Source organism: Psychrobacter cibarius, from assembly GCF_904845955.1.
Classification (GTDB): Bacteria; Pseudomonadota; Gammaproteobacteria; order Pseudomonadales; family Moraxellaceae; genus Psychrobacter; species Psychrobacter cibarius_B.
Map to the genome: position 1 here is coordinate 1 of NZ_CAJGYX010000001.1, position 57,671 is coordinate 57,671.

45 protein-coding genes, 1 other RNA gene and 2 pseudogenes (1 of these 48 running past the window's edge) are annotated in these 57,671 nt (G+C 43.0%); 24 read left to right on the forward strand and 24 right to left on the reverse strand.

Annotated features, from left to right (window positions below):
- The 6 genes from murB to ilvA all read right to left on the reverse strand — a co-directional run.
- Nucleotides 1–1,007 (reverse strand): UDP-N-acetylmuramate dehydrogenase (gene murB, locus JMV76_RS00005; protein WP_201501607.1); only part of this gene is annotated, 1,007 nt, incomplete at its 3' end.
- A gap of 134 nt (nt 1,008–1,141) precedes the next feature.
- Complete coding sequence (locus JMV76_RS00010; RefSeq protein ID WP_060491170.1) at nt 1,142–1,639, reverse strand: low molecular weight protein-tyrosine-phosphatase; 498 nt, start codon at nt 1,637–1,639, stop codon at nt 1,142–1,144.
- A gap of 206 nt (nt 1,640–1,845) precedes the next feature.
- Complete coding sequence (locus tag JMV76_RS00015) at nt 1,846–2,286, reverse strand: RNA-binding S4 domain-containing protein (protein ID WP_201501170.1); 441 nt, start codon at nt 2,284–2,286, stop codon at nt 1,846–1,848.
- Between the two features lie 124 nt (nt 2,287–2,410).
- Complete coding sequence (locus tag JMV76_RS00020) at nt 2,411–3,109, reverse strand: FMN-binding negative transcriptional regulator (protein WP_201501171.1); 699 nt, start codon at nt 3,107–3,109, stop codon at nt 2,411–2,413.
- Between the two features lie 29 nt (nt 3,110–3,138).
- Nucleotides 3,139–3,516 (reverse strand): excalibur calcium-binding domain-containing protein, encoded by a 378-nt coding sequence (locus JMV76_RS15215; RefSeq protein ID WP_227689958.1) that lies wholly within the window; start codon nt 3,514–3,516, stop codon nt 3,139–3,141.
- Nucleotides 3,517–3,640: 124 nt separating this feature from the next.
- Nucleotides 3,641–5,194, reverse strand: a complete 1,554-nt coding sequence (ilvA, locus tag JMV76_RS00030) for a threonine ammonia-lyase, biosynthetic (protein WP_201501172.1) — start codon at nt 5,192–5,194, stop codon at nt 3,641–3,643.
- A gap of 194 nt (nt 5,195–5,388) precedes the next feature.
- Here ilvA and JMV76_RS00035 point away from each other — a divergent pair, with 194 nt between their 5' ends.
- The 5 genes from JMV76_RS00035 to rpiA all read left to right on the forward strand — a co-directional run bounded on the left by JMV76_RS00035 (nt 5,389) and on the right by rpiA (nt 9,219).
- The gene (locus JMV76_RS00035; protein ID WP_201501173.1) at nt 5,389–5,763 is read left to right on the forward strand and encodes an ArsR/SmtB family transcription factor; all 375 of its coding nucleotides are present in this window, start codon (nt 5,389–5,391) and stop codon (nt 5,761–5,763) included.
- Nucleotides 5,764–5,887: 124 nt separating this feature from the next.
- Nucleotides 5,888–6,292, forward strand: a complete 405-nt coding sequence (gene arsC, locus JMV76_RS00040; protein WP_201501174.1) for an arsenate reductase (glutaredoxin) — start codon at nt 5,888–5,890, stop codon at nt 6,290–6,292.
- Nucleotides 6,282–7,028: an arsenical resistance protein ArsH gene (arsH, locus tag JMV76_RS00045; RefSeq protein ID WP_201501175.1), complete on the forward strand. Its 747-nt coding sequence runs from the start codon at nt 6,282–6,284 to the stop codon at nt 7,026–7,028. The genes arsC and arsH overlap by 11 nt, the downstream gene beginning before the upstream one ends.
- Before the next feature lie 81 nt (nt 7,029–7,109).
- Entirely contained in the window at nt 7,110–8,420 is a 1,311-nt protein-coding gene (locus tag JMV76_RS00050; RefSeq protein ID WP_201501176.1) for an arsenic transporter, read from the forward strand.
- 139 nt (nt 8,421–8,559) lie between these two features.
- Nucleotides 8,560–9,219, forward strand: coding sequence for a ribose-5-phosphate isomerase RpiA (rpiA, locus tag JMV76_RS00055; protein WP_201501177.1), 660 nt, complete (start codon nt 8,560–8,562; stop codon nt 9,217–9,219).
- Between the two features lie 132 nt (nt 9,220–9,351).
- Here the strand turns inward: rpiA and argF are convergent, their stop codons facing one another.
- The 3 genes from argF to dnaB all read right to left on the reverse strand — a co-directional run bounded on the left by argF (nt 9,352) and on the right by dnaB (nt 13,133).
- Complete coding sequence (gene argF / locus JMV76_RS00060; RefSeq protein WP_193012283.1) at nt 9,352–10,269, reverse strand: ornithine carbamoyltransferase; 918 nt, start codon at nt 10,267–10,269, stop codon at nt 9,352–9,354.
- Nucleotides 10,270–10,458: 189 nt separating this feature from the next.
- Complete coding sequence (alr, locus tag JMV76_RS00065; protein ID WP_201501178.1) at nt 10,459–11,565, reverse strand: alanine racemase; 1,107 nt, start codon at nt 11,563–11,565, stop codon at nt 10,459–10,461.
- Nucleotides 11,566–11,729: 164 nt separating this feature from the next.
- The gene (dnaB, locus tag JMV76_RS00070) at nt 11,730–13,133 is read right to left on the reverse strand and encodes a replicative DNA helicase (RefSeq protein ID WP_055124901.1); all 1,404 of its coding nucleotides are present in this window, start codon (nt 13,131–13,133) and stop codon (nt 11,730–11,732) included.
- Nucleotides 13,134–13,471: 338 nt separating this feature from the next.
- On the opposite strand from dnaB, the gene JMV76_RS14655 reads away from it, so the two are divergent.
- From JMV76_RS14655 to ampC, 3 genes are all read left to right on the forward strand, one after another.
- On the forward strand, nt 13,472–13,840 hold the full coding sequence (locus JMV76_RS14655; RefSeq protein WP_227689960.1) for a hypothetical protein: 369 nt from the start codon (nt 13,472–13,474) through the stop codon (nt 13,838–13,840).
- Nucleotides 13,741–14,550 carry a 4-hydroxythreonine-4-phosphate dehydrogenase PdxA gene (gene pdxA / locus JMV76_RS00075; protein WP_227689962.1) on the forward strand — a complete coding sequence of 270 codons (810 nt, stop codon included), beginning with the start codon at nt 13,741–13,743 and terminating at the stop codon, nt 14,548–14,550. The genes JMV76_RS14655 and pdxA overlap by 100 nt, the downstream gene beginning before the upstream one ends.
- Before the next feature lie 344 nt (nt 14,551–14,894).
- Entirely contained in the window at nt 14,895–16,070 is a 1,176-nt protein-coding gene (ampC, locus tag JMV76_RS00080) for a class C beta-lactamase (RefSeq protein WP_201501179.1), read from the forward strand.
- Between the two features lie 83 nt (nt 16,071–16,153).
- On the opposite strand, the gene JMV76_RS00085 is transcribed toward ampC, so the two are convergent.
- On the reverse strand, nt 16,154–17,020 hold the full coding sequence (locus JMV76_RS00085) for a hypothetical protein (protein WP_201501180.1): 867 nt from the start codon (nt 17,018–17,020) through the stop codon (nt 16,154–16,156).
- Nucleotides 17,021–17,495: 475 nt separating this feature from the next.
- Between JMV76_RS00085 and rsmA the strand changes: the two genes are divergently transcribed.
- Together rsmA and JMV76_RS00095 are read left to right on the forward strand one after the other, a co-directional pair.
- Nucleotides 17,496–18,359, forward strand: coding sequence for a 16S rRNA (adenine(1518)-N(6)/adenine(1519)-N(6))-dimethyltransferase RsmA (rsmA, locus tag JMV76_RS00090; protein ID WP_201501181.1), 864 nt, complete (start codon nt 17,496–17,498; stop codon nt 18,357–18,359).
- Nucleotides 18,360–18,455: 96 nt separating this feature from the next.
- On the forward strand, nt 18,456–19,298 hold the full coding sequence (locus JMV76_RS00095) for a symmetrical bis(5'-nucleosyl)-tetraphosphatase (protein WP_201501182.1): 843 nt from the start codon (nt 18,456–18,458) through the stop codon (nt 19,296–19,298).
- A 101-nt stretch (nt 19,299–19,399) separates the two neighbouring features.
- Here JMV76_RS00095 and JMV76_RS00100 read toward each other — a convergent pair.
- The 8 genes and pseudogenes from JMV76_RS00100 to JMV76_RS00135 all read right to left on the reverse strand — a co-directional run bounded on the left by JMV76_RS00100 (nt 19,400) and on the right by JMV76_RS00135 (nt 33,997).
- Nucleotides 19,400–21,880: pseudogene (locus tag JMV76_RS00100) on the reverse strand (site-specific recombinase).
- Nucleotides 21,881–22,284: 404 nt separating this feature from the next.
- A complete protein-coding gene (locus JMV76_RS00105; protein ID WP_201501183.1) occupies nt 22,285–24,069 on the reverse strand; it encodes an acyl-CoA dehydrogenase C-terminal domain-containing protein in 1,785 nt (594 codons plus the stop codon).
- A 319-nt stretch (nt 24,070–24,388) separates the two neighbouring features.
- Nucleotides 24,389–26,182, reverse strand: a complete 1,794-nt coding sequence (locus JMV76_RS00110; RefSeq protein WP_201501184.1) for an acyl-CoA dehydrogenase C-terminal domain-containing protein — start codon at nt 26,180–26,182, stop codon at nt 24,389–24,391.
- A 392-nt stretch (nt 26,183–26,574) separates the two neighbouring features.
- Nucleotides 26,575–28,287 (reverse strand): putative bifunctional diguanylate cyclase/phosphodiesterase, encoded by a 1,713-nt coding sequence (locus JMV76_RS00115; RefSeq protein ID WP_201501185.1) that lies wholly within the window; start codon nt 28,285–28,287, stop codon nt 26,575–26,577.
- A 54-nt stretch (nt 28,288–28,341) separates the two neighbouring features.
- Nucleotides 28,342–29,235 carry a 16S rRNA (uracil(1498)-N(3))-methyltransferase gene (locus JMV76_RS00120; protein WP_201501186.1) on the reverse strand — a complete coding sequence of 298 codons (894 nt, stop codon included), beginning with the start codon at nt 29,233–29,235 and terminating at the stop codon, nt 28,342–28,344.
- A gap of 179 nt (nt 29,236–29,414) precedes the next feature.
- Nucleotides 29,415–30,260 (reverse strand): methylenetetrahydrofolate reductase, encoded by an 846-nt coding sequence (locus tag JMV76_RS00125; RefSeq protein ID WP_201501187.1) that lies wholly within the window; start codon nt 30,258–30,260, stop codon nt 29,415–29,417.
- A 13-nt stretch (nt 30,261–30,273) separates the two neighbouring features.
- Complete coding sequence (gene ahcY / locus JMV76_RS00130; protein ID WP_201501188.1) at nt 30,274–31,698, reverse strand: adenosylhomocysteinase; 1,425 nt, start codon at nt 31,696–31,698, stop codon at nt 30,274–30,276.
- A 352-nt stretch (nt 31,699–32,050) separates the two neighbouring features.
- A complete protein-coding gene (locus tag JMV76_RS00135) occupies nt 32,051–33,997 on the reverse strand; it encodes a TonB-dependent receptor domain-containing protein (RefSeq protein WP_201501189.1) in 1,947 nt (648 codons plus the stop codon).
- 502 nt (nt 33,998–34,499) lie between these two features.
- Between JMV76_RS00135 and JMV76_RS00140 the strand changes: the two genes are divergently transcribed.
- Complete coding sequence (locus JMV76_RS00140) at nt 34,500–36,416, forward strand: mechanosensitive ion channel family protein (protein WP_227689967.1); 1,917 nt, start codon at nt 34,500–34,502, stop codon at nt 36,414–36,416.
- Nucleotides 36,417–36,576: 160 nt separating this feature from the next.
- Here JMV76_RS00140 and JMV76_RS00145 read toward each other — a convergent pair whose 3' ends face one another.
- The 5 genes from JMV76_RS00145 to JMV76_RS00165 all read right to left on the reverse strand — a co-directional run bounded on the left by JMV76_RS00145 (nt 36,577) and on the right by JMV76_RS00165 (nt 40,963).
- Nucleotides 36,577–37,209 carry a DNA-3-methyladenine glycosylase family protein gene (locus JMV76_RS00145; RefSeq protein WP_201501190.1) on the reverse strand — a complete coding sequence of 211 codons (633 nt, stop codon included), beginning with the start codon at nt 37,207–37,209 and terminating at the stop codon, nt 36,577–36,579.
- A gap of 151 nt (nt 37,210–37,360) precedes the next feature.
- Nucleotides 37,361–38,092, reverse strand: a complete 732-nt coding sequence (locus tag JMV76_RS00150) for a Smr/MutS family protein (RefSeq protein WP_201501191.1) — start codon at nt 38,090–38,092, stop codon at nt 37,361–37,363.
- A gap of 68 nt (nt 38,093–38,160) precedes the next feature.
- Nucleotides 38,161–39,039 carry an indole-3-glycerol phosphate synthase TrpC gene (gene trpC, locus JMV76_RS00155; RefSeq protein WP_201501192.1) on the reverse strand — a complete coding sequence of 293 codons (879 nt, stop codon included), beginning with the start codon at nt 39,037–39,039 and terminating at the stop codon, nt 38,161–38,163.
- A 70-nt stretch (nt 39,040–39,109) separates the two neighbouring features.
- Complete coding sequence (trpD, locus tag JMV76_RS00160; protein ID WP_201501193.1) at nt 39,110–40,231, reverse strand: anthranilate phosphoribosyltransferase; 1,122 nt, start codon at nt 40,229–40,231, stop codon at nt 39,110–39,112.
- 108 nt (nt 40,232–40,339) lie between these two features.
- Entirely contained in the window at nt 40,340–40,963 is a 624-nt protein-coding gene (locus JMV76_RS00165; RefSeq protein WP_045452934.1) for an anthranilate synthase component II, read from the reverse strand.
- Between the two features lie 706 nt (nt 40,964–41,669).
- On the opposite strand from JMV76_RS00165, the gene glnA reads away from it, so the two are divergent.
- The 3 genes from glnA to JMV76_RS14665 all read left to right on the forward strand — a co-directional run bounded on the left by glnA (nt 41,670) and on the right by JMV76_RS14665 (nt 44,066).
- Nucleotides 41,670–43,079, forward strand: coding sequence for a type I glutamate--ammonia ligase (gene glnA, locus JMV76_RS00170; protein ID WP_201501194.1), 1,410 nt, complete (start codon nt 41,670–41,672; stop codon nt 43,077–43,079).
- A 193-nt stretch (nt 43,080–43,272) separates the two neighbouring features.
- Nucleotides 43,273–43,569: a hypothetical protein gene (locus JMV76_RS14660; RefSeq protein ID WP_227689970.1), complete on the forward strand. Its 297-nt coding sequence runs from the start codon at nt 43,273–43,275 to the stop codon at nt 43,567–43,569.
- Nucleotides 43,570–43,688: 119 nt separating this feature from the next.
- Entirely contained in the window at nt 43,689–44,066 is a 378-nt protein-coding gene (locus JMV76_RS14665) for a hypothetical protein (protein WP_227689972.1), read from the forward strand.
- Nucleotides 44,067–44,226: 160 nt separating this feature from the next.
- Here the strand turns inward: JMV76_RS14665 and JMV76_RS00180 are convergent, their stop codons facing one another.
- Nucleotides 44,227–44,880 (reverse strand): SIMPL domain-containing protein, encoded by a 654-nt coding sequence (locus JMV76_RS00180; protein ID WP_374190033.1) that lies wholly within the window; start codon nt 44,878–44,880, stop codon nt 44,227–44,229.
- Between the two features lie 328 nt (nt 44,881–45,208).
- On the opposite strand from JMV76_RS00180, the gene ffs reads away from it, so the two are divergent.
- The 10 genes and pseudogenes from ffs to JMV76_RS00230 form a co-directional block, all read left to right on the forward strand.
- An RNA gene (gene ffs, locus JMV76_RS00185) (signal recognition particle sRNA small type) lies at nt 45,209–45,305 on the forward strand.
- A gap of 196 nt (nt 45,306–45,501) precedes the next feature.
- Nucleotides 45,502–46,098, forward strand: a complete 597-nt coding sequence (locus JMV76_RS00190) for a LemA family protein (protein WP_201501196.1) — start codon at nt 45,502–45,504, stop codon at nt 46,096–46,098.
- Between the two features lie 58 nt (nt 46,099–46,156).
- A complete protein-coding gene (locus JMV76_RS00195; RefSeq protein WP_201501197.1) occupies nt 46,157–49,174 on the forward strand; it encodes a M48 family metalloprotease in 3,018 nt (1,005 codons plus the stop codon).
- Between the two features lie 135 nt (nt 49,175–49,309).
- Entirely contained in the window at nt 49,310–50,194 is an 885-nt protein-coding gene (locus tag JMV76_RS00200; RefSeq protein ID WP_201501198.1) for a hypothetical protein, read from the forward strand.
- A gap of 127 nt (nt 50,195–50,321) precedes the next feature.
- A complete protein-coding gene (gene serC, locus JMV76_RS00205) occupies nt 50,322–51,431 on the forward strand; it encodes a 3-phosphoserine/phosphohydroxythreonine transaminase (protein ID WP_201501199.1) in 1,110 nt (369 codons plus the stop codon).
- Between the two features lie 250 nt (nt 51,432–51,681).
- Complete coding sequence (locus JMV76_RS00210) at nt 51,682–53,526, forward strand: extracellular solute-binding protein (protein ID WP_201501200.1); 1,845 nt, start codon at nt 51,682–51,684, stop codon at nt 53,524–53,526.
- A 105-nt stretch (nt 53,527–53,631) separates the two neighbouring features.
- The gene (gene gloB / locus JMV76_RS00215) at nt 53,632–54,411 is read left to right on the forward strand and encodes a hydroxyacylglutathione hydrolase (RefSeq protein ID WP_201501201.1); all 780 of its coding nucleotides are present in this window, start codon (nt 53,632–53,634) and stop codon (nt 54,409–54,411) included.
- A gap of 90 nt (nt 54,412–54,501) precedes the next feature.
- On the forward strand, nt 54,502–55,569 hold the full coding sequence (yejB, locus tag JMV76_RS00220; protein WP_201501202.1) for a microcin C ABC transporter permease YejB: 1,068 nt from the start codon (nt 54,502–54,504) through the stop codon (nt 55,567–55,569).
- Nucleotides 55,570–55,619: 50 nt separating this feature from the next.
- Nucleotides 55,620–56,651 (forward strand): ABC transporter permease, encoded by a 1,032-nt coding sequence (locus tag JMV76_RS00225; protein ID WP_201501610.1) that lies wholly within the window; start codon nt 55,620–55,622, stop codon nt 56,649–56,651.
- Between the two features lie 7 nt (nt 56,652–56,658).
- Nucleotides 56,659–57,671 (forward strand): annotated as a pseudogene (locus tag JMV76_RS00230) (ABC transporter ATP-binding protein); it runs 681 nt beyond the window's last position.

Below are 57,671 nucleotides of genomic sequence, written 5' to 3' on the forward strand. Positions count from 1 at the left end.
ATATGTCGTTGGGCATCTGCTACATCATCTTGAGTGGCGTGATAAGGGGCATGATTGGTCAGCACCAAGGCTTGCTGCTGATGGGTGACAATCGGTGCAATACCCCCACCTTTTAAGCCTGTCTGTTCAATCAACCAGCCTGCCGCAACCTTTACCATGGCATCAGGCATAGCGTAGCCGACGATAGCAGGGTAGGTTGATTGTAAAGCAGTAAAGTGTGATTGAGGAATAATGGGGTTTTGAAAAAAGCTACCACAATTTGGCAGTTGCTTGGGGTTAGGGAGTTTCTGTCGACGAATATCGATAATCGCTTGCATGATATCCGCAGGCACTGGCTGCGTACGATCGTCTTGCTCGGCATAGCGTTGTGCAACGGTTTGCACATCACCATAGCTGGTTAGGATTTTGGTTGCATCGGTATGTAATCTGAATCCAACACAGCTGATTAACCAAGTATTAGGCGCACGTTTAAAAATGCTGTCACGATAGCCAAACTCGCAGTCCGTGGCTGTGAGATGATGCCAAGTTTGAGTGGGTAAGTGATAGGCTCGTACATACTGTAAGCAGTCTTCTAGTTGGACACCATAAGCACCGATATTTTGTACGGGTGCCGCACCAGTTAGCCCCGGGATTAGTGCCAGATTTTCTAGCCCATACCAACCTTGACTGACCGTATACACCACCAAGTCATGCCAGTTTTCACCTGCCATTACTGCGATATCGACGTGGCTATCTGTCTGAGCGGTTAGGCTGATGCCGCGCATTTGGGGCTGCAATACGATAGCATTCAGATGCGCTGGCAATAACACATTACTACCGCCAGACAACACAAATAATGGCTTGTTTTTCGCTATGTCTTTTGTATAATTTGCCATAAAATCGTCAAGCTGTGCTTCAGTCGTCAGTGTCACGACAGTATCCGCGACACAGGCTAAGGCCATGGTATTACCATGTGACAAATCGACTAATTCACGGGTCAATAAGCTCGCTGGCAAATCAGTGGTCATGGCAAATTGAGTACTAGAACCCAAGCGTGAAACTGAGGTCATAACATGGCCCATGTGGCAGATAGATAATGGATTACACAGTGTTTATTATAAAGGATGAAAGATATAAAGGTGGTAGAAAGTTAGCTTTATCGTTAGCAAGCTTTCCAGCTTTCAATCCACGCTTGTGCGCTTGACTCAATACGCTCAATTACCTCTTCAAAGTCGTCACCATCGCCTTTATAAGGATCTGGCACATCGTCGCCGCCATAAGTAGGATCTTCCTCACTAAATAAAGCCAACTTAGCCAAATTATCTTCTGTTTCTATTAAGCTGTCTTTGATGGCTTGTAAATCAGCTAAATTCTGTGTATCCATCGCTAGAATTAAATCAAAATTACGAAAGTCATCGGCACTGACTTGGCGGGCGATCAGTTTATTGATTTTATAACCATGCGCTTTTGCATGGCGTTGCGAGCGAGTGTCGGGCGCATGACCAATATGCGAGTCACTCGTTCCTGCTGAATCTACTTTGATTGACAATCCAGCAATCGCTGCTTGCTGACGAAAGACTTCTTCAGCCGTTGGCGATCGGCAAATATTTCCCAAACAAACCAATAATACAGAAGACGGAGTACAGGTTTTCATCAGCATAATATGACCTTGTATAACAAAAAAACATGCTATAAGAGACCGGCATGTTGGTGCGGCTTTTATTAGCATGCAATTAATTAAGTAAATCGGCCGTCAGCGTAACGGTTAATGCCTTGAATGGCAAGAGTAGAAGCTAAACAATACGGTCATCTGTTCACGAATTTTCGATGATATTATTTATAATCTAAGGTCGTGCTTTGACCAGCTTATTCTTGTTTGTGCTTAAAGCGTTGAAGGTCACGGCGCTCTTTTTTGTTGGGTTTATTATCGGGCCGTGCAAGATTGGCAAGTTTGCGCTGCTCAGCATGATAAGCGCGGCGCTCTTCGCTTTCTTCAGTCTCTGAATACAAAACTTCAGCAGCGAGCGCATTACCACGTTGCGCCGTTAGTGCTTCAACGACGACGGTCTTTTCAGTCATGGCAGTGGCTGAGCCTTGACGAATCTGTAGTTCATCGCCAATCATAATCTCTTTACTGGTCTTTACGCGGCTACCCGCATAATGTACCCGTCCGCTTTCGATGGCTTCTTTAGCAAGGTTGCGAGTGCGATAAAATCGTGCTGCCCACAACCACTTATCGAGACGCATACGCACGACATCAGGTTGGCTATGGTTAGGCTGATTGTGGTTTTTGTTATGTTTACTCATCAAAACCTCATCGATATCCATAAAGTAAGATAATAATAATGGTGCTTTTTTTGCAAATTGAAAGAGCCTTGCGCTATCAAAATGTTTAAAAATAGATTTTATGGTAAAGAGAGAAAGTCTCGTCTTAGCCATTATTCTGATTGGCAACTTTCATCGCCATTTCTGCCGCATCATTTGTCTTTAACTGCGCTAAACCGTTAATCACACCTGTGATATTTTCTACGGTTTTATTTTGGCTTAATTTAAATTGGGCTTGTATAGAATCGATGGGCAGCTTAAAGCCAATAATCCCTCGGCACATAGCATCGATATAAGTAGCAGGTGCCTCATCTAATGACCAAGGATGGTCGGATAGCACCTCTTGCCATGCAGTCATGGTTGCTAATATCCATTTCAGCGTCTCGGCGTCTTCAAGCAGCTCAATTTTGGATTGAATATGAACACTTTGATAGTTCCAAGTGGGCACTTCTTTATGGGTTTTCGCTTTGCTAGGATACCAGTTAGGGCTAATATAATGTCCAGAATCTTGAAAAATAATTAACCACGCAGTATCTGGTAAGGTGTTCTGATAAATAGGGTTTTTACGACCAAAATGACCGTAAAGATAGCCGTACTGAGCATTAGAGTTAACACCAACACCAACACCAACACTAGCACTAGCACTAGCATCAGGCATAAAGTTATCGTTATGCCAGAAGAGTGGTTTATGGCAGGCTTCGATGCCATCTTTGGTTTGAGCAACCAAGGTCGCTAAGGGATTGGCTGCGATAAATCCAATGATGTTTTCTAGGTTTTCTTCGGCAAAAATAGCAGGAGTATGCATGCTGTTCTCAGTTTATATTTGATATAAAATCAGCGACACCACTGCTGCTCACATGGAATACCATCATTATTACCATCCATTTTGGTATTCGGGCAGTGTTGTACAAAGTAAGTGGCTTCTGCGCATGACGTCATCTGAGAGCAATGCTTTCGGCCATCACAGGTAAAGCTTGATGCTGACGACGTGAGTACTGGTTTTACTACCGAGACTGATGTTGACGTTGCATCTGAGTCGACGTACGTTGGCGGTATATCATCCAGATCAGTTGAGGTAAAAGCAGCGTCAACTGGAGTATCAGTCGCAACGTCAGCGATAGGGTTACTGGTCGTGTTTTTAGGTTGCAGCATCTTATAACCCAAAAGTGCTAAAACCAGTAATAATACAAAGATCAATATCTTTTGAGTCACGGTTTACCACCTCATCATGGTCGCTATGAATTAATGAAAGCTACCAATGCATAATCACTGTTCATTTATCAATGGCGGCTTTTTAGTGATTAACAACAGCCATTGATGGATTGATAGTCTATTTTTATTTCAAAAATAATTGATAACCGATATTGTCGTTGAGCATGGTGCAGTCATAGCCGATATCGAGTAACGCGTCTTGTAATTGACGAGAATTACCTTCAGACGCTTGCAAACCGACCAGTACGCGACCTTCGGCGGCACCATGATTGCGATAATGAAACAAAGTGATATTAAAGTCATCACCCAGTTTTTCTAAAAACTTCAGCAATGCCCCTGGACGTTCAGGGAAAACCACACTTAATAATTGCTCGTTTGCAACATGCGCATGACCACCAATCAAATGGCGGATATGTGATTTGGCAATATCATCATCGGTCAAATCATGAGCTGTATAGCCATCAGCTGCCAATTGGGTACGAATGGTTTTGCGCTCTTTGTCGCCTTCTTTTAGTGCGATACCGACAAATATTGATGCAGGTTCCATAGAGTCAGGTGATTTTTTACTATCGGCGCGATAATTAAATTCAGTAATATTGCGTCCATGTAAGCTACGGCAGAAATTTAAGAAAGCGCCTGTCTGCTCAGGAATCGTCACACCAAAGATGGCTTCTTTTTTCTCACCAATTTCAGTACGCTCAGCGATATAGCGTAGGCGGTCAAAGTTCATATTGGCACCGCAAATAATACCGACGCAGTTTTTACCTTGCAGATTATGGGCTTCGATATATTTTTTCATGCCAGCAACGGGTAACGCGCCCGCAGGCTCAACGATACTGCGATTTTCTTCAAAGATGTCTTTAACCGCCGCGCATACTTCGTCATTGGTACAAGTCACCACTTCAGGCTCGACTAAAGGACCTGATTTATCACTCTTTTGCATGCGGACAATTTCAAATGGCAATTCGCCGATTTGAGCAACTGCCACGCCGTCGACGAACAGCCCAACTTGCTCAAGCTTAACGCGCTCATTGGCTTCAAGCGCCGCTTTAAGAGAAGCTGATTGCTCTGCTTCCACCGCAATCACTTTGACATGCGGGGCAACTTCACCCAAAAATGCCGCGACACCTGAGATGAGACCACCACCGCCAACCGCGACGAACACATAATCCATATTGCGCCATTGCTGGGTGAGCTCAAGACCAATGGTACCTTGTCCGGCAATGACCAATTCATCATCGTAAGGTGGGATAAAGGTCAGACCTTCTGTTTCAGCGCGATTGATTGCATAGCGGTTGGCTTCGTCGAAGCTATCACCATACAAATCGACGTTGCCGCCCAGTGCTTTAACGGCATCGACTTTAATATCAGGTGTGGTGGTCGGCATCGCGATGATATTGTTTAGGGCAAGTTTACGGGCAGAATAAGCAACGCCTTGTGCGTGATTACCTGCTGATGCACAAATGACGCCACGTGCTTTTTGCTCATCACTTAATTGACTAATTCGATTATAGGCACCACGCAATTTAAAGGATTTGACCGGTTGCAAGTCTTCGCGTTTAAAACGAATGTCATTAGCAAAACGTTGGGTCAGCTTGGGCGCCGCTTCAAGTGGTGTTTGAATTGCCACGTCATAGACGGTGGCTTGCAAGATGGCTCGTACCCAATGTGACAGCATAATGTTCCCTAATAAAAAGTGTGGATGAATAGAAAAATTAAATAGATTAGCCTATGCTGATTTTAACGGTCTTGCAAGACCCTATTGCAGTTTTTGCAGCGATTTCAATTTTTGATGAAAGATAGGGTGGTTTTATCTCAATATTTTTTAAATAAAATATTGAATTATTTCCATATGTCTGTATTATTGGACATATGGAAATAATAAATGCTATCGCAAGCTTTGCTGCGCTCTCTCAAGATACTCGTCTAAAAGCTTTTAGGTTGCTTGTCAGCCAAGAGCCCGTTGGTCTGCCAGCAGGTGAAATTGCTCGTCAACTGTCTGTACCACATAACACGATGTCAGCCCATTTATCGGTGCTGGCCCGAGCCGGGTGGGTGGTGTCTCAACGGCACAGCCGCCATATAATTTATCGTGCATCACTAGCACATATGGAGGATGTTATTCAGTTTTTACTGCAAGATTGTTGTGCGGGACATCCAGAATTATGTGCGTCTCTTATGGACAGTTTGAGCGGATGTGAGCGTGCTAAACCTGCTGATGCAGACAGTCTTTTAAATAATCAGTAAGCCCAAAACAGATTTAACAAACCTCTTTATTACTAGGGCGTGTCCTCATTTTTAGCTCATTTAGTCAATTTTTTTAAGATTGAGGACATACCCTAAAAATATTCATAAAATAGGTAAAATTACTATGACATCACTAATTTTTCACAATCCCAAATGCGGTACGTCTCGCAATACATTGGCCATCATGAAAGCCTCAGGCGAAAATCCAGAAGTAATTGAATATCTTAAAACCCCACCAAGCCGTGATCATTTAGTTGAGCTGCTGGCAAAGATAAACCTTTCACCAAGAGAGCTGTTACGAAGCAAAGAGCCTGTCAATGATGAGCTAGGATTAGACAATTCTGAACTGTCTGACGATCAAATCATTGATGCGATGATTGCCCATCCCATTTTAATCAATCGTCCTATCGTGGTCACCAATAAAGGCGCCGCGTTATGCCGACCGTCTGAGCGCGTATTTGAGTTGTTAGAGAATCCCGTGAGTAGTTTTACTAAAGAAGATGGGGAAGTGATTTATCATGGCAAATAAAACAGCAGATTTAGATGTAGTCGATTTGGGTGATTTGCCCAATATTGATGTAGACAGTATACAATCTATCGATATTGAGTCTTTAATTGGAACAAATGACCCGCGCCATGCGCCTAAAATATTGGTGCTATACGGCTCTCTACGCCAGCGCTCATTCTCTAAACTGGCCAGTGAAGAAGCGAGCCGTCTATTGCGTTGGTATGGTTGTGAGGTTCGAACCTTTGATCCGACGGGTTTACCATTGCCTGATGCTGTTGATGCCAATCATCCAAAAGTACAAGAGCTGCGAGAGTTGGCGCAGTGGTCAGAAGGTATGCTGTGGGTGAGCCCAGAACGTCATGGCAGTATGACCAGTATTATGAAAGCACAAATTGACTGGATTCCATTGTCATTAGGCGGTGTGCGTCCAACCCAAGGCAAAACTTTGGCAGTGATGCAAGTCCGCGGTGGCAGCCAAAGCTTCAATACGGTCAACCAATTGCGCATTCTTGGGCGTTGGATGCGGATGATTACCATACCCAATCAGTCCTCTATTCCTAAAGCCTTTTTGGAATTTAACGACGATGATCGTATGGACAAGTCTCCTTTATATTTGCGTCTCGTGGATGTTTGTGAGGAGTTGGTGAAATTCACTTGGCTGACTCGTGGACGCTCAGCCTATCTGACTGACCGTTACTCTGAACGAGTAGAAAGCGCAGAGGAGCTGTCGCAGCGCGTCAATCAAAAATCACTCTAATTTATTTTCTAATACTTCATTTTCTAATACTTGCGCTTACATAATTGTTCTTATAATAATTAAGCCTAAAAAGGTTACTCAATGTTGGCATTGATTATATTTATCGTGACTTTGGTTTTAGTGATATGGCAGCCCAAAGGACTGGGTATTGGCTGGAGTGCAATGGGCGGTGCGTTGATTGCCTTAGCTTTTGGCGTGGTACAGCTCTCCGATATTGGTATTGTGTGGGACATCGTTTGGGATGCGACTTTTACCTTTGTGGCGCTTATCATCATCTCGCTTATCTTAGATAAAGCCGGATTTTTTGGCTGGGCAGCACTGCATGTGGCTAGGCTTGGCAATGGGCAAGGACGTTTGCTGTTTCCTATGATTGTGATTTTAGGCGCGTTTATCTCGGCATTGTTTGCCAATGATGGGGCAGCTTTATTACTGACACCGATTGTCATCGCTATCTTACTACGTCTTAAATTCTCACCACCATCCGCTTTGGCATTTATCATTGCGACTGGCTTCATTGCTGATACCGCAAGTCTGCCGTTAGTCACTTCTAATCTGGTCAATATTGTCAGTGCCAATTATTTTGACATTGGTTTTGACCGTTATGCAGCAGTGATGATACCGGTCAATATTGTTTCTGTATTGGCGACGCTGGCCGTATTATGGGTGGTCTATGCGCGGCACATTCCAAAACACTACTCCATTGCTGATTTGAGTGCGCCCGAGTCTGCGATTGAAGATCCGCTGGTCTTTAAAGCGGCCTTTCCACTGCTCGCGTTGCTACTTATTGCCTACTTTACGACTGAGTCATTGGGCATTGCTATCTCATTTGTGACAGGAGTGGCGGCGTTAATATTAATGGCAATTGCAGGTCGCTGGTGGCAAGGGGGTCGTGATGCCGTTGTTTCTGTATCCGATATCCTGCGTCAAGCGCCTTGGCAAATAGTGTTATTTTCCATCGGTATGTACTTGGTTGTTTATGGCTTGGGCAATGCAGGGTTAACGGCCTATGGTGCTCAAGTTTTGAATTGGCTAGGGCAGCAGGGTACGGTCATCGCAACAGTAGGAACTGGATTCCTCTCTGCTATTGTAGCCTCTGTCATGAATAATATGCCGTCCACTTTGGTTGGTGCACTGGCGATTGATAATGCGCAAGTACCTGATGCCACTCGAGAGCTCATGATTTATGCCAACGTGATTGGTAATGATTTGGGGCCGAAATTTACACCTATCGGTAGCCTTGCGACTTTATTGTGGCTCCATGTATTGGCAGAAAAAGACTATAAAATCAGTTGGGGACAGTATATGAAGATTGGACTGCTCATTACCCCGCCCGTACTATTGGTCACGCTACTGGCTTTGGTTGTTTGGTTGCCCTATTTATCTACATTTTAAAATTTGAGTGAATGTCTTGCGATTAGCGTGGCTATTACGCTGACATCCATTAAGCTCATCGGGTATAATGGCGGCGCATTTTACCTTTTTACCCTTTACTTTTTTTAAAGCGATACGTTTATTTTTCCAAGGATTTATGATGAGTGATCAGCAAGCACAAAAGCAAGCCGCCGCCAAAGCGGCTCTAAGTTATATCGAAGATGACATGATACTTGGAGTAGGCACAGGCAGTACGGTCAACTGTTTGATTGAATTATTGCCAACTGTAAAGCTTGCTGGCGCGGTGGCTAGCTCACAGGTCACTGAAGACAAACTTCGTGCCCTTGGTATTGAGATAGTTGATTTGAACTTTGCTGGTACGCTTGATATTTATATCGATGGGGCAGATGAGGTCAATGAGCATTTGCAATTGATAAAAGGCGGTGGCGGCGCGCTCACTCGTGAAAAAATTGTGGCAGCGGCTTCTAATAAATTTATATGTATGGTTGATGAGAGCAAAAGCGTTGAGGTGCTAGGTCGCGAGTTTCCTGTTCCGATTGAGGTACTGCCGCAAGCACGTTCTTATGTCGCACGGCAATTAGCCGGTATGGGCGGTGAGCCAGTTTACCGCGAAGATTTTGTGACTGATTATGGCAACGTCATCTTAGATACTTATGATTTGGATGTGAGTAATCCGATAGCGCTTGAGAAAGAGCTGAATAATATTGTGGGTGTGGTGTGTAATGGTATTTTTGCAGCCAATCAAGCTGATGTATTGCTGAAAGCAGGTAGTGATGGTGTGACGACACTGATTCGTTAAAAAATGCTTACTCGTTAAAAATCGGTTAAGCAGTGGCTTATCGTTCATCATAAAATAAAAAGGCAGATCATACTAAATGTGGTCTGCCTTTTTCGTACTTACTCTTCCATAAATAGATTATGGCGATATTTTTTAAAGTTTTATTTTGTCTTGTAATAAGAACTCCATCAAGGCTTTTTGCGCATGCAAGCGATTTTCAGCTTCATCCCATACCACTGAGCGTGGATCGTCAAGCATATCATGAGAGATCTCCTCACCACGATGCGCGGGCAGACAGTGCATAAATACCACTTCAGGATCGGCTTTGTCCAATAGCGATGGCGTGACTTGATAAGCGGCAAAACGGCGCGCACGAGTGTTTTGTTCAGACTCTTGTCCCATGCTTGCCCATACATCAGTGACAATTAAGTTTGAATCTTTCGCGGCTTCTTGTACGTTTTCGACAATACTGACGCAATGCGAGAAGCGTTTCATCAGCTCAGGGTCAGGCTCAAACCCATAAGGCGCAGCGACGCGTAGCTCAAAACCAAACTGATGAGCCGCTTGCATATAGGATGCGCACATATTATTGCCATCACCAACCCAAGTAACGATTTTATTTTCGATACTACCGCGATGCTCATAATAGGTTTGCATATCAGCCAGTAGCTGGCAAGGATGAAATTCGTCAGTTAAAGCATTGATAATAGGCACGCTTGAGTATTCAGCAAAGGTCTCAACTTTTTCGTGACCAAAGGTACGAATCATGATGATATCGACCATGCTCGATATGACACGAGCGGAGTCTTCTAGCGGCTCACCACGCCCAAGCTGGGTATCATTTGGTGACAAAAAGATAGCACTACCACCAAACTGACCCATACCCGTCTCAAATGAGATGCGTGTACGGGTTGAGGATTTTTCAAATATCATGCCAAGCGTACGACCAACAAACGGCTGATATATCTCGCCTGCGTGTTGCATCTTGCGCAATTCGCTAGCGCGTTTTATAAGGTTTTCTAGTTCTTGTTTGGTTAAATCAGATAAGGTCAAAAAATGGCGCAAACTCATAGTAATCCTAGCAGTCGATCGCAGTCAGTGAAACGTCATCAGTCTTTAATAGCATCGCGTCAGTGCGTATGCTGGGGTGACAACAAACTTTTAGTATAGCGCAATTAGGCTTAATGTAAATGTCCAATTTGCCGTGATTTATAAGTCTTGCAAACAGACATTACATGAATAGTGATGAGGTCGGCATAATTATATTTGTATGCGATTTGGGCGAATGCTTAGGCGGCATAGTAGCTCGTAGCTAATCGTACCAGCATGTGCGGCGACTTCATCGATGTGCGGGGCATCGCCCCATAGAATTACTTTACTGTCTAACGCAATGTCTTCTGGCGCGGTACTGACATCAATGACAATCATATCCATTGCCACGCGTCCAATGACTGCGCATCGGTAGCTTTGATCGTTAGTAGTATCTATAACAGTGACATAGGCTTCATCGCTGATGACACGAGGGTAACCATCGCCGTAGCCGACACTCACCAGCGCTGTTCTAGTGTCTTTCTGCGCTGTCCAACGACTGCCATAACCAATAGCATTGTCTGCCTGAACTGTTTGCAGAGCGATAATTTGTGCGCTGAAATCCATCGCTGGCTGTAAGTCTAACTCATGCGCGCTTTTATCAATGACAGGGGCGCTACCATATAAAATAATGCCGGGACGTACCCAATCATAATGATGCTCTGGAAAATTAACGATACCAGCTGAATTGCATAATGAGCCTTTGATATCGTTGCTAACAGTCTCTTGCAAAGTGCTTAATACATCTGAAAAACGCTGTATCTGCATCGCATTTAATGGATGAGTGCTGTCATCGGCATTAGCAAAATGCGTGGCTAGTATCAGCTGATATCCTGCTTCATGCAGGCGCTTAGCCGCTGCCATAATATCTTCAGCGTTGAAGCCTAGACGGTTCATACCAGTATTATATTTAAGCCAAACCACTCTGGTCGCACTATTGGCTGGTGGGATATTGTCGAGTGCCCACTGCAATTGCGGTGCATGATGAATCACGCAGCTAATATCATGCTCAATGGCTTGCTGCCACTCATCAGTGGTAAATGCCCCTTCAATCAAACCAATGGTTTTGTCCCAGCCTAACTGCCGAGCTTCTAGCGCCTCAGTCAAGGTTGCAACACCAACACCGTCTGCTTGTTGCAATGCAGGCAATACCGCTGCCACGCCATGTCCGTAAGCGTTGGACTTGACCATGGCTAGAACTTTAGAGTTTGATGCCATTTTCTTAACTTGGTTTAAGTTGTGAGTAATGGCTTGTGGTTTGATTGTGATAGTACGCATAATTGGCTTCTTTATAAGTAGAATTATGAAGTTATAAAGCCAGTACTGCATCAATTGGGCTAATGCAGCACTGGCTATTTTATTAAAAACTATTTGTTCGCTTACGATTAAGCTTCAGTCTTTATCAGGCTGATTTTTATTAGGCTTAAGTTTTATAAGATTAATCATTCGTCGTTTTCGAAACTGACGTTTTGATAGTATTCTGGCGTTAGGTTAATAAAGCGGGTAAATTGCCCTTCAAAACCCAAACGTATGGTACCTATAGGGCCGTTACGCTGCTTACCAATAATGATTTCAGCCACGCCTTTATGGTCTGTATTCTCATTATAAACCTCATCACGATAGATGAACATAATCAAATCGGCATCCTGCTCAATCGCACCCGATTCACGCAAATCCGACATGATAGGACGCTTGTTAGGGCGGTTTTCTAGACTACGGTTAAGCTGCGACAAAGCGATAACAGGGCATTCAAGCTCACGTGCTAGCGCTTTGAGACTCCGTGAAATCTCAGAGATTTCCCCAACACGGTTGCCATCTAGGTTTGGCACTTTCATCAACTGCAGATAATCGACGACGATGGCGCCAAGCTTGCCGTCATGGTTTTTGGCGATACGGCGGCAGCGTGAACGCATCTCAGAGGGTGGCAGCGCTGTACTATCGTCAATATAAAGGTGCTTAGATTGCAAGTGCTGAATGGCATTCATCATTTTTGCCCATTCATCTTCATTCATTTGCCCAGAACGCAGATGCGTCTGATTAATCGCGCCCCATGAGGACAGCAAACGCATGACGATAGACTCAGCAGGCATCTCCATCGAAAACACCACAACAGGCAGATCTTCGTTAAATAAAATACCTTCTGCCAAGTTCATTGCAAAGGTGGTTTTACCCATAGAAGGGCGCGCAGCCACGATGATTAAGTCACCTGCCTGCAAGCCTTGGGTTTTATTATTCAACTCAGCAAACGGCGTCTGTAAACCAATCATGCCATCGGGATTGGATTTTAGCTCTTGAATCTTATCAATAACGTTGGTCAAAACAGCCGTAATACCCACAGGTCCACGTTGTTCAGCGCGTTTATTATGCTGCTCATTGATGCTAAATATCTTACCCTCAACACTGTCTAAAATATCACTGACGGTTTGGTCTTTAGGATTATAGGCGAGCGTAAGCATCTCATTGCCAGTCGTAATCAGTTGGCGTAGAGTAGATAGTTCACGAACGCGCTGAGCATAGGCGGTCAGGTTAAACAAGGTCGCAGGACTTTGGCTCAAAATATCTGCCAAGTAGCTATCGCCGCCTGCACTTTTAAGGAGTTTTTGTGCTTCAAGCCAGTCGTGTACCATGACCGTATCATAGGGTTCGTTGACTGCCGCTAAATGAGCAATAGCATCAAAAATATACTGATGTCGCCCTGCATAAAAATCATCTTTGGTAACGATATCAGCAATCTTGTCGTACGCCTCTTCGATACTCATTAAGGACGCGAGCAATGCCTTTTCAATGTCGATATTGTGCGGCGGTGTCTGATTGAGTAAGTCGTCGGTTTTTTCGTTGTCTGCCATGATTGCCTAATGTGTCAAAAGTCGATATAAAAGAGGGTATAAATGGGTATGTGATATCAGGGTTTCATTGGGTGCTGATACAGCAAATAAAACGCCACATGCCACTATAATTGAAGTACCAAAACCTGAGCTCGGTGTTGACTGGTAAATGCTATAATCAAAAGCGAAAGTTTAACACATAATAGGCTTTTTTCGGCACCGATAGACAACTATCTATTCTAGATGACGGTTGTAATAAGTAAAAAATCATCTATACAATATAAGTGTCAGTACTTATTTTTCCCATAAAAAATACAATAAAATTCACGACTCAATATAAATATAAAGGCGTAGTTACGATGCAAGATATACAAAAAAAATTGCCATTATTAATCACAACTGGTGAGCCTGCTGGTATTGGGATGGATATCGTGCTGCTATTAGCGGCTGAGGGTAAATTGCAAGATTTTGAACGCCCAATTTGGGTCACCGCCGATAGCACCGCTATGACAAAGCGCGCAGATGAGTTGGTTGCAGCTGATGTATTGAAAAACCCTCCCATCTGGCAAACTATAGATATCGTTACCAAAGATGATTTTTATGCAGGGCGACATCAGTATATTCGGACGTGGATAGTTCTTTTATTCTGCTTAATATATCTTGTGCTGAGCCAGTTGTCTGCGGACAAATTAACACGCACAATTCAGCAATGGTTGCTAAGCAGTTAGACATTGCCCATCAGTTGGCAACCAATAAAACAGTGGCCGCTATCGTCACTGGACCATTGCAAAAGTCTGCACTGATAGAAGCCGATATTAAACTATTAGATGGCACGATGTTTAGTGGTCATACAGAGTTTTTTATGCAGCAAAGTGGCTGTGATAAAGTCGTGATGATGCTCGCCAATCAAGCCATGAAAGTCGCGCTTGTCACCACTCATTTACCGCTAAAAGATATCCCTGCTGCAATCACGTCTGACAATGTACGCCAGACCGTACAAATTGTCGTCGATGAGATGAAAGCAAAATTTGGCTTAACGCAGCCACGTATTTTAGTCTGTGGTCTTAATCCACATGCAGGCGAGGGTGGGCATTTAGGCGTCGAGGAGATTGAGATTATCAATCCAGTGTTGCAAGAGTTCATCGATGTAGGCGTCGATATATCAGAGGCAATGCCAGCGGATACGTTATTTACACCCAGACATCTAGCCAACTGTGATGCGGTGATTGCTATGTATCATGATCAGGGGTTGCCGGTGCTCAAATCACATGGTTTTGGTGATACCGTCAATCTTACTTTAGGACTGCCGTATATCCGTACCTCGGTTGATCATGGGACTGCGCTTGATTTAGCGGGGCGCGGCAATGCTAGTGCCACTAGCTTGTATCAAGCATTAAAAATGGCAAACGAGATGGCAGATAAATCGCTTATTAAATAGACCTCTTGCATAAGCCGGCACCTTAGCGACATTTATCACGCAGTATTGGGTAACTTTGGTGTGAATGATGGCTATTTATGAATTATCAAACAGGGTTTAATATAAGTGGTTCCATTATACCAGTCTGTTTTAAGTGGTCTGTTAGTAGGTTTAGAGGGCTGAAATAGCTGGTTCTGCTAGGGTAATCCTAAAAGATCCATTCTATGATACTAAATCGCTAAGATTGTCGGGGATTCAGCATTCTGAGATAATGTAAGATGGCATATCTGAACTGAAAGCAAAGCGCTATTTGCATGCTCACTAAATTATCAGTACATCTATCAGAATAAATGAGAAACCCTAGAATGAAACAATCTTTTCAGACCCTGTTAAATCAAGTGGGACTTACCGCTTTAGTGACAGCATCATTACTATCTGGAACAGTACAAGCAGCAGATAACAATGACCATCTAAAGAGCACCGTTGATCAACAAGCCAAATTACTAATGAATGAGCATGATATTTCAGGGATGTCTTTTGGCGTCATCATCGATGGCAAATCACATTTTTATCATTATGGTTTGGCTGATAAGAAAGCCAAAATACCTGTCTCAGAAAACACTATTTTTGAGCTAGGCTCAATCAGTAAGACGTTTGCTGCTACCTTAGCCAGTTATTCAGAATTAAATGGCACACTTACATTAGAAGATACTGCTGATAAATATATTCCCTACCTAAAAAACAGCACCATTGGCAACACCAATCTTATAAACTTAGCTACCTATTCAGCTGGTGGTCTGCCGTTACAAGTACCTGATGAAATCAGAAACAATAAAGAGTTGCTTAGTTATTATAAATCTTGGCAGCCAGTCTTTTCTGTCAACTCAAAGCGTTTATATTCCAATGCCAGCATAGGATTGTTTGGTTATATATCGGCATTGAGCATGGATGCTGATTACACACAATTGATGGAAGAAAAAATACTGCCGTCACTCAATATGCCCAACACCTTTATCAATGTGCCTAATGACAAAATGGCGGATTATGCGTTTGGTTATAATGCTGTTGGCGGTGCTATCCGAGTCAATCCTGGCATGTTAGACGCTGAAGCCTATGGCATTAAATCCACCATTAAAGATATGACGCAGTTTATGGCGGCGAATATGGGGCTGGTGCCGCTGGATAAAGATATTCAGCAAGCGTTAGACAATAATAGAAAGGGTTACTATCAGGCGAGTACTTTTACCCAAGGGTTAGGATGGGAGATGTACTCTTATCCTACTCAGCTAAATACCTTACTCGAAGGTAACTCAATGGATGTGGTGCTAAAGCCTCAAGCCATTAAAATAGACAATCATCCAACGTCTATTTTAAACAACGTCTGGGTCAACAAAACAGGCGCTACTAATGGGTTTGGTGGCTATATCGCTTATATTCCTGCCGAAAAATTAGGGATTGTCATTCTGGCAAATAAAAACTATCCAAATGCAGATAGGATCAAAGCAGCGTATACGATTTTAGAAAGTGCGATGACTCATTGATTGAGCATGAGTTACAAGGCGACCTTATGAAAATGGCGTTTCACTAATAACCTAGCTAGATGCTGGGTTATTACGTTCAACTTTTAAGAGCAGCCTTCTACCAAATAAATCGCTTCTGGTGTACCAATATCAATGCTTTCTACCGCACCTTTTAATAGGTTTTTATTGTCTGCTGTCCACTCAGTCGCCTTAATCGTAGAATCACTCAGCTTTTGACCGCCCTTGATGTGATATTCAATTTGTAGGGATAACTTATCCTGTTTATTATTAAGCTCAATATTGTCGTCTTTTAAGAATTCTCCAAGTGGGCTTTCTTTTATCACCTTAAAATTGACGTTAGCAATCAGGCTATAGTAATCACCATCAACCGCATATTTATCGACCTCGTAGCTAAGCTCGTCATTATGTGCTTTCATAACGTCTGTAGCGGAATTGCCAATGTTGATGTCTTTATAAAACGGGATGCTTGGATCCTGAATACTGATCAGAGCAACTTTACCATCTATGATTTGATACAGCACAGAAGCACGTTCACCGTACTCTTTATCGACATAGTTCAGTTTTGGATTACTGACGTAATAGCATTGTTCGTTATTGCTCTTGGCTTTGGTCATTCCTAGGCTATTTAGCAACTCAGAAGTAATCATCTGACCGAAGCTTAGTTTCTGATAGCCTGAAGGGCTGACGATTTGCTCATCAGCTATATTTGCTGCTTCGCTAGTTTGGGCTTTATCCATAGCACTCGTATCTGTAGGCGCTAGATTGACAGACATCTCATCATTCTTAGCCATGTCTTTATCTATATTATTCGTTTGTGCAGTGCCGTCATTATTTGAAGATGAGGGCTGTGAGTCACAGCCTGTCATCAGTTGTACAGCAGCGATTAATAAAGTAGAAGCCATTGCCGTTCTAATTATCGGCAATGATGATTTTGAATAAAAAGTTAACATGGCTCAATTCCTGAATTCAGATCATTGATATTAATATATACCTCAATGAACCTTGTATAAACTGTTTTTCTTATGCTCAATTTCATTTAAGATAACGTCTAATCGGTGCGTCTATAGCGCACTAAAGACGAATAGAATATGGATGGTAAGCACACCATAAAGTACACTGTGACTCTTTCAATAAGTTAAAATCTTGATCCATTAGCCTACAGCTTAACGTTCAAATCCTCACTAGGGTACCATGCTCATTCGCATAATAGTCGTTATAAAAAATGATTTTAGAATAAAAAAGCAATGTGTCAGTTGTGGCAAGGTATGGGTAGTTTACTAATAAAATATCTCAAAAATACAGCAAATTTACGAGCTGTGGTATAATTTCGTATTACAAAACGAGCCAATAAAAGCGCTTATAAAACCAGTATATTGCTGCCATAGCGCTATAGCCCATTTATCTTTTACCCATTAAGACTTTTTTATGTCCAAAATTTCGTTTGATGCTCAGTCTATTACCAACAGCCTACGCGCTGCCAAACACCAACCGCGTAAGCGCTTTGGTCAAAACTTCTTACATGATCGCAGTGTCATCCGCGAGATTGTTGAGAGCATTCGTTTAGAGCGCGATGACAATTTGATTGAGATTGGGCCAGGGATGGGCGCACTGACTGAGCCATTATTGGCAGAGGTGGATGCGATGACTGTGGTCGAGCTGGATCGTGATTTGGCAGACAGCCTGCGTATTCGTATCGGTGCCAACAGCCATCCAAACTTTACGATCATCAAAGACAATGCCATGCATGTCGACTATCGCGAGCTGTATAGCGATGAGCGGGGCAAGCTCCGTGTGGTTGGTAATCTGCCGTATAATATTTCTACGCCTATCTTATTTCATTCGCTCAGTTATGCCGATGTGATTCAAGACATGCACTTTATGCTGCAAAAAGAAGTGGTCGAGCGTATTACGGCGGATGTCGGTAGCAAAACTTATGGTCGCCTATCTGTCATTATGCAGTATCACTGCCATACCGACTATCTACTGACCGTACCACGTGGTGCTTTTAATCCGCCACCAAAAGTAACCAGTGCGGTTTTTCGTTTGACGCCGCATATCATTAAGCCAGTCGTCGCAGAGGACGAAGAGTATTTCGCGCTTGTGGTGCGTGAAACCTTTAACCATCGTCGTAAGACGCTACGTGCCATCTTTAAAAAATCAACGTTGCTACCGACATTGAGCGAAGAAGATTTCGCAGCGTGTAGCATCGACCCACAAGCACGTCCTGAAGTCTTAAGTGTGAAGGATTTTGTGAATTTGAGCAATCAGGCGCGTAAAGTAGAGGTTTGAATCGAGTTACTGCTGATTCGTCGTCAAAGACATTTATATGGAAATGACGATATAAAATTTTCACATAAAACTATCACGTAAAGACACTGAGAATTTATGAGCTTTCGCCATCAGTATGTCATCGGTGACCTGCAAGGTTGCTATGCGGCGTACCTTCATTTACTTGAAATATTGGATTTTGATCCTGCACAAGACAAGCTATGGTTTGCAGGGGACTTGGTGGCACGTGGTGAAGATTCGTTAAGTACCTTGCGTCATGTCAAAGCACTTTGCGAGCAAGGCGCAGCCGCGACAGTACTCGGCAATCATGATATCAATTTGATCGCTGTCTGGCGCGGTGCGGCAAAGATTAAAAAAAAGGATCAAACAGCGCCTATTTTTGCTGCCGATGATTGTGATGAACTGCTTGAATGGTTACGTCATCAGCCAGTATTGGCTTTTCCTGATGAGCAGACGGTATTGGTTCATGCTGGCATTCCACCGCATTGGACGGTTGAGGCGGCCGCAAATCACGCGCAGCAGTTAGAGTCACAATTGCAAAGTAGTTTAAAACAGCTGGATCGTTTATTGCCAAATTTATATAGTAAGACTGCTGATGACTGGCATCCAGATATTAGCGGCTTTACCAAAATGCGTGCAATTGCCAATTATTTCACTCGTATGCGGCTGTGTAAACAAGACGGCACGTTAGAATTTAGCTTTGCAGCAGGGTTAGAAGCGTCTATGCCAGAGGGGTTTTTGCCTTGGTTTGAATGGCAAGTACCGCGGACTCGCAAGGTATTATTTGGGCATTGGGCAGCGCTGAAAGGTGAGGTAGACTTACCGTATGCGCGTGCACTTGACGGCGGCTGCGTTTGGGGTAATGATCTATTGGCTTATCGCTTGAGAGATGAAAAAATCATCAGGTCAAGTGCGCACTGCTTACAGCCAGAAACATAATATTAGGGTATGGACTCATTTCTATCTCCGTTTTAAAATGAGGTCACGCCCCAACTATTTGGCTTATCCAAACGATTTATTAAACCACCAAAACCTTCCCATTAGCTGGGTAGGTTTGGTGGTTTTTTGGGTTTAGGTAGTGAGGTTTTAGCATCGCCAGCGGTCTTGTTTTCAGGGTTGCTGTTATCGCTTTCAGGGTGGGCAGTCGTCTCATTACCCTCAGTAAAGGCGTTATGCGCTTTATCATATTGAATATCACTACTATAAGGAACGCTATTGAGCTCCTCATCTATCAGCCCATCATCGAGTTCAATGGTTTTTTTGGTACTGATATGATTGGTGGTGCTGTGTGTTTCCCGACTTTTTAGCGCAGCATCAGTGTCAGCATTTGAGATGTTATTATCGTAATCTATGTCTGTGATAGCCTGTTCATTTTGCATGCTTTTTTGCTTGGATTTAGGTAGGATTTTTACATCAGACAAACGCCGCACGACATAATTATTGGGAATAGTTTGTCCTCCTTTATGAGCGCTGGTATCGTCAAAGATCATATGTCCTTGGCTGTCGATACGAGCATATTTCATTGGCTTATCACGTGGCCAGAAAAAGTCTGAAGGATGGGTAAGCATATGGCTGAAAAGCTGCTTGGTTAAACGACTCCACTCCATGAATTTGACTTCTTTAGAGCGCAGTGCCACAAATAAGGCGAGCGAAAAGCTGACCATGAGGTTCACCATGCCGATAAGGGCAACGCCTAAAATAGAAATAAACACAATCTGCCAATCCCACTGGTTGGCAGATATATTAAACAGTCCATGCGCCAAATTCGCCGAGGCAAACGCAATGTGGCGAATATCAATCGGTAAGCCAAATAAATAGCCAATTGTTGCAGTGCTACCTAAGAACACCCCGAACAAGAAATTGCCCATAATGGCGCCGAGGTTGGCTTCTATAAAACCGCCTAAACGCTGTAACCAAGTTTTTGGTAGTAGGTATTGAAGTAGTTTGTGGCGCTGAATACGGGCACCGATTTGGTTGTAGACCGCCAAGTTATCGTAGTAACCAGCAATAAGACCCGATAAAAATAAATAGACGCCAGCAATGGCCGCGTGGGGCAATGCCAGTGAGTGAAAGGGGTCAAGATCATGCAGTAAGTGTGCAGCCTTGTCGGTATTGATCATCGGCGCACCAGTATATTGTAGCCATGCAAAAGAGATAATCAGAGCGACTGGTATCGCTAGCATAATATTACCCATAATCGCCACAAACTGGGTACGTAAAATATCGACCACCAATTCTGATAGTTTATTTAACTGGTGTGACTTTTTGCCAGAACCGTCCGATATAGTAGAGGCGATTGCCGCCGCCGTCATAGCAGGCTGTTTGGTAGCAACCGTACCATGAACGATATGGATAAAAACAAAACCCAATCCATAAATCATACTATTTACAAAGGCGCGTCCCATCGGTGCGAGGGCTAGGTTATAGGCTAATATCTTAAGCGTTGCCATAAAAGCAATAATAAAACCACCAATAGAGGCTTTCTTGAACATTTTTTGGTAGCCCGATTTATCGGTACTAATATAATGTTCACCCACACGGCTGGCATTTTCAGTGACTTTGCGCGACAGCAGCTTAGTATTATTATCAATTAAGTATCCAATACTATAACGGCGGCTAGCAGTGGTAATCAGTGCTTGAATCAATTCAATGAGCGCCTGATCACGCTTATCATAATTATCTGCTACCAGTTCAGTTAGGATGCGCATACGCTGCAAGCTTTGGTCTAAACGCAGCATCATATTGGTCAGGCGAATAGAGATCCCCGTTTTATAAATGCGCTTGCGTATGGTGGCAACGATATCTTCGCATTGTTCAATCATGACCAGTAACGGCGCAGGATCTACCGCTTTTTCGGGCGTGATATCCGTTAAAGTATCAAGCTCATGCGCTTCTCGGTACTGATTGACGTATAAGACCGCCTCTTGATTTTGTGCCACAAATGACGCTGAATAATTCAGCATTTGCGGATAAAATTCCATCAAATCTGGATGCAAGCCAATACCGCTGATACGGTATGACAAAATGATAATCGCGTTCAAAATACTGTTTTTTGCTGTCGCAACTAAGTTTAAATGCTGCTCATCGACTTTGAGTAGCTCAACCAGTTCATCCCATTTGTCTTTTTTAATATTGGCAAGCCAGCGCTCATCAGAGCGTTTATCAAATAAATAACCGACCAATTCTACGACAGAATCTTCTTGTGGCAATAGCGGTAAAAAACGGTGCCCGATAAGGCGACGTAGACTATTAAAAAAGCCCTGATCCGACATGATGCCAGTATCGGTATATAAAGCAATTTGGCGATATTCAATAATCAGTTTTAAGACGAAACTTGACAGTCCATCTGCATATTCTGGATGTTGACGTAAAATATCAATCAGCTCTTGAATGTTTTGATTGGCTAACGTGGGCCCTTTATCACTCACTCATAGCTCATCGATTAAGCGCTTGAGTACCGCAGGATCTGGCACATCACTTAAGGCTGTAATCTGTTGTAAAATGTGTTTTATTTCTGACACATTGCATCCCTTGTGGTGGTTATTTCAATCATTGTTATTATTGAGTATGAGCAAAGATATAAGTGCTTTGAATGGCTATATTGGTTATCAATGTCGCGATATCTACCACTGTTGATGGTTAGGTTTCTAATTTATAGCTCACTAATTTGGAAATTATTAGCTTTAAGCTTATTGGTTTCGGCGTTAAAGATATTTGTACCAATCTTAATGTTGTGACTTTGCGTTATTTTAATCGTAACAATGCCTGAGCGGTTAATTATTTTGTTAGCAGTTATTTTGTGGCGCTCATTATATCGATTGTGGAAACCATCACTGTGATGATATTTTTGGCAAAAAAGGGACAGTAGCGTGACTGTCCCCTTATCGTAGTGCGGTATGGCTTACTTTATTATAAAAGTAAGAAATTAGCTAGCAGGTACATCAAAGTAGCTAAGATCAAAGTTCATCATTGGATCACTACCAGCTTGAACCATTTGTGCATGAGCATCAATGCGTGGCAAAATACGACCGACGAAATAATCGGCAAGCTTGGCTTTATTGGTATAAAACTCACCTTCTTTACCGTTAGCGGCTTCTACCATCAACGCAAACATATACGAATAAGCGAGGTAACCAAAGGCATGCATGTAGTCAACGGCACAGCCATTGACTTCGTTTTTACGCTCGCCAATGTTGCTAAGCACAGTGTTGGTCAATGCTTCAATCGTGTCAGCAGCATCTAGCGTTGCTTGCTTGATACCATGATCTGCTTGCATATTGTTAACGAAATCACGAATCTCACCCAAGAAATGGATGACGTATTTGCCATTGTTTTTCGCCACTTTACGACCTAGTAAATCAAGTGCTTGAATACCATTGGTGCCTTCATAAATCTGGGCAATACGGGTATCACGAACGATTTGCTCCATACCCCATTCGCGGATATAGCCGTGACCGCCAAATACTTGCTGGCAATCAATGGTGGCTTCTAATGCTTTATCAGTCAAGAACGCTTTAGCCACTGGCGTCAATAGAGCAACACGTGCGGCAGCAGCTTGCGCAGCCTCTGGATCAGTACTAAATTTCTCTTCATCAAGGTTTTTGGCCACGTACATCGCAAAGCAACGTGAGGCTTCGGTATTGGCTTTGGCATTTAATAGCATACGGCGCACATCAGCATGATGAATGATGGCATCTGCTGGTTTTTCTGGACTTTGCAGTTGGGTATCGCTACGACCTTGACCACGGTCGTTGGCATATAACGCCGCATTCTGATAAGCAAGCTCAGAACCACCAAGGCCTTGCAGACCCATAGTGACACGCTCATAGTTCATCATAATGAACATTGATGACAGACCCGTGTTTTCGGCACCAACCATCCAGCCTTTAGCGCTGTCAAAGTTCATGACACAAGTGGCTGAGGCTTTGATACCCATTTTATGCTCGATAGAGCCGACTGCTAGGGTGTTACGCTCGCCTAAGCTGCCATCTGCATTGACCAAAAATTTTGGTACGACAAATAGTGAAATACCTTTTGAGCCTTCTGGCGCGTTAGGGGTTTTTGCCAATACCAAATGAATGATATTTTCGGTTAAGTCATGCTCACCGCCAGTGATAAAGATTTTGGTACCTGAGATATCATAGCTACCGTCATCATTAGGAACGGCTTTGGTTTTGATAATACCCAGATCAGTACCAGCATGCGGCTCTGTCAAGCACATGGTGCCCGCCCACTCGCCGTTGTACATTTTTTCTAAGTAAGTTTGCTTTTGTTCTTCAGAAGCCGCTGCGTTTAGGCACAGTGTTGCGCCAACGGTTAGGTTAGGGTAGAGGGCAAATGATTGGTTGGCAGTGAATACCATCTCTTCAGTCAGCATAGTCACCATTTTTGGGAAACCTTGACCACCGTATTCAGCGTTACCACTTAAGCCAACCCAGCCTGATTCAGCATACTGTTTATACGCTTCTTTAAATCCAGTAGGAGTCGTGACGACGCCATTACCTTCAAAGGTTGCGCCTTCTTCATCGCCGCTGCGGTTGATTGGCAAAAGAATGTTTTTTGACAGTTTTGCCATTTCTTCCAAAATCATATCGACTGTTTCCATATCGACATGAGCTAAGTTTTCGTTATTTTGCCAAAATTTAGGCGCGTTAAATACATCATTTAAGATAAAGCGCATGTCATTCAGAGGGGCATTATAAACAGCCATAAACATTCCTTTGGTTCAAATAAATAAAATTAAAGTTGTTAAAGATATCAATTGTTCTTTTGGTCTAACCTTAGCGGTTAATAATCAAAGTTTAGCAAATAAGCTTGCGCACGGGTGTGTTTCTTCGTGAGTTGTGCGTACACCAAAAGTATTGATAAAAGATAGCCTTTATAAAAATAAGAATAGATTTTTAGAAAAGGTTAGATTTTTTAAAGTGCTGACTCTACTCGTTATACATTTTAATAGCGCTAAGAAAATCGGCAACACACCTGAGTATGTTGCCGATAAAAATACAGTATTAGCAGTATTTAACGTCTAATTAAAAAGCGAACTGATCAACGTCCATGCTCATGTATGGTTCAACACCAGTGCTGATACGCTGTACGTGAGTGGTGGTACGTGGCAATAGCTTAGCAAAGTAGAACTGCGCGGTTTTTACTTTCGCGTCGTAGAAGGCTTGTTCGCTAGTACCGTTAGCAAGTTCAGTTTGTGCTACTAATGCCATGCGTGCCCATAAGTAGGCTAGCGTTACATAACCGCTGAAATACATGTAATCAACCGCAGCGCCGCCAACCGCATCTGGGTTTTCAGTGGCTTGCATGCCGATGCGTGCAGTCAAATCACCCCATTCTTTAAGGTGTTTGGCAAGTGGGCGAATAAACTGACCCATCTCGTCATTTTCTTTATTTTCTTCACAGAATGTCTGAATGATTTTAACAAAGTTTGCAAGCAGTTTGCCTTGTGAGCCCAATACTTTACGACCTAGTAGATCGAGCGCTTGGATTTCAGTGGTACCTTCGTATAAGCAAGCAATACGCGTATCACGCACGTTTTGCTCCATGCCCCATTCGCTGATAAAGCCATGACCACCATAAACCTGTACGCCATGGTTAGCCGCTTCTAGACCCGTTTCAGTCAAGAAAGCTTTAGCGATCGGTGTCAATAGTGACAACATTTGATCAGCAAATTTAAGCGCATCGCCTTCGCCTTTTGCAACAGTATCGGCAAAATGTGAGAGGTAATAGACTAAAGCACGACCACCTTCAGCAAAGGCTTTTTCAGTCAACAGCATGTTACGAACCGCTGGATGTACAATGATAGGGTCAGCGACTTTTTCAGGGGCTTTAACACCAGATAATGAACGCATTGCTAGACGATCTTTGGCATATGTTAATGAGCCTTGGAACGCATATTCTGCTGCTGTTAAACCTTGAACGGCAGTACCAATACGCGCCACGTTCATAAAGGTAAACATGCACTGTAGACCACGGTTTTCTGGGCCAATTAGATAACCCGTTGCGCCATCAAAGTTCATCACGCAAGTGGCTGAGGCTTTGATACCCATTTTGTGTTCGATAGAGCCACAAACGACGTTGTTGTTTTCACCTAGGCTACCATCTTCGTTGACCGTTACCTTAGGAACGATAAACAGTGAGATGCCTTTTGTGCCAGCAGGCGCGCCTGGTAGACGAGCCAATACAATGTGAATAATATTGTCCGTTAAGTCATGCTCACCCGCTGAAATGAAGATTTTTTGACCAGTGATGCTATAGCTGCCGTCTTCTTTAGGCTCGGCTTTGGTGCGGATAATACCCAAATCAGAACCCGCATGTGCTTCAGTCAAGCACATGGTGCCTGACCATTCGCCGCTGACCATTTTTTCTTGGTAGGTTTGTTTTTGCTCGTCCGTACCGTGATGCTCGATGGTTTGAATGGCACCATGCGATAAACCAGGGTACATAGAAAATGACCAGTTAGCCGTACCAACCATTTCATTAATGACGGTTGATAATGAGAACGGCATGTTTTGACCACCGAAGTCTTCTTCAGCAGACAACGCTGGGAAGCCAAGCTCACAATACGCTTTGTATGCTTCTTTAAAGCCTTTTGGCGTAGTGACTTGACCATTGTTAAACTGGCAGCCTTCAGCGTCACCACTTTGATTCAATGGTGATAGCTCATTTTCAGCAAAGCTTGCCGCCATCTCAAACAGGCTGTCCATTAGCTCGCGATCCGCTTCTTGGAATGCTGGCAGGGTTTTATAATGGCATTCGCTGTCGAGTAACTCATGCATCACGAATTGAATGTCACGTAAGGGCGCTTTGTATTGCATAACTTCCTGTCCTTTTGAGAATATAACCAATCATCATCAAGGGTAGGCACATGACTGCACTGTTATTTAGTGCACAAGTCCAGCCCATATTAATCTAACGAGCCCAAATAAATGCTAGGCAATAATGCAGATTGACGATGTTGTCGGCTATATAAAATAGTATTGAAAAGAATGGTGATGGTCAGAGTAAGCTTGAAACTTAATAAGCTCTAACAAATTCACTATAAAAGATAGGCTTTCAGAGGGGATTATACAAGTATGGTGACAGCACTGATAAGTCATGAACCTATCTTGCATCGGTTATACAATCGACGTTAGGCGTTAAGAGGAAATGCGAATAACCATATGAAAATACTAATGATACTGGATAAATAAACATTCGTTAAAGGGGTTTATTTGGCAGCGTACTGCTGAATCAACATCTCAGTCGCAGCATCTGCTGGCACTGGTTTGCCAAACCAATAGCCTTGACCCTGTTGACAGCCCATTTTTAGCAAGACATCGCGCTGTTGTTCGGTTTCGATACCTTCGGCGACTACCTGCATATCAAGTGCCATTGCCAAGTCTAAAATAGCTTTTACAATGGCATGTTGGGTACGATCGGTGTCGATGTTGGATATAAAACTTTTGTCAATTTTAATAAAATCAAATGGATATTCTTGTAAGTAACTCAAAGAGGCATAACCGGTGCCAAAGTCATCCAACGCCAGAAAAATCCCCAGCTCTTTGAGCAGAGTAAGCTGTTTTTTGACATTTGCATGACGCTGAATTAAGGATGATTCAGTGACTTCAATATGTAGCTGATGCGCAGAAATACGGTGTTGCACCAGTAAACTGCTCACCATCTCAGAAAACTCAGGGTGGCTAAATTCGGCGGCATCTGCATTGATACAGATATGTTGATAAAACCCTTGCTGTTGCCAAGTCGATAACTGCTTACCAATTTGAACCGCCATGTGCGAGAACAGCTCAAACGACAGTTTATGAGTGATATTGGCATTGATAAAATGTATCGGCTTTAGCAGTCCGCGAGTCGGGTGTTGCCAACGTACCAGCGCTTCAAAACCAATAATGATGCCAGTAGCCAGCTCAAACTTTGGTTGATAATAAGCAACAAACTGATTTTCAGTGGTAGCGGCTCTAAGTTCCGCCTCTAACTGCAAGCTACCTGCAGTGGCTTCGTCAATGGCCGTATCATACCAGCAAATGTCATCACCGCCTTGCTGCTTGACATAATGCAGTGCTTTTTCAGCTTTGGTCAATAATCCTGTCACTTCGTCGTCGTTAGTGGGAAAGTAACTGACCCCGACGGAAATATGACAATAAATCTTGGCGTCTGTTGCAGTGTTTTCATCTAAGGAGAAGGGGCGTTCACACATTTGCATCAAGCTATCTAGCTGATGACGTACCATATTAGCGTCATTAAATTCGAATAATAACGCAAAATCATCGCCGCCAAAATGGGAAAAACAATTTAAATTATCGAGCTTGAGGTTCTTCAGGCGTGTGACAAAGTTTTTTACCAAAGTGTTGATGCCGTCAGGGCCAAGCAAGCTTGCTAGATTGCGATAACGGTCAATATTAAAGCGCACAATCACGACTTCTTGATAACTGTCCAACAATAGGTCGCTGGTCTGACTCAAGAAAACTTTACGGTTTGGTAATCCAGTCAATTGATCATAATTGAGCAAATGAGCCACTTGCTTTTGATCTTTGACGACCGAGGACATATCACGCACCATACCGATATAATAAGTCTTGTGATTGACACAGATTTTGCGATAAGTCATGTGACAGTCAAGTATTTGTCCATAACGGTTCGGCATCGAAAAGTCGTTTTCATAAAAACCATTGCAGTCTAGATGGTTAGTAATATCTGCTAAAACGGCTCTTTCTTCATCTGATAAAAACTCTGCCGCATAAACACCAAGTGGTCTGCCAAGCAAAAATGACTCACTGTAGCCAATGATAATCTCATAACTGGCATTGACCGATAGATAGCGTAAATTGGCATCCAAGATGAATATGGCATCATCAAGCTGCTCGCATAACTCGGCCAGCAGTTGCTGCTTGTCTGCGATGGAAATAGGGGCGAAAGCAGTCATAGTTGGACTCAACACGTCGAAACGGAACAGCAATTAGGATTACGCATAGGATATTTACCCATAATAGCTCAAAGCATGCAGAGTCGCCAACGCCACCACGGGTGCGGTCTCGGTGCGTAAGATTCTTGAGCCAATTTGCCAAGGTTCAAAACCAGCTTTGGCTGCTTGCTGGCATTCATCAACGCTCAGACCACCTTCAGGGCCTATTAGCAGCTCAATATAAGGAGACTGTTGCGTTAAGATTGTTGGTAGCGACTTAGGCATTGCTGGTTGTCCGGCAGCTGGTACGCTCAGTTGCAGACGCAAATCTGCTGGTTTTTGTAATATTTGGTAATAAGGGTCTTGGCTAAGGGTGGTAACAATAGTACTGGTAGTAGGAGGGCGCACGTCCATTTGTGAATCGGAAGAGTGGGTCGCTGACTTTTGTAACCAGTCATTTATGGACACAGGCGCAATAATAAGCGGTGGACGGTTAAGACCGCATTGTTCACACGCAGCAATGGCAACTTGCTGCCAATGTGCCAGTTTTTTTTCTACTTGGGCAGGCTTTAGATTGACCTCGCCATGATGGCTACTTAGCAATTGAATGGCAGTGACACCAAGCTCGGTGGATTTTTGAATCGCATAGTCCATGCGTTCACCGCGGCTCATCACTAGACCGATCTTAGTGAAGACAGCGGCACTTCGGTCAGTATCTACATGTGCTAATAATGTCACAGTGGCGTGTTTTTTACTGATGGCTTGTAGCTGCACCTGATACTCGCCGCCAAAGCCGTCAAATAATATGCCTTGATCGCCAATATTGGCACGTAATACACGGCACCAATGATGGACGATACTCTCTGTTAATTCGGCACTATCTCCAATAGCCAAGGTGCTAAGTTGAGGATGGAGTGAGCTTCTTTCATCACTGATGTCATTGCTGGTGTCATAAAAAAAACGTCGCACAGTTGCTTAGTCCTATTGTTTGAATAATATATTTCAAATATCTTAGCAGAATATCGTTTGAGAGGGTAAAGGGATTATCTTTAGTAGAATTTGCATTAGTGCAATTCCCATAGCAAAAAGACTGGCGCTCCTAGGAACGCCAGTCTTTAAAAAATACATTTAATAAATACGATGAGCAATTAAGCTAAGCCGAGTGCTTCAACCAAGCGCTTGTTTGGCTCGACCTTATTCATGCTATAAAAATGCATGGCAGGTACGCCCTCAGCAATTAGGCGCTCGCATAAACGATAGACCACATCAAAACCAAATTCACGAATGGCTTTGCGGTCATCGCCAAAGTCAGACAACTGCTTACGTACATAACGCGGAATATCAGCGCCACAGCTATCGGCAAAGCGTACCAAATTACTTGAGTTAGTAATTGGCATGATACCAGCGATTAAAGGCTGAGCAACCGTATCGATACCACGCTTCTCTAAGGTATCACGCAAATATAAGTAACTATCAGCGTTATAGAAAAACTGGGTAATCGGTGCATTAGCACCTGCTTGGTATTTATTGACCAAGTTGTCAACATCAAACGCAAAGCTACGCGCTTGTGGATGCATTTCAGGATACGCTGCGACCTCGATATGGAAATGATCGCCTGAATATTCACGGATAAACTTCACCAAGTCTAACGCAAACGGCAGCTCGCCCATACCGACTTGACCTGATGGTAAATCACCACGCAGGGCGACTAAGCGCTTGATACCCAAATCTTTATACAGATCGAGCAATTCAGCGATTTCCGCCTTATCATCACCGATACAAGATATATGCGGCGCAATATCAGTATCGCCGCGTGCGCATAGTGCTTGGACGATATCTAAAGTGCGATTTCGGGTTGAACCGCCAGCACCGTAAGTCACCGAAAAATATGCAGGTGATAGCTTATTCAACTCATCATAAGTACTGAGTAGTTTTTCATGACCTAGCTCGGTTTTGGCAGGGAAAAACTCAAAGGAGAAAGCAGGCTTAGTCACAGTCTGGCTCCTTTTAGTATTTGTAAGCGTCAGGCTTAAATGGACCTTCGACAGGCACACCCAAATACTCTGCTTGTTTTTCAGTTAGCTTCGTTAAAGTACCGTTAAAGCCAGCAACCATCGCCGCAGAGACTTCTTCGTCGAGCTTCTTAGGTAGTACTTTTACATATAAGCTGTCAGTACGTGCGTCGGCTGGCAAGTCAGCGAATTTTTCTTCGAACAGGTACATTTGAGCCAATACTTGGTTAGCAAATGAGCCGTCCATCACGCGTGATGGGTGACCAGTCGCATTACCCAAGTTTACCAAACGACCTTCAGCAAGCAAAATTAAGTAATCATTTTCATCATCTGAGCGGAAGATTTGATGGACTTGTGGCTTAATCTCAACCCAGCGCCAGTTACCACGCATAAACTGAGTGTCGATTACGGTATCAAAGTGACCGATGTTACATACAACAGCACCTGGTTTTAGGGCTGCTAGCATGTGACGATCACAAACATGGTAGTTACCAGTGGTGGTAACGATCATGTCAGTGTCTTCCAGTAGACGGGTGTTGATGTTTTCTGCGCCACCAGTGTTATCACCATTGATGTAAGGTGACAATACTTCAAAACCGTCCATACATGCCTGCATGGCACAGATAGGATCAACTTCTGAGACACGGACAATCATACCTTCTTGACGTAAGCTTTGCGTAGAGCCTTTACCAACATCGCCATAACCGATAACTAAGGCGCGACGACCAGCAAGGAACATGTCAGTTGCACGTTTGATGGCATCATTTAAGCTATGACGGCAGCCGTATTTGTTGTCGTTTTTAGATTTGGTAACCGCATCGTTGACGTTGATGGCTGGTACTTTTAGCGTACCCTTATTCAGCATTTCAACCAAACGATGAACACCTGTAGTAGTTTCTTCTGAAATACCATGGATGTTATCAAGCATTTGGGCATAATCATTATGAATCAAAGCAGTCAAATCACCGCCGTCATCCAAGATTAAGTTAGCATCCCAAAGTTGACCTGATGTTTCACCGCCAACATGGATTTGTTGACGCAAGCACCACTCGTACTCTTCTTCGGTTTCGCCTTTCCAAGCATAAACAGAGATACCAGCAGCAGCAATAGCAGCAGCAGCATGGTCTTGGGTTGAGAAGATGTTACATGAGGTCCAACGTACTTCAGCACCTAGCGCGACGAGTGTCTCGATAAGAACGGCAGTCTGTATGGTCATGTGGATACAACCAGCGATTTTCGCGCCTTTAAGCGGCTGATCGGCTTCGTAGCGACGACGCAAGCCCATTAGGGCAGGCATTTCAGCTTCGGCAAGGGTGATTTCACGGCGACCGTAGTCAGCAAGGCTGATGTCGGCGACTTTATAGTCAGTAAAAGAGGGATCGATCGTATGGGCAGATGGGGTGTTAGACACTGCGTCCATAATATGCTCCTATCAGTGGTTAAGGTATGATAAAAAGAATAAAAACGCAGGTGCCGTTATTTGCGCTGTCAACAATCAATGAGATGATTGTTTAGCAGTTACCGAGCCTAACATAATGACTGATTAGCAGGGCTTTAAAGCCTAAATGCACTATCAGATATTATGGCGCAACACCTCTCGGAGGTCGTTATTGTAATTGATGAGTCATGAATTGTCACCTGTTGGATAACATAAATAGCTGACGGTATAGGCACGTAAGAAGGCGAGCAGTAATATGTAGCAATAAAAAAGGCCATCGATGGATGACCTTTTTTATTCTCATTTCAGACAGTCCAAATAGTACCAAGAGAAATTAGTACCAGTTATAGGTTAGAGAGGTAAAGAAGTTGGTGCCGTCTTGATTGTAACGCGAAGCATATTGACCAAAACTCTCATTGGTTGAGTAATCTACATTAGTCAAATTGTTAATACGACTTGTCCATGTCAGATTTGGACTCAAGTAATAATTACCACTGATATTGAATAACGTATAGTCCTCTATAAAAGTGCTATTATCTGCAACATTATAGGTTTTACCCACATATTCTGCTTCAGTACGAATATCGAACTCTGCAGCTTGGTAACCTATATATACCAGGCCAGTATTTTCAGGGCGATACACTAATTGTTTGCCTTTGTTAGCTCCGGAGTTCTCTTCAGCATTGGTGCGAGTGTATTGACCACCAAATAAAATATTACTGAGCTGCCAGTCTGAGGTAAAGCTATAACCTGACAAGCTTGCTTCATCAATGTTCAGTGCTTGATATTTATCAATACTACCATCGTATCTGTTATCAATAAGATTGTCGACATTACTATTAAAACCAGTCAAACGAGTAGTTTGTATCGTACTGGTAGATTCAATAAATACTTCTAGGTTTTTACTCTTTTCGACTTTTAAATCTTCATTTGGAACATAGTAAGCACTCTCGATGTATAAGTCATTCAGAGTAGGCGCTCTGTAGCCAGTAGCGAAGCTAGTACCTAGACGTAGGCTAGGCGCTAGCTTTACAGCATAACCAAGACCAAATGTAGTTTCGTGACCAAATTGTGAGTTATCGTCGAAACGAACATTGGCTTGAAAATCGTAAGCATCCTCATTTACTTGATAACCAGCAAAGCCACTCTTAATATCACGGTCATTTATTTTATAACTGTCTTTACCACCGGCACTAGGAGTGTTATCTGTAAGGTCCACTTCCTGCTGCAACCATTCGGCACCTGCTTGAAATTGTTCTATAGGTAATTCATAAGTGCTTATCAAATTCGCCTGTTTCTGCTTGGTTTCAAAGGCATCGCCCACTTTGTTATCAATCTTATCCAAGCTCTGACCCGCTGATAGTCGTACTGTCAGCTTATCGTTTTCGTATTGTGAAAATGCTGATACGGCACCATTCTTTTGATCAATCTCTGCATTGGGACCTGGTCCAAAACTAAAGTTATCAAACTCTGTCGTTGACTTAGAGAAAAGTCCAGTTGCGCCAACGCTTATATTTTGAGTAATAGGCATACTAGCATTTAAGGCAAAGTTATTGCTCTCAAAGCCATCGTCATCTTTATCATTGCCTGTTCGGTTGTCAAGCGCGCTGATACCTTTGGTTTGATTCCGACTAGCGGAAAGACTCAGTTTTGCGCCTTGAGCATTTGTAAACTGCGCTGTTGCACCATAAACATAGTGGTCATGTGAGCCAACACCTGCGGTCACAGAAAAATTAGTTTGATCGACGTCACTGCCTTTAGTAAATATTTGAATGACGCCGCCCATAGCATCTGAACCATAAATGCTAGAGCCTGAAGCACCGTATAAAATTTCAATACGATCAATTTGATCGGTCGGTAATAAGGCTAAAGCGGGCTGACCTGTTGACATTGAGCCATAACGAACACCATCTATTAGCACTAATACACGCTTACTATCATAGCCGCGAAGATAGAAATTACTGCTTTGACCCATACCACCATCTTGTTTAATGCTAAATCCTGGCTGCCGTCTAAGTACTTCTAAAACCGTCTGACCTTGAAAGCGTTTTAAATCTTCTTTATCTACAACCCGAGTTTGTGCAATCACATTGCTGGTTTTAGTGGGGGTACGGGTTGCTGTTACGATGATTTCATCAAGCTCAACTTGTGGTAGCCCGCTATCGTTAATAGTAGCAACGTCAGGTGTCACTGCCATTGCTGTGTTAACCGCAAGTAAACCTAATGCGCTTAAGATACTCAAACGAAGGTAGGTACGTGAAGATGAACGTGATAAAGACATAGTCAATTCCAAAATAATCATATTAAAAAATGCAGGAAAAAAAGTAACCATACTGACGTTAATATGGCTAAAAATTACAAAAAACAGTAGACAAGCAAAACTGCGTTCATTATCTACAAAACAGAACGCTTTATAAACCACTTTAACCTAATGTTTATTCACGGTAAGCTGAGTAGTTTTCATGATAGATTGCGGTTTACTCATTTAACGATTATCACTCTTATTCATAGTAGGCATTTATAAGGAGTGTCGTGAAAGGTAATAAAAAATCAGAAGCCATAAGCAAAGGCGAGAGCAGATAACTCACATAGATGACCATAAAAACGTGTAATCAAAAGCACTGCTGTTATAAATAATTGCTATTATAGGGAAGCACTCATTTGTTCTTCGTTGTACCATTCATAATGCTAAGAGGTTTGTTTTGTCTATTAAGTATCGCCTGATTCCTATAATTCCCAGTCCCAAGTTGTCCTCACCATACTCAATCATCAAAATGTCACTAATGGCAATTTTGTTTTTGCTTGTGATGCTGTTGATTGCGTTGTTGCCCAATAATGCATTTGCTGCTGAAGCCAGCGCATTGGGGATGGGTGGCAGCACCAGTGAGGAGTCGGCGAGTACGCCGATACCAGATTCATTCGGACGCGATACTCCGCGCCATACCGTGCAGGGCTTCATCAGTGCATTAGGTGAAAATGACTATCTGCTGGCGAGTAATTATTTAAACTTATCAAAGTCTGACAATCCAACCACAATCGTTCGTCAATTTAAGCAAGCGCTGGATGCAGGTGGGCGTTTTCAGCCTGATTTGCAGATTAATAATACGCCGGAGGGCAACCTAACCGATCAGCTACCGCCAAGCCAAGAAAACGTCGGTGCGATTAATGTGGGTGAAAAAAGTGTGCCACTGATACTTGAAAGAGTGGTGTCTAAGCAAGGAGAGCAGTACTGGCAGTTTTCTACGGATACGCTCAGCTCAGTACCAGAAGTCATAGAAAATACCGAACCAACGTTAGTGTCTCGCTATACTTTTGATTCATTAGAAGGCAAAAAGCTGTTTGGTTATCAAGTGGCGGATTTAGCCGCAGCGTTAATGATGACTGTCGGCAGCTTTGTGTTTACTTATATCATGGTATGGCTGCTGTACCATCTATTACGAATTGTCTATCCTCGTGTACGCGGCGTACCATTGCCATTACCTGATAAGGTCGTATTGCCACTGGCAGTGGTCATTATGGCGCTGATACTGTCAGAAGTGATGGTGTATGCAGGCGTGTCGGTGACGCTACGTGAACCGATCAATCGTTTTACCGAGATTGCATCTTGGCTTGCATTGACTTGGTTGCTGTTACGAGTCATCGATGCCATATTCACTCGTGCGGTAAACTTAAGTTATAAGAAAAATTATACTGAACGTGTCTCTATCTTGGGGCTGCTACGCAAAGTGGTCAAAGCGTTGCTGCTGATCTTTGCCGTGATTGTTATCTTCGGTAATTTGGGTTTCGATTTGACCACGGGTATTGCCGCCTTGGGTGTGGGTGGTTTGGCATTAGCACTGGGTGCGCAAAAAACCATTGAAAACCTTGTTGGTAGTGTCGTGGTCGTGGCGGATTCGCCCGTACGTATTGGTGATTATTGTAAGTTTGGCACTTATGAAGGCACAGTCATTGATATTGGTATTCGCTCATCACGTGTGCGCACCTTGACGCGCACTGTTGTGACTGTACCAAACGGTGATTTCTCATCAATGCAGATTGAAAACTTTACATCCCGCGATATGTTTCGCTTCTTCCATCAGTTATATATTAAACGCACTGCTGATATTGATGTGGTCTTTAAGATGGTCAAAGACTTGGATGAGTTTATAGATGAGCATTATTTGACCAACCAAGAATGGAATCAGGTCAATATTTTAGAGCTACGTCAAGACTGCTATATCATTCAATTACAGGCGTATGTTAATGCTAATGGCGTGACTGAGTTCTATGACAAACAGAACGTTTTGTTTGTTGATTTATTGAACCAAGTGGCAAAATATGATGTCGAGCATGCTTTGCCAACGCAGCAGCTTATTGTCAATCAAACTGAGCTTGAACATCACATAGAAAACGAAATTGAAGATAGGAATAAGGAAGATAACGTCGCCGAAACGACAAAAGACATGTCAAACGATGACCATGCTGATGATGCTAGCGACAATAAGGATAACAGCAACGATGATAAGCAGGCCGTGGACTTGAGTAAAGGTAAAGATAACGTCAAGACAGATGAAAAAGGCAGTCAGAAAAAGACTAAATCCGTAGAGAGCAAAAAAGACAATGCGTTAAAGGCATTGAGAAATAAAAGCCATATGATAAAGAAAATCAAGTTCAAGTACGCAAAAAGAAAATCTGGCTTTTCTATATGGAACCAGCCATAAAATTATGGATTAAAAACGGTATAAGATAAGCACTTGAGGTAAGTATCAAGCGTTTATCTTATACCATTCATAAAAATTAGAGCAGCAAAGAAAACGAGTGCTAGACTAAGCGTAAGCTAATCGAGTTTGACATAATGAATCATCACTTGAGTATTTGGTATTATAAAGGGACAGCAGTTTGATTACGTAATAGGCCGTAGTATGACCATAGCAACAAACTGGCAGCGCTGCGATGTGGCGACCAATCTTGTGTTAGATTCTTTAACTGTTTCGGCGTTGGGCGTTCCGTTAAGCCTAATAACGCCATCGCCGCTACTTTAATCGCTAGATCATCGACCGCAAGTACGTCTGCACGTTTGAGAGAGAATAATAAATACATCTCAGCCGTCCAGATGCCAATACCAGTAACGGCCGTCAGCACTTCTATTGCTTCTTCATCAGGCATAATTTCTAACGCAGCAAAGTCTATATCATGATCGACTAATGAGCGAATATAACGGGTTTTTTGTTTAGATAACCCTTGCGCTCTTAAGTCTTCATCTGTTGCTTTGATAATTGCCTGCGGATTCGTCAAGGCGGCATCAAGTAATCGTTGCCAAATACTGGCTGCTGCTGCCACAGACAGCTGTTGACCAACCATTGCTCGCATCAACTGCTCAAACCCACCGACATTATGCCGTAGACTGGGCATACCGACTTGTTCATAGATAGACAAAAATCTTGGCTCGATAACAATCAAAGCCATGATATGTTCATGTAGCTTTTGCGTGTTCTCAATGGTCTGTATGCTCATAAATGCTTATCCTGATTTATGCAAATACCACTATCGCTAGATGTTAAATATAGGGGCTATAGTCGATAAAGATTAAATAATGATTTTATGAGCATAACAAAAAGGACTGCCAATAAGCAGTCCTTTTGATTCTTCATACTAACCCTAAAAACTACTCACCATCAGCTTTAGATTTTTTGAGCAGTACAAATACTGCACCGTTACCACCATCTTTTGGCGGTGCAGAGCAAAATGCCAATACTTCTGGTAGTTGACGCAGCCAACCGTTGACGCAGGTTTTTAAAATGGCCTCAGAGCCTTTACCATGAACGATTTTTACCATAGTCTCGTTTTTCTGTTTTGCTTGACTTAGGAGTTGAGTCATTGCCACGCGCGCCTCTTCGATGGTACAACCATGAATATCTACGGCGTCATACCAACGTAGCTTGCCTTTTTTAAGCTGATCAAATATTTTATTCTGCAAAGTTGGCTGTTTGTAAGATAAATAGGCCTCAGCAGCGACAGGGTTGAGTAGTGCTTGCATATCTGACAAGCCAGCTCCCAAATCACTCGCTTCACTACCTTGCGCAGCAGCACGTTTAGACAAGGTGGTCGCATCAGGCTTGCCCGCTTTGCTAGCATTGGCAGGTGAGCGTACGTTTTTGTCTTCAAGCTGATTGACGCCATGCATTGCTTGCATAAACAGTACTTTGTCATCGTCAATATGCTCGCTAGCCATTTGCTTGACGGTCTTGTTTACTTGCTTTTGCGTGGGCAATGATACAGCCTCAGTAGGCTTTTGGTTTTCATCTTCAGGCGAATTGGTATCGCGACCTTTGCTAAGTTGGCCTTTTAGCTCTTTGAGCTGGTCTTGCATTTCTTTTGAAAATAGAGAGTTTGACATAGAATTTAACGTATCGTTGGTTGATGAATGATGGATTGATTTAAACTGTTTAGTAGACTTAAGCCACTTTACCCGTCTGCTGCGACGCCCGCAAGTAAGGATTGTAACGCTTGTCCAGGATGATCAGTCTTCATGAACTGCTCACCGATTAAGAAGTGCTGAATATTGTGCTTCAACATCAAACGAATATCAGCGCTATTATGAATGCCACTTTCGGTGACGATAAGCGGTTTAAGCGTGCTATCCACATCAGCTGCCAGTGCGTCGATTAAAATATTTTTTAGATCAAGCGTGGTTTGCAAGTCGACATCGAAAGTATTCAAATCACGATTATTAATGCCGTAAATATTATGCGCTGAGCGCGGTAGCTGTAGCGCACGTTCAAGTTCGGCTTTAGTATGGACTTCTATCAATACATCCATACCCAATTCGATACTTAGCGCATGCAGCTCTTGTACTTGGATGTCGTCAAGGCAGGCCATGATGAGTAAAATACAGTCAGCTCCCATCAGACAAGATTGATAGATCTGGTACACATCTATCATAAAATCTTTACGCAGTATCGGTAGGCTTACCGCATTAGCTGCTTGAATAAGATAGCTGTCATCACCTTGGAAATAATCGCGATCAGTCAATACAGACAGACAGCTGGCACCTGCTTGCTCGTATTGCTTGGCAAATAGGGCAGGCGCGAAGTTGTGATTGATAACGCCCTTAGAAGGAGAGGCTTTTTTAATCTCAGCGATGATACCAATATCATGCTCTTTAGTGCTAGCCGCTCGCAGCGCCGCCGCAAAGCCACGACTTGGTTTGTTATCCGCCGCTACTTGTGCTTGTAAATCTTCAAGAGATAATACCTCGCGTGCGGCATTTACTTCTTCCACTTTAGTGGCGACAATGCGTTGCAGTACGGAAGGAATATCTGTCTTAATTTCTGTATGAGTCATGCGGGTATCCGAATATCGTTGAATGTAAATAGACAAAATAGCTAGAGTGCACAGTAATGGTGCTTAGCCGTTAAGCCTGCGTCGCCAGTTGCTGCATGTATTTGGCGAGAGACTCGAGCTTGAGTAGGGCATCACCATTCTGAATGACTTTTTGTGCCCGACTCACACCATTAGCATAGTTGCTGGCAAGCCCTGCGGTATATATGGCTGCACCTGCATTTAGTGCAATCATATCACGTGCTTTAAGTACAGCACGGTCTTGAGAGTTTTCTCCTGATAGAGCCGCGCGAATCAGCTCAAGACTTTGTGCTGGAGAATCTACATCGAGACCGATAAGGGTTTGTGACTCAATACCTGCATCTTCTGGCATCATCTCATAAACAGATATCGCACCGTCTTTTAATTCAGCGACAGTGGTTGAGGTAGCGAGACTGATTTCATCCAAACCGTCTTTTGCGCCCACAACCATGACATGACGTGCGCCTAAGTTTTTCATGACTTTAGCGATAGGCTCGCACAGCTGAGCGGTAAAGACACCGATTACCAGATTGGGTGTGCCAGCAGGGTTGGTTAATGGTCCTAAAATATTAAAGATGGTACGCGCTTTGAGCTCGCGGCGTACTGGATTGGCATAACGCATCGCACTGTGATGATTGGGCGCAAACAAAAAGCCGATACCTTGGTTTTCGATACATTCTTTAGATTGCTCAGGGGTAAGTGCCAGACTGATACCTGCTTGCTCAAGCAAATCTGAGCTACCAGAGTTGGTAGAGACGCCGCGGTTACCATGTTTTGCCACTTGCGCACCAGCGGCGGCAGCAACCAATGCTGATGCAGTAGAGACATTAAATAAATTGGCACCATCACCGCCAGTTCCGACGATATCGACTAAGTAATCACAGCCCCGTGGTTCGATATTGGCTGCTAACGCACGCATTGCACTGGCAGAGGCAGTAATCTCATCGATGGACTCACCTTTCATACGCAGACCAGTCAAAATAGCACCCATCATGGCGTCGCTACATCTGCCTTGCATGATAATCAGCATCACCTGATACATCTCATCAAAGGTTAAATCAATGCGCTGAAAAATTCGCCCCAAAGCCGTCGTCAGTAGCGTATGTGTGTGTTCATCAGACAGTTGAGCAATATTAGTTGGGGTAGGGCTTTCATTTGTTTTTGTCGTACTCATTATGATCTCTCTTAATATTTTTATCCGTTAATCTTAAATTATCAATAGAATAGTTTTGATTTTAATTTTGTTATTAACGCCTTTTTTAGAACATACTTTAATAAACTGTTAGCCGACTTGTGGTAGTTCATCTGAGGTTAGTGCTGACAAATGATGCGTTTGCAAAAAATTGTTGAGCAGCTGATAACCTGCTTCGCTTAAGATAGACTCAGGATGGAATTGTACCCCTTCTATCGCAAATGTTTTATGACGGATACCCATGATTTCTTCAATACTGCCATCACTGTTTTGTGTCCATGCGGTCAGCTCAAGACAATCGGGCAGGCTGGTTTTATCAATGACAAGCGAATGATAGCGCGTGACTTGTACGGGATTAGGCAAGCCTTCAAAGACACCTTGGTCAGTATGATAAACGGCGGATAAGCGGCCGTGCATGACTTCACCAGCCTTGACCACTTGTCCACCAAATGCTTGTCCAATTGCCTGATGTCCTAGGCAAATACCTAGTATCGGTATCACGCCCTGAAAAGTCTTGATAGCTTCTAGAGAGATACCAGCCTGATCAGGATCGCAGGGACCGGGGCCAATGACGATCGCATCTGGCGCAAGGGTTCTAATATTTTCAATAGTGGTTTGATCGTTACGCCAGACGGTGATGTCCTGCTGTAATTCACCGAAGTACTGTACAATATTGTACGTAAAGCTGTCGTAATTATCGATCATTAGAATCATTAGCGTTCTACTTATTGAGTTCTACTTATGGAGATGGTTATATAACGCCGTTATCTTACCACTATTTTGTAGACTATCAAATGTAGGGTGTAGGCGACCCAAATAAGTGGTGAATAACAATCTATTTTGCTTATTGGATGACATTCGTTAACATCTCAAACGCACTAAAAAAGTACATACTTTTTTATTTATACATTCAATATGCACTAATTTAGTGCAGTCATGCGTTATTAATGACTCTGGATAAATAATTTGTATGACACCACTGACGATAAATCTACGGCTGCAATAGTTTCAAAGATATTATAAGTTGCTGTAATTGTTATTAATAACTATCCTTTTATCCTCTATATTTTCAGCGTTATAAAAAACTGGCATAGCCTTTGCATTATTACTGTTATGATTATCTTTGGTGATAAAGTGGTTCAATAATTATTATTAACAAGTGCCTGAAGAGTTCAGCATAATGAGGGATATGTTGTTAGAATAATATCGAACCAAAACACTGGCGGGTCTTATTAAGCGCATAACTCAGATGACTATCTTGACTAATAATATTGACAGTGCTGAGAATAAGCATAATATTAAACAGGATATTTAGCTCTAAACGCAGCGCTGACTGTTATCAAACCAGAGATTTTTAACCAACAGATTGTACTTATAATTTCAAATCGCAATAACCTAATCAACACAACGGAGACTATTTATGTCGAACAAACTACTAGATCTTATCCAATCCTCTAATGCTAAATGGGTTGATTTTCGCTTCACTGATACACGTGGTAAAGAGCAACATATCAGCTTCCCAGCGCATAGCGTTGACGAAGAAGTGATGGAAGATGGCAAGATGTTTGATGGCTCATCTATCGCTGGTTGGAAAGGTATCGAAGCGTCAGATATGATCTTGCGTCCTGATCCAGAGACGGCTTTTCTTGACCCGTTCTTTGATTCACTTACCGTAGTTGTTACTTGCGATATTATCGAGCCATCAACGCTACAAGGTTATGATCGTGACCCACGTTCTATTGCGCGCCGCGCCGAAGAGTACTTAAAGTCAACGGGCATTGGTGATACTGCTTATTTTGGTCCTGAGCCTGAGTTTTTTATATTTGATGATGTGAAATGGTCAATTGATATGTCTGGCGTTAGTCACAAGATCACGGCCGAAGAAGCGGCATGGTCGACTAACAATGACTATGAGTGGGGCAACATGGGACATCGTCCACGTGTTAAAGGCGCTTACTTCCCAGTACCACCAATCGATAGCTCGCAAGACATGCGCTCTGTTATGTGTGAGCGTTTAGAAGAAATCATCGGTGAAGGCTGTGTCGAAGTTCATCACCATGAAGTTGCGCCTTGCCAGTCAGAAATTGGTGTCGCTTTTAATACGTTAGTCAAAAAAGCCGATGAAGTACAGCAGCTAAAGTATGTTGTGCATAATGTTGCGCATCAGTTTGGCAAAACGGCTACCTTTATGCCAAAACCAATCGTTGGTGACAATGGTTCAGGCATGCTCGTGCATATGTCAATCTCCAAAGATGGTGTTAATACTTTCTCAGGTGATGAGTATGCTGGTTTGTCTGAATCTGCACTGTATTTCATCGGTGGTATTATCAAGCATGCGCGTGCGTTGAATGCGATTACCAACCCATCGACTAATAGCTATAAGCGCCTAGTACCGCATTATGAAGCGCCTATCAAACTTGCGTACTCAGCGTCTAACCGCTCAGCGTCTATCCGTATTCCACATGTTAGCAGCCCAAAAGCGGTACGTGTTGAAGCACGTTTTCCTGATCCAGCGGCCAACCCATACTTAACGTTTGCAGCGTTACTAATGGCAGGTCTTGATGGTATTCAAAATAAAATACATCCAGGTGAAGCGGCAGACAAAAACTTGTATGACTTACCACCAGAAGAAGAAGCACTCATCCCAACTGTTGCGGAGAGCTTAGAAGTTGCATTACAAGCCTTGCGTGATGATCATGAGTTCTTATTAAAAGGTGATGTATTCACTGAAGACATGTTAGAGGCGTTCATTGCCTTGAAAGAAGAAGAAGTGCAACGTGTCAATGTAACCGTACATCCCGTTGAGTTTGACTTATACTACAGCTGCTAATTAGTCGCTAAAGCACTCAGTTATTTTGAGTCATAAAAACCAGCTAAGTTATTCTTAGCTGGTTTTTTTTACGTCTCAATAATAATTTGCTAAATCAACGGATCTGTCCTCTTTGAAATTATTACTGATTTAACACCCAAAGTATCGCATAATAGATATTCATAATATTAGGTACTCATTAGGTTGACTGACTATGACTTCATTATCAAAACCGGTTTTTTCAAACAGTAAGTTAGGGTTGGCACTGATTGCTGCTACGATGATTAGTATGGTAACTCTCTACGCCCCTTTGGTAAATGCTGTGCCTATTTATAAAGTTATTGACGAAAAAACAGGTCAAGTCACCTTTACCGATCGCCCGCAAAATTATGAGCAGCAAGCAGGTAAACAAATCAGCCAAACGGGTGTCACGACGAAAGAAAGTCGCGTCAGCTCAAGTAACAGTGATAACGCGAGTAGTACGCCTCCTTCTAGTAATGTTAATACTTGAGCTGACGCGACTTTCTTTCGTCGTGACACCCGTTTGGCTGATTTGTTTACCTGCTTGCTATTACTGAACCAAGCGCAGAGCGTGCATATCGTCGCCCAGCCCAAAGCATTGATGTTAATGTGCAAGAGACGCCGGAGTTACAAGCAGGTGATAGTGTCAGTATTTATTTGGATGGCAATGAAGTCGCGCAAGGTCTCAGCGCATCGATTGCAACGGTAGATGTTTTACCAGGATCGCACAAGATAAAAGCTGTGCTAAAAAATGAGAAAGGTCAAACACTCAAACAAATAGAGCGTACGGTGTATGTGATTCAAAACAATACTACATTGCAAAATAACAAGAAAATCGCGCAACAGCTTTTAGCTTATCAGAATCTACCTTGGTATCAAAAAGTACTGTTAAAAATGCGTCAAGAGGGCAAACAACCGAATATGCAATCATTTACTAAGCCTATAGTGGACAAACCCATGACGCTTGAGCAACCGGTGATAAATTAACTTGTAGGCAATGTGTCAATCATGGATAAGTATAAGAGTTCATACAAAGTAGAGTAACTTTATAAGTTAATGTCTTCTATATAAACATAAAGGCAAGCGCTGATTGCAGCACTTGCCTTTATGTTTATCAGGATATTTATCAATTCTATATATTTATAACTTATTTAGTCAATTCAATCGTACCATTAGCAGTTACTGAGATAGTACTATTGCCAGATTCAAAACTTTGGCTAGGTACTGATTCGTCTGCTGCGCCTGCTTTCATGCTCATAGCACTATACATCGGACGTGGGTAGTTGCTACCTGTATTTAGATTCACATTGACCACACGATAGCCACGAGCATCCCAAGCGCGTGTTAGGTTTTTAGCTTGTTGCTGAAAGGCACGAGACGCATTGGTCATCAGCTTTTGCTCAAGCGCATCCTTTTTGGTATCTGAGACACCAAAGTTCAGATTGTCCATCACCAGCGTTTCTTGTAGGTCAGCGATGAGTTGGCTGGTTGCTGCAAAGTCGGTACTTTTTAAATCGATGTTTGCTTGTCCTGTCCAGCCAATGATTTTGTCATTTTTATCATAGCGAGGGTAGGTGCGCTGTTGTCCGGTACTCACGGTAACGGTTGGACAGCGCTTAGCAATTTTCATGGCATTATTAATTGAGGTGTTGAGCGTTGTCGCTAGAGTTTTAGAATCCGTTGCCTGCGCTTTTTTATATAAGCTGGCTCGTACTTCATCATTTTGAATTTCTTCTTTTACTTCTGTCTGAAAAGTAAGCTGATCGTAGCCTGTTGGTTCTGCATGCGCGCTACCCATCATGGCTGTGAGTAGAAATGCAGTACCAGTCGTTAGAGCAGCTTTATTAAGTAGAGTGGTTTTCACAATGATCTCCTGAGTGAGTTATATCAATAGTATTTAGGTGAGCCATACCATAGGTAAGACTCGCCTTTATATGAGAAGCTGTCCATTTTAGTTATTAGTTGATACCGAGTATGCTCAGCTTCCTCAACTAAAATAGCAAAATTTAACAGGCTTGCTGTGAGAATTTTGTCACCTAAGTTACAGGGCGTTTTGAGGTAAAAGAAAGAGTTTTACGATAGGGGTTGTAATATTTAAAAATTCTTGTATAATTTGCAACTGGTGGCTCCATTGGTAGCCTCGCAACATTGTTCTATGAACCCCGCCAGGACCGGAAGGTAGCAACGGTAATAGTCACAGTGTGTGCCGAGGATTTGCTTTTGGAGTCGCTTTTTTTTGCCTAAAATTTGATACCTGTTTTGATATTTAATTAGAGATGCTCGTTTGATCTATTAAGCCCTTCATTGTAAAGGGCTTTTTTTCGACCTTTTTCTGTCCGATTTTGACCTTTGATTGATTAATATGGGTTAAAATACAATGTATTAACTTTTATTAACATTCTGGACACTTTAGGGTTTTCTTATGAAGATGTTTGTTTGGTTGTTCATTGCCTTTGTGCTACTAGTGATTGTGTTTGGCGTATCTATATTTAATAAATTGGTACGCGCTCGCAACCAAGCGAAAAATGGTTTTGCCCAAATAGATGTACAACTGAAGCGCCGTCATGATTTGATTCCAAATTTGGTTGAAACTGCTAAACGTTATCTAACTCATGAAGAAGAGACGCTGACCCGTGTGATTAGTGCACGTAATCACGCGCAAAGCTTGCAAGACTCCAATACACATCAGCCAGACTCGCTTGAGCATATGGCGCTATTTGCCAAAGCTGAGAGTATGCTGTCTAAAGCGTTAGGGCAGTTTTCAGCGGTTGTGGAAGCTTACCCTGAGCTAAAGGCGGACAGCATGATTAAAGAGTTGATGGGTGAGCTGACCAATACTGAGAACCGCATTGGCTTCGCCCGTCAGCACTATAATGACAGCGTGATGTTCTACAACAATGACCGCGAGGTATTTCCCAACAATCTTATTAGTACGACTTTTGGCTTTCGCCCGTTAAGCCCGCTAGTTTTTGAAGACAGAAAGGTGATCGCTCAAGCACCTGTCGTCAATATGGGCTGACATTGAATTATATTCATATGTTCAGATGCGTTTAGCTATTTTTAAGTCAGGCATATAGATGGATTTTTTTGGTGAACAACGCACCCGTACCCAGCGAAGTCTATTGCTCTATGGGCTATTTTTTCTCATTGTCTTTGCCCATCTGGCAGTAGCGCTGGGTATCATGGCGCTGCTGCTAACGATATTTACTGGTGGCATTTATCATTGGGTGTTGATACTGGTTGCTATCTGGACAATCGGTAGCTTTGTGATCGGTAGTTTTTTAGAGTACAGACGTTTAGAAGCCGGTGGTCGCGCTATTGCTCAGCGTGTGGGCGGGGTTCGGCTGTTTATCGACCACAGCCAAGATGCGTGGGAGCATAGTCAAGGGGTTGCCCATCAGCATGAGGCTATACCAAAGGTTCGTTTCAGCGCCCACCATATCGCCGTGCGTGATGAGCGAGACTTCCCGCCTGTCTACCGTCGTTATTATGAGATTGCCCAGCAGCTAGCCATTGCTTCGGGTGTACGTATGCCGATTCTCTATATACTGCCTGATGAGCAAGGTATTAACGGCTTCGTTGCTGGTCGTCATAGTCAAGATATGGTATTGGTCGTCACTCAAGGCGCGCTTGATAAGCTGTCCGATGAGGGGCTATATGGGCTGATAGGGCATGAATATGGTCATATCTTGCATGGTGATGCGACATTTAATTTGCAACTGATGGTGGTGCTGGCAGGCTTGCAATTACTCTATGACTGGAGTGATTCTATTAATAATTTTGGCGCTGGTAATCAACGCAGTCATCAGAATAGCCATAATAATTATTTTGATGATGCGGTCAATCGACTGTCACAAAGAGCCGTCGATAGCCACGCGCGTAGCACTGAAGCTCAAACCGCCAATTTTACCACCCATAGTGAATGGGTAAGCTATTGGCAAAGTCAATCACAAAGCCAGCAGTCGTCAGCTAATAGCCAGTCACGATGGCTACAAAATAATAATAAGTTCGATAGTCAAGCACCGCGCAATATTTGGACGTTGTTAATACATGGATTGAGTTTTTCGAGTATGGCCAGTGCGCAACTGATTAAACACAGCTTTAATCGCCAGCGTGAATTGCTTGCCGATGCGACCAGCGTGCAGCTGACACGCTCGCCGGCTATTATGGAAACCTTACAAACCATTCATCAAGATTCGCTTGGTTCGCGTTTAACCAGTATCGCCGATATCAATGGTCTTAGTCACTTCTTCTTTGCCAGTAGTGGTGCTGATTTGGGTGACGTCTCTTGGTTTGCCACCCATCCGAGCTTGGCTGAGCGAATGAGTGCCATTAATGCCAACGCTTATCACGATTTTGCGGTAAAAGTGGCTAAAGAAAAGCGCATAAATCAACAGAAAATAAAAGAGATATATGAGCAGCGGCGATTAGGGGATTGGGGCGTCATAAAAGCAAATAGCCTAAGCAAAAACAAACAAGAAAAAAATACCCAATCATCAATATTTGAAACTCAATCAGCGTTAAATAACAATAAAAGCCTTACTAATAACAGAAATGATGTTATAGACAAAGAAATTACTGCTTTTCTTGCAAATGAAATAAAGAATGAGTTGGACGAAGATAAGGGGCTAGAGTTTGTTATCGAGAAAGATATCGTTGTTGAAGGACGTTTACAGGTTCAAGCGCAAAATATCGGTATTCATCAGTTGCTCAAGCCATGGCAAGCAAAACATGATAGCGATTTACCATCGGATACATTGATTGGTATCGATGATAGACAAAAAGTTTCACTGCCACAGTATATACCCAATCACAGTTATCACCCGCTCGGGGCGCAAGCTTTGATTGAAGCTGTTATGTTATGCCATCAAGGTCATATATTATCAACGACTGAGAGTTATGACTTGAGTGATATCTGGCTTGAACTTGCTAACGATAAAACGTCTGCTGCTGAAATCGATAATAACGCTAGCGCTAATATTAGCAGCCACCCCCAATTTTTAGCCCATACGATAGATCATAAATTATTAGCGGCAGTGGCACATCTTGATAGGCGTTTAGACAACGCATTGATTGCATTGGCAATAAAGCAATTGAGTCAGCATGACCTGTCAGAAACTGCTATCAATGAATTGCGTTTCAGATATGAAGCGAGTCATAGCAATCAAGATCATCAACATTATGTGCAGCAAAAAAAGTGTCGTACAATGCTGATGCGCTATCAACAGGGTATCATTGAGCTATTTGAACACTACCTCACGGCGGATTTAAGCCAAAATATCGCCGATAATATAGATAATGATAATTCTATTGATAAGCCTCAATTATTATCAAATCCTTTAGAAAATACCAACTCTCGCTTGCCATCGATTTTATCATTATGGCAAGCGCTACAGCTGCAGCAATTATTACCTATATTGTCTGCCGTATTAAACGAGGAACACGTGCATGCTCAGCCTCAGCTATTATGGTTATGGCAGCAAGCATTGCAAGCGGGTAGAGATGATATTTATGACCAGCTTGACCCTTCAGGACAGGTATTTGATGGTCTTGATGTTGCGGCGAAAACAATGCTTGTTTTATTGGCTTATCGCCTATCAAAAGATGTCAAGGGTCAAATCGTATCAGCACTAGATAGCTCAGTACACATTTCAGCACCTATTTCAGTACTCGGCTATAATAATGACAGTGTTGCTCATTATCTTGTGGATTTACGGCGTCATGCACGTTTGATTGATACTGACTTAGCCGCCGTTAGTGACGCAAATTTGCAATGGCTGCTATTGACTGCGCAAAATATAAATAGTATCCAGTTATTGGCAGTGATAGAAGCGGTGCCTATTTTATTAGCATCTGCCAGTCAATCATCTAGTTCTAAAGCCAAACGTAATGATAATTATAGACAGAGGCAACAGGGCGGCGCTCAAATAGATTATAATGTGATTAATAATAAGCCTTATGATTACAATGATTACCGGCAATGGCTGAGCACATTGCATACGGTGATGTTACACGATACGATAGTCAGTCAAGATGAATATGATTGCTTGACCGAGCTTGCCAATCATTGGCTGGGCGTTCGGCAGCTTTTTTGAGTAATTTAGTTGATGGTATTTAAGTAATTGTTTTGCTGGCAAGAAACGATATGTTCTTGACCTTTTCTTAATAGCATTTCTTTTGATAGTGAAAGCCTGTAAATTCATTTTAGATAAGTAGGATAGTAAATAAGCATGAGTGATATCCGAGAGCCGCTAATTGTATTGCAGCAGCGCATGCAGCAGCGCCAGATTTTAGCGATGATGGGTATCAATCAGTGGGTGCAGCCGAGCTCTAAGACATTGAGTATCGCAGGTATTTCTGCGCCTGCTCTGCTCGAGCAGACTACAGCTAATCCAATTTTAGCTAATCCTAGTATTTCTTCTGCGATTACCACTGAACAGCCAAGTATTGAATCTTCTAATATTGAATCCCCAAATATTAATGCCATATCAGATACGCTAGATGATGAGTCTATCAACCATTATTATAATGACGCTAATGATACAGATTTAAGCTATTCTGACCAGCAAAGCCCTGTTACTTATAGTTTTGACTCGACTACTCCTGACATCTCTAAGCCCGCCGTTACCTTACTTGTAAATACTGTTGTACAGCAAACTTCTATTGCTGATATAAATGACGCTTCGAGCTTTGAAGATGGCAGTTTTAAAGACGGTGGTTTTAAAGAAGAGGGCTTTCAAGAGGAAAGCTTTAAAAAAGTAGCACCATTTGATCTACAAGGTGGTCGCTATGGCGATTGGGTGATTTTGGTGGATATCCAAGCCCTTAATCATGACAGCCAAAAACTGTGGCAAAATATTACCCAAGCCTTATCCATCAGTTGTGAGACGACCTCATTCCCTATTTGTGAAGGTATGGATACGGCTGAGCTTGCCAATGCCAGCCTTGCTGGATACGTCTTTAAAATTGGCCGTAGCGAAGAGATACAGGTAGTGACATTGACCGCACTTCCTGAAGGTTTGGAACATCCTAACCTGACGACTGCACCCACGTTGGATGAAATGCTTACTGATAGTAATCTCAAACGTCAGCTGTGGGAGCAGTTATCAAAGTAGTATTAAAGGCTTACCACTTACTGTTATTACGACTACTATGACAGAGATTAAAAAATAACGATAAATTCACCTTCAACATTCAACCTTTAATAACCACGATGACTTCATCATATTTAGGACATTCATTATGACTACTAAAGCCGTTCCTAACCGCGTACCCGATTTTTCAGCGGGACCTGCTACTATACCGACGGCCGTATTATCACGCGCTCAAGAAGAGTTGCTTGATTGGCAGGGACGCGGCATGTCGGTCATGGAAGTGAGTCACCGTAGTAAAGAATACATCGCCATTGCCGAAAAAGCCGAAGCCAAATTGCGCTCATTGATGGACATTCCAGATAACTATAAAGTGCTGTTTTTACAAGGTGGCGCTAGCTTACAGTTTTCAGCGATTCCATTAAACTTGCTAAATGGTGGGCGCGCAGACTATCTAACGACGGGTGCATGGTCTGGTAAAGCTGTCAAAGAAGCCCAGCGCTATGCCAAACTTGGTCTTGGTGAAGTTAACGAAGTTGCAACAGGCAAAGGTAGCAGCTTTACTGATGTACCAACCGAGAGCGAGTGGACTATTAGCAAAGATGCCGCCTATTTTCATTACTGTGCCAACGAAACCATTCATGGTTTGCAAATATTTGAGCCGCCACAAGTCGATGCACCAATTGTCGTCGATATGTCTTCTTGCATTTTGTCACAGCCAATCGACGTGTCTAAATTTGGCATGATTTACGCCGGTGCGCAAAAAAATATCGGGCCAGCAGGTCTGATTATCGTGATTATCCGTGAAGATTTATTGGGCAAAGCGAGTGAATGGTGCCCACTGCTGATGAACTATGAGCACCAAGCTGAAAAAGAATCCATGTCAAACACACCAGCGACTTACTCTTGGTATTTGGCAGGGCTGGTATTTGATTGGTTAGAGGAGCAGGGCGGCGTCGCTGCTATCGGCAAAATCAACCAACAAAAAGCCGATTTACTCTACAAGACGATTGATGATAGCAGTTTTTATAGCAACCCAGTTGACCCTAAATATCGCTCTATCATGAATGTGCCTTTTACCTTAGCCGACAGCTGCCTTGATAAAGTATTCTTAGAAGAGTCGGAAGCGGCAGGCTTGATGAATCTAAAAGGTCACCGCGATGTCGGCGGTATGCGTGCCAGCATTTACAATGCAGTGTCATTAGATTGGGTGCAGCAGTTGGTCGATTTTATGATTGCGTTTGAAAAAAAGCACGCATAAATTATGCATAGACTTTAAAATAAAAGACGCAACTTTTATAAGCTGCGTCTTTTATTTTACGCGTTAGTATTCTTTTAAGATAAATGATGCATCATGTAGCGACTCTAACGCTGCAAAGCATTAGGTTAAAAAACCTAAGTTTGTTATGATAAAATTTTGCGGCACTTACTGCTTTACATTATAGAGCAGCACTTCAGTCAATTATCATCATATTCATTGGGCTAGCACAAGGGTTTGTTATAACTTTATTATGATAAAAAACACCATGCTAAAAGTCATCTTGTTAGTGGCAACACTAGGAGCAATGGCGAGCTGGATACCTGTTAGTATCGCAGCGCCAATCACCACGACTGCGCTTGGGCATAATAGTACCACTGAGTATATCGATGTGCCTTTTATGCCTTATGCCAACCCAAAGGCACCGACAGGCGGCACGTTATCGCTCGATGCGCGCGGCACCTTTAATGCGGCCAACAAGTGGATGACCACAGGTGTGGCGATGGTTGGCACCGATTATCTATATGACACCTTGATGACTGGCTCATTAAATGAAGCCTTTACCATGTATCCGCAGCTGGCGAGCAAGATCACTTATGATCCTGATGACACCAGTTGGATTATCTATCATATTAATCCTGCTGCCCGTTTTTGGGATGGAATGCCGGTCACCAGTAGTGACGTCAAAGCGACTTATGATGCACTGTTAAATAAAGGGCCAATGTATATTCGCAGCTATTTGGGTGATATTAAAGACATTCAGATTATTAATGACCAACAAGTGAAGTTTATCTTTGCCTCTGATGATAATAAAGAAATCTTGCTAACTGTCGGACAGTTTCCTATTTTTGCTAAGTCCTCTATCGATACGGATTTTGAAAAAATAACTTTGACGCCATTGATGGGCAGTGGGCCTTACAAGTTAGGGCGTGTCGATGCAGGGCGCTCGGTCAGCTACGTACGTGACCCCAATTATTGGGGTCGTGATTTGATGGTCAATCGCGGTCGTTATAACTTCGATATGATTAAGTTTGTTTATTATCAAAGCGATGAGATTGCCTTCGAAGGTTTTAAGTCTGGTCAATATCGTTTTCGCCCTGAGAATAAAGCCTCGAACTGGGCAACGGGTTATAACTTCCCTGCAGTCAAGGCAGGGATGATTAATAAAGAAACGATCAGCAGCGAAAACCCAGTACCGATGCAAGGTCTAGTCATGAATATGCGACGTCCCATCTTTCAAGATATTCGCGTTCGCCAAGCACTGAGCAAGGCTTATGACTTTGAGTGGATGAATAAGACCTTGTTTCATGGGCAGTATGAACGTTTACAAAGTTTCTTTCATGGCTCCGAGCTTGCTGCAACAGGGATGCCATCTGCTGAAGAGATGCAGGTGCTTACGCCTTTATTATCTAAGCTTGAACCGCTGCAACGTCAAGCCGTATTAATGGAGTGGCAATTGCCGACCAGTGACGGTAGTGGCTTTAACCGTAAGGAGTTACTAGAAGCGCGGCAGCTGTTGCTAGATGCTGGATTTTATTATAACGATATGAAGCTATATCAGCCCAATGGACAACTTGCTCAGATTGAGATATTGATGACAGGCGATACCATGGGTCGGGTGCTGCTGCCATATATTCGAAATTTAAAGCGCTTAGGATTTGATGCCACGTTACGTCAAGTCGACGGACCACAATATTATGAGCGGGTACGCCGTTTTGACTACGACATGATAGTTGATAAATTTGCTCAGAGTTTATCACCTGGTGCGGAACAAGTTGGTTTTTGGGGTAGCTCAGCGGCCGATCAATCGGGTAATAGAAATACTATCGGCATCAAAAACCCAGAGATTGACGCGGTGATAGAGCAGCTTGGCAATGCTAAAACTCGCGACGATACTGTATTATATACTCAGGTGCTCGATCGTCTACTACGTGCTGGTCATTATTTAGTGCCTTTATACGGCAAATCAGCGACCAATGTCGCCTATTGGGATCAATATCGTCATACTGAAAAACTGCCCTCTAATGCCATCGGTATTGACTACTGGTGGACGGATAAAGAAGCAGAAGCACGTGTTAACCAATACTTGAAGCAATAATTTAGAACAATAAGGGAAATAACGCTTCATCTTAAAATTTTATTTCGGTTAAAAAAATCAATAAAAGACATCAGCAATAAAGATAACTACTGGTAAGGATTTAATATGACTATTCGCATTCACCCAATCAAAGCGTTCAATGATAATTATATTTGGACATTGATTAATGAAAATAATAAACAGGCGATCGTTATTGATCCTGGTCAAGCTGAGCCTGTCATGAGTTATTTGGAAGAAAATAAATTGGAGCTAACGTCTATCTGGACGACTCATCATCATCATGACCATATCGGCGGTGTCGCAGAACTGCAAGAGTCTTATCCGATGACGCATCTGGTTGCGCATACTGAGCATAATGTCGATGAAGATCAAACCATCAAAGATGGTAGTACCGTCAGTGCGTGGGGCTGTGCAGCACAAGTATGGGATGTGTCCGGTCATACTGCTAGCCACGTGGCTTATATATTAGATATTGACGGGCTTAAACATTGCTTTTGTGGCGACACTTTATTTAGTGCTGGATGCGGACGGGTATTTACGGGGACGATTGAGCAATTACACAACAGCTTTAAGCGTTTAAATGGTTTGCCAGCTGAGACGCTGCTATATCCTGCGCATGAATACACTGCCAGTAATCTGCGCTTTGGACTATCTATTGAACCTACTAATGAAGCAATGCAGCAAGCACTGATTCAAGCAGAAGAAAAAACCGCCCAAGGTATTCCGACGTTGCCAGTCACTTTAGAACATGAACGTGCGATCAATGTATTTTTACGGACGCAAGAGCCGAGTGTGATAGCAGGGGTGAAGTCTAAAGTAACTATCGATGATGATAAATCTTTGGCTGTATTTGCTGCGTTACGTGAGCTTAAAAATAACTTTTAAACCATAACGGGCGCTTCGACTGACGTTTTGATAGTTATTAGCTGCGTATTCTTTCTGTCGTCATATTTATTATCTTAGGAAGCCACCGTTATGGGTCGTTATATCTTAAAAAGGTTACTGCTGATATTACCGACGCTTTTTTTGATATTGCTCGCAAACTTTGTGATTGTACAAGCAGCGCCTGGTGGTCCTGTCGAGCAGCAACTGGCGCTTATTGAGCAAGGTGCAAAAGACAATGCGCTTGGCGGTAATATTGGCGCGGGTAGTGCGGGAAATAACAGTACCTATCAAGGTACGCGTGGCTTATCTGAGGAAATGGTTGCAGCGATTAATGCCCAATACGGGTTTGATAAATCGGCACCTGAGCGCTTTTGGCTCATGTTAAAGAATTATGCTCAGCTAGATTTTGGCGAGTCTTTTTTTAAAGGACAGTCGGTAACAGATTTAATTATCGAGAAATTACCCGTTTCTATCTCGCTTGGGCTCTGGAGCACGTTGCTGATTTATATGATAGCGATTCCACTAGGTATCTATAAAGCCATGCATCATGGCTCGGAGATGGATAAATTCACTGCTATGCTGCTTGCTATCGGGCATGCAATACCCGTTTTCGTATTTGCCGTTATATTACTGGTGTTTTTTGCAGGTGGTAGCTACTGGAATATCTTTCCACTGCAAGGCTTGACCTCTGAGAACTTCGATCAATTAAGCGCGCTGGGTAAAATCAAAGATTACTTTTGGCATTTGGCGCTACCACTGCTGGCAAGTACGATTGGCGGTTTTGCGGGTTTGACCTATCTGACCAAGTTTAGCTTTTTAGAAGAGCTGGGTAAGCAATATGTACTTACTGCTCGTGCTAAAGGGCTGGGTGAGCGTCAGGTCCTTTACGGGCATGTGTTTCGTAATGCCATGCTGATTATTATTGCAGGTATTCCAGCGGCTATCGTTGGCATTTTCTTTGCCGGAAACTTCTTAATCGAGATTATTTTTAAACTTGATGGTTTGGGTCTCTTAGGCTTCGAAGCCATTCAACAGCGCGATTATCCTGTGATATTCGGTACGCTATTTATCTTTACTTTACTCGGACTATTATTACAGTTAATCAGTGATTTAAGTTATCACTTAATTGATCCTCGTATCGATTTTGAGGGGCGCTAATGTCAAGTTATCCGTTACCTTCAACGCCTTCATCTGCATCTCCTGTCTCTATGCCAAAAAAACGTCGCCTAAATCCTATCTGGCAGGCGCGACTTAATCGCTTTCGTCAAAATCGTCTTGGCGTCGTATCATTATTCATTTTTGCGCTGATATTCGTCATTTGTATGGCAGCCAATGTGATTGCCAATGACAAGCCGCTACTGGTGCAGTATCAAGGCGATTATTACTTTCCTGTCCTAAAAGCCTATCCTGAAACGGCTTTTGGTGGGGTGTTTGAGACTGAAGCCAATTATAAAGACCCTGCGGTACAGGCGCTGATTGATGAGCAGGGTTTTTACATTATGCCGCCCATTCCATTTGCTGATCAGACACCAAACGTTGAGCTGGGTATTCCATATCCAGCAGCGCCCAATAGCCAGAACTGGCTTGGTACTGATGACTTAGGCCGCGATGTGTTGGCACGGATACTTTATGGCATGCGGGTGTCATTATTGTTCGGTTTAGCATTAACACTTGCTGGGGCAGTGATTGGTATTATCGTCGGTGCAATACAAGGTTATTACGGTGGTTGGATAGATTTGGCAGGGCAGCGCTTCATGGAAGTATGGGGCGGTATGCCGCAGCTGTTTATGATTATTATTTTGGTCAGTTTATTCAGCCCCAGTATCTTTATGCTATTTGCAATGATGTTATTATTTGGTTGGATGGGATTGGTCGGTTTGGTACGGGCGGAGTTTTTGCGCGCGCGTAACTTTGATTATGTCCGTGCGGCGCGTAATCTTGGGGTATCGGACAGTCAAATCATGCTCAGACATATTTTGCCCAATGCCTTAGCATCAAGCTTGTCACAGCTGCCATTTATATTGACCGCTAATATTATCGCTTTAACCGCACTAGATTTTTTAGGTTATGGCTTGCCGCCTGGGTCACCGTCTCTCGGCGAGCTGATGGTACAAGGGAAAAATAATCTCGATGCACCATGGCTTGCGCTATCTGGGTTTTTTAGTTTGACCTTTATCTTATCACTGCTAATATTCGTTGGCGAAGCGCTGCGTGATGCGTTTGATCCGAGGCGCTCTTAAGATGACCATGACTGATACGCACACTGACAGCCTAAACGGCAACCGTAGCAATACACAGCAAAAGCTAATATTGAGTGTCGATAAGCTTAGTATTCTTACCAATAACGGCGTAACGTTAGTCGATAAACTCTTTTATGAGCTGCGGCAAGGACAAACTCTTGCTATCGTAGGTGAATCAGGCTCTGGCAAATCTATTGCAAGTCTCGCGCTATTAGGCTTATTGCCAGACAGTTTGACCGTTAGCGGTGAGGTGAAGCTGGCAGGGTCAGCAGGGTTCACTGTGCTACCGATAGCCAATGCCAATGCCAATGCCAATGTTAGTGTTAGTGCTAAGGCACGTAACGCTGCGCTGCGCTCTATTCGTGGGCAGCGCATCGGCATGGTGTTTCAAGAACCGATGACGGCGCTCAATCCACTACATACAGTTGCCAAACAAATTGCTGAATCACTACGTCTAGTTGGTGTGCCCAAGAAACAATGGCAAAGTCAAACAATCGATTTACTAAATGATGTCAATATTACCAATCCGATTGATAAGCTGAACCGCTATCCACATGAGCTATCAGGCGGTCAGCGTCAGCGCGTTATGATTGCCATGGCATTGGCACAGCAGCCTGATATTTTAATCGCTGATGAGCCGACCACCGCGCTTGATGTGACTCTCCAACATGAGATTCTCGCTCTATTAGATGACCTTAAGCGTCAGCATAATATGGCGATGGTGCTTATTAGCCATGACCTCAATCTGGTCAGGCGCTACAGTGATGAAGTAATCGTCATGCACCAAGGTAAAACGATTGAGCAGGGGCAAACCGCAGCGGTGTTTAACCAGCCCAAAGCCGAATATACCCGCTCGCTAATCAAACAAGACTTTGGCCAAGCACTGAACTTCTCTAATGATGATGAAAGTCAGCCACAAACCGTATTGCAACTCAGCAATTTACAAGTACAGTTTCCCATTGAAAAAAGTCTGTTTGGTAGTACTAAGCGCTGGTTTGATGCAGTAAAAAATGTTGATAT

Bases quoted from the DNA above. Each gene is read 5' to 3' on its own strand.
- rsmA (WP_201501181.1), top strand. From the start codon at position 17,496: ATGTCCAAAATTTCGTTTGATGCTCAGTCTATTACCAACAGCCTACGC.
- JMV76_RS00145 (WP_201501190.1), bottom strand. From the start codon at position 37,209: ATGAGCATACAGACCATTGAGAACACGCAAAAGCTACATGAACATATC.
- JMV76_RS00110 (WP_201501184.1), bottom strand. From the start codon at position 26,182: ATGCAATACAAAGCGCCCTTACGTGACATTCAATTCGTGATGCATGAG.
- arsH (WP_201501175.1), top strand. From the start codon at position 6,282: ATGGCAAATAAAACAGCAGATTTAGATGTAGTCGATTTGGGTGATTTG.
- argF (WP_193012283.1), bottom strand. From the start codon at position 10,269: ATGAGTTTGCGCCATTTTTTGACCTTATCTGATTTAACCAAACAAGAA.
- JMV76_RS00195 (WP_201501197.1), top strand. From the start codon at position 46,157: ATGGATTTTTTTGGTGAACAACGCACCCGTACCCAGCGAAGTCTATTG.
- alr (WP_201501178.1), bottom strand. From the start codon at position 11,565: ATGCGTACTATCACAATCAAACCACAAGCCATTACTCACAACTTAAAC.
- ilvA (WP_201501172.1), bottom strand. From the start codon at position 5,194: ATGCTGTCACATTGGGTACGAGCCATCTTGCAAGCCACCGTCTATGAC.
- JMV76_RS00165 (WP_045452934.1), bottom strand. From the start codon at position 40,963: ATGATTCTAATGATCGATAATTACGACAGCTTTACGTACAATATTGTA.
- JMV76_RS00035 (WP_201501173.1), top strand. From the start codon at position 5,389: ATGGAAATAATAAATGCTATCGCAAGCTTTGCTGCGCTCTCTCAAGAT.
- trpC (WP_201501192.1), bottom strand. From the start codon at position 39,039: ATGACTCATACAGAAATTAAGACAGATATTCCTTCCGTACTGCAACGC.
- rpiA (WP_201501177.1), top strand. From the start codon at position 8,560: ATGAGTGATCAGCAAGCACAAAAGCAAGCCGCCGCCAAAGCGGCTCTA.
- yejB (WP_201501202.1), top strand. From the start codon at position 54,502: ATGGGTCGTTATATCTTAAAAAGGTTACTGCTGATATTACCGACGCTT.
- JMV76_RS00180 (WP_374190033.1), bottom strand. From the start codon at position 44,880: ATGATGGGTAGCGCGCATGCAGAACCAACAGGCTACGATCAGCTTACT.
- JMV76_RS00135 (WP_201501189.1), bottom strand. From the start codon at position 33,997: ATGTCTTTATCACGTTCATCTTCACGTACCTACCTTCGTTTGAGTATC.
- JMV76_RS00115 (WP_201501185.1), bottom strand. From the start codon at position 28,287: ATGACTGCTTTCGCCCCTATTTCCATCGCAGACAAGCAGCAACTGCTG.
- JMV76_RS00050 (WP_201501176.1), top strand. From the start codon at position 7,110: ATGTTGGCATTGATTATATTTATCGTGACTTTGGTTTTAGTGATATGG.
- JMV76_RS00150 (WP_201501191.1), bottom strand. From the start codon at position 38,092: ATGTCAAACTCTCTATTTTCAAAAGAAATGCAAGACCAGCTCAAAGAG.
- JMV76_RS00085 (WP_201501180.1), bottom strand. From the start codon at position 17,020: ATGTTAACTTTTTATTCAAAATCATCATTGCCGATAATTAGAACGGCA.
- JMV76_RS14660 (WP_227689970.1), top strand. From the start codon at position 43,273: ATGACTTCATTATCAAAACCGGTTTTTTCAAACAGTAAGTTAGGGTTG.
- JMV76_RS00210 (WP_201501200.1), top strand. From the start codon at position 51,682: ATGATAAAAAACACCATGCTAAAAGTCATCTTGTTAGTGGCAACACTA.
- gloB (WP_201501201.1), top strand. From the start codon at position 53,632: ATGACTATTCGCATTCACCCAATCAAAGCGTTCAATGATAATTATATT.
- ahcY (WP_201501188.1), bottom strand. From the start codon at position 31,698: ATGGACGCAGTGTCTAACACCCCATCTGCCCATACGATCGATCCCTCT.
- dnaB (WP_055124901.1), bottom strand. From the start codon at position 13,133: ATGGCAGACAACGAAAAAACCGACGACTTACTCAATCAGACACCGCCG.
- JMV76_RS00140 (WP_227689967.1), top strand. From the start codon at position 34,500: ATGGCAATTTTGTTTTTGCTTGTGATGCTGTTGATTGCGTTGTTGCCC.
- glnA (WP_201501194.1), top strand. From the start codon at position 41,670: ATGTCGAACAAACTACTAGATCTTATCCAATCCTCTAATGCTAAATGG.
- JMV76_RS00225 (WP_201501610.1), top strand. From the start codon at position 55,620: ATGCCAAAAAAACGTCGCCTAAATCCTATCTGGCAGGCGCGACTTAAT.
- JMV76_RS00190 (WP_201501196.1), top strand. From the start codon at position 45,502: ATGAAGATGTTTGTTTGGTTGTTCATTGCCTTTGTGCTACTAGTGATT.
- JMV76_RS00020 (WP_201501171.1), bottom strand. From the start codon at position 3,109: ATGCATACTCCTGCTATTTTTGCCGAAGAAAACCTAGAAAACATCATT.
- JMV76_RS00010 (WP_060491170.1), bottom strand. From the start codon at position 1,639: ATGCTGATGAAAACCTGTACTCCGTCTTCTGTATTATTGGTTTGTTTG.
- JMV76_RS00015 (WP_201501170.1), bottom strand. From the start codon at position 2,286: ATGAGTAAACATAACAAAAACCACAATCAGCCTAACCATAGCCAACCT.
- trpD (WP_201501193.1), bottom strand. From the start codon at position 40,231: ATGAGTACGACAAAAACAAATGAAAGCCCTACCCCAACTAATATTGCT.
- arsC (WP_201501174.1), top strand. From the start codon at position 5,888: ATGACATCACTAATTTTTCACAATCCCAAATGCGGTACGTCTCGCAAT.
- JMV76_RS00095 (WP_201501182.1), top strand. From the start codon at position 18,456: ATGAGCTTTCGCCATCAGTATGTCATCGGTGACCTGCAAGGTTGCTAT.
- JMV76_RS14655 (WP_227689960.1), top strand. From the start codon at position 13,472: ATGCAAGATATACAAAAAAAATTGCCATTATTAATCACAACTGGTGAG.
- JMV76_RS00200 (WP_201501198.1), top strand. From the start codon at position 49,310: ATGAGTGATATCCGAGAGCCGCTAATTGTATTGCAGCAGCGCATGCAG.
- ampC (WP_201501179.1), top strand. From the start codon at position 14,895: ATGAAACAATCTTTTCAGACCCTGTTAAATCAAGTGGGACTTACCGCT.
- serC (WP_201501199.1), top strand. From the start codon at position 50,322: ATGACTACTAAAGCCGTTCCTAACCGCGTACCCGATTTTTCAGCGGGA.
- JMV76_RS00105 (WP_201501183.1), bottom strand. From the start codon at position 24,069: ATGGCTGTTTATAATGCCCCTCTGAATGACATGCGCTTTATCTTAAAT.